The sequence below is a fragment of the Pseudomonas caspiana genome, assembly GCF_002158995.1.
In the GTDB taxonomy this organism is placed as follows: Bacteria; Pseudomonadota; Gammaproteobacteria; order Pseudomonadales; family Pseudomonadaceae; genus Aquipseudomonas; species Aquipseudomonas caspiana.
This window is the reverse complement of the sequence record NZ_LOHF01000010.1, coordinates 128,772-186,442: the sequence shown is the minus strand read 5'-3', so window position 1 is coordinate 186,442 and position 57,671 is coordinate 128,772. Positions and strand designations below refer to the sequence as shown.

Genomic DNA, 57,671 nt, shown 5'->3' with positions numbered 1-57,671 from the left:
CCCAGACGTCTACCCGGGAAATCGAGCAGATGATCCAGGGCATTCAGAAAGATTCGACGCTGGCGGTGCAGTCGATGAAACAAAGCTCGCTTGAAGCCGGATCGACATTGCAGATTGCCCATGAAGCCGGCATCGCAATCAAACAAATCACCGCGGCGATTTCCGACATCAATGAGCGGAATCTACTGATAGCCACCGCTTCAGAGCAGCAGGCACAAGTCGCCCGTTCGGTTGACCAGAACCTGGTGAGTATTCGCGACTTGTCTTCACAAAGCTCATCTGCCGCCAGCCAGACTTCACTGGCAAGCAATGAGCTGTCGCAACTGGCCGTGGGCCTCAATCGTCTGGTAGCGAGGTTTTCGATATAGCCAAATGCAGGAAAAAACGCGATCAGTTCCGAATGCCTGATCGCGAACTTCAGCCATAAAAAAGCGAGTAACTATCGTGCTGAAACATATCTCTGTGGCCGAGCTGCGCCTCGGTATGTACGTACACGAATTCTGTGGCTCAGGGATAGAGCAGTCATTCTGGAAAAACGGATTCATGCTTTCGAACGAGCATGATCTGCAGCGCATACTCGACGCTAAAGTCGCAGAACTCTGGATCGATGACAGCCGAGGTGTCGGCCCGATACCGGCGCAGTCTCTGCAAGCAGATCCTGCCTTGCCGACCAACCTGCAAACCATCGCCAACCGACCGATCCCGCACAGGGTCGCATTGAATCAGGAGATTTCCCGGTCGCTGAAGCTGTGCGCTCATTCCAGAGCTGCGGTGGAGAAGATGTTCAGTGATTTACGCATGGGCCAGGTCATTGAAGTGGAGCAGGTCAGCGAATTGGTAGAGGAGATCTCCGACTCGCTAGCTCGGCACCCCGATGCCTTGATCAGTCTTGCGCGACTGAAAACCTGTGACGAATACACCTACATGCATTCGGTCGCGGTCTGTGCGCTGATGATCGCCCTCGCCCGCCAGCTTGGGCTGCCGCCAGCTCTGGTTCATGAGGCGGGCATTGCAGGCCTGATGCATGACGTGGGCAAAGTCGTGATCCCGTTGACCATCCTCAACAAGCCAGGTGCGCTGAGCGATGAGGAATTCGCGACCATGCGCAGCCATTCGCAGTGCGGGGCCACTATGCTGATGCAGAGCCAGCATTTCAGCGTTCGCGTCATGGACGTCTGCCTGCATCACCATGAAAAGATCGATGGCACGGGCTATCCCCACAGGCTGGCCGGTACTCAGATCAGCCTGTTCGCAAGAATGGGTGCGGTGTGTGATGTCTATGACGCGGTGACTTCGGATCGCCCCTACAAGGAGGCTTGGGGTCCCGCCGAAGCCATCCATCGTATGGCCCAATGGCAGGGGCATTTTGATGAAAAGGTATTTCAGGCCTTCGTCAAGTGCGTCGGCATTTACCCGGTGGGTGCGCTGGTTCGCCTGCAGAGCGGCCGTATTGGTGTCGTCACCGAACAGCACGAAAAATCACTGCTTACGCCCAAGGTCCGGGTGTTCTTTTGTGCCAATAACAATAAGCCCATTGCGCATGCCACTATCAACCTCGCGGCACTGTTGGGCCAGGACCGGATCGTGGGTCTTGAGTCAGCGAAGGAATGGGGATTCAGCAACCTGGATGAGCTGTGGTTAGAGACGAACGCGGCGAGTAAGTCGAGTTGTAGCCAGTAACAAATCTTGTAGGAGCTGCCGAAGGCTGCGAAACCAATTGCCCTGTTGGAGCAAGGCTTGCCCGCTAAGCGTTCGATGAGGTCTGTCAGGCAGATCGCGTCATCGTTCTTCGCGGGCAAGCCTCGCTCCAACGGACAGTGCAGTCATGAGAGCGGTGCTTACACTCACATCAGAACTTGAATGCCTGACGCCCGATCAGCAGCCACTTGCCGTCCTGCTTCTGCCAGATCTGGAAGTTTTCGATTTCAGTCGGCACAACCTTGCCGCTGTTCACCGCCTCAGCGGAGAAGTGGTTGCGCACCAGAGCGGTATCGCCTGACAGGGTGACCTGCTGCTTCTGCATCTCAAGCCGGTTGAATGCGCTTTTGCCAGTTTCGATATCGGCGATAAAGGCCTTCTTGTCCTGAATGTTGCCGCTGGAATGACCGTAAGTGAGGTTGTCAGCAGTCAACGCCTGCAGTTGCGCAATATCCTTGTGCCACATGGCCTGAGTAAGTTTATCGACAGCCTTTTCAACATCGGCTTGATCCGAAGCGTGAGCAGTAGCCGTATAACCGCCGAACAGGCAGAGAAATGCAACGAGCAGCTTGAAACTCTTGTTCATGGTTGTTCCTTGTTATTGTTTATTGGCGATGGAATACGCGTATAGATCGAGTTGTCTTATACGACGTCTTACAACATAGCTTATTTATCAAGCCAGGCAAACGTGATTTTCAAACCAGACGCTTTAGCTGATTAAACCCATAATTATTTGTGGCTATTAGTACTCGGTTTTAAATCTGTCGTGCGCTGAAACGCAAAAACCCGACACTGCCGCTAAAGCAGTGCCGGGTTTTCTGTTCGGGTTTCAAATGGCCATTGCTGACCGCCTGAACCCGATGCGTTTGACGATAAAGCTTATTACAGAGCCATATCCGCAGCCGGATTGCTTGGCTGTGGCTTTGCAGGCTTGGCCGGAGCAGCGCTTGCAGCAGGATAAGCTGCCGGGTCAATTACCGGCGGCTTGGTCAGCTGCAGAACTTCAGCGGTGTAATCCCACGACTGCTGAACGCGCTCAGGCGAGCCATTGAGCTTGGTGCCGTAGCTCGGAACGATCTGGCGCATACGGGCTTGCCACTCTGGAGTAGCAACCTTGTCCTTGAAGGCTTTTTCAAGCACATCGATCATGATCGGAGGTGCAGTCGAAGCACCTGGCGAGGCGCCCAGCAGACCAGCGATAGAGCGATCCTGGGAGAAAACAACCTCGGTACCCAGCTTCAACACGCCGCCTTTTTCAGCGTCGCGCTTGATGATCTGCACACGCTGACCAGCTTGCCACAAGCGCCAGTCTTCTTTCTTGGCGTGCGGGAAGTACTCTTTCAGCGCAGCGAAGCGGTCGTCATCCGACATCATCAACTGGCCTGCCAGGTACTCGATCAGCGGATACTGCTCAACGCCAACCTTGGTCATCGGCCACACGTTATGGGTCGTGGTGGTCGACAGCAGGTCAAGGTAAGAACCTTCCTTGAGGAACTTGGTGGAGAAGGTCGCGAATGGTCCGAACAGAATCATGCGCTTACCGTCCAGGACACGAGTATCCAGGTGCGGCACGGACATGGGTGGCGCGCCAGTCGAGGCGATGCCGTAGGCCTTGGCCATGTGCTGCAGAGCGATGTCCTGATTTTCAGTCACCAGGAACGAGCCACCAACCGGGAAGCCACCGTATTCACGGGCTTCAGGGATATCAGCTTTTTGCAGCAGCTTCAGAGCCCCGCCGCCAGCACCGACAAACACGAACTTCGCGTCTGTACCGTGGCTGGTACCGTCTTTCAGGTTTTTGTATTCAACGTGCCAGCTGCCGTCCTTGTTGCGCGTGATTTCCTGGACTTCGCTCGACAATTTCAGGTCAAACACAGGCTTGGTCTGCAGGTTGGCAACGTACTGGCGAGTGACTTCGCCCCAGTTCGCATCAGTACCGAGCGGCGACCAGGTAGCGGCGATTTTCTGGTTTGGGTCACGCCCTTCCATCATCAGTGGAACCCACTGTTTGATCTGAGCCTGATCTTCGCTGTACTGCATGCCGGCAAACAGTGGGCTGGTTTTCAGCGCTTCGTAGCGGGCCTTGAGGAACTTCACGTTATCGTCACCCCACATGAAGCTCATGTGCGGAGTCGAATTGATGAACGAATGCGGGTTTTTCAATACGCCGTTCTTGACCTGCCACGCCATGAACTGACGGGTGACCTGGAACGCTTCGTTGATCTCGATGGCCTTGGCGATCTCGATCTTGCCGTCTTTACCGTACGGGGTGTAGTTGGACTCGGCCAGGGCAGAGTGACCGGTACCGGCGTTGTTCCAGCCGTTGGAGCTTTCTTCGGCGACTTTGTCGAGACGCTCGACCATTTCCATGGTCCAGGTCGGCTCCAGCTCGTTGAGCCAGGTGCCCAGAGTGGCGCTCATGATGCCGCCGCCGATCAACAATACGTCAACTTTTTTTGCTTCAGCTGCATGCAAGGGCGAAAGTCCCATCGACATCGCCAGGCCCAGAAGGGCTGTGTTCACTTTTTTTAACATACTGTGATTTCCAGGATAGAACGTCATCCCTTCGTCAGTCTGAGCAATAGCTGCCCGGTTACACGCATGCGACGTGGCATCTCGTGAACTGCGGCAATCGGCAGGACCAACGACTGGACATACAAGGCTGATTTACTGCTACCAACCTCACTCTCTTGTCTCTCCTGAGCTGACTTCTTGTTTGCCATTGTTTTCAGCTGCTGAGTGACATTGAATCTCTTGGTACATCGTCAGAACAAAGCTGCTCCGACAACCTCGTTACAACCAGCACCCAGGTCTTTCACGGAACAACATCTGCTACTTGCGTAACAAAGGGTCATGCGTTGTGAAGCACATATGTACACGTGTGTCGGGAACCGCGAACGGTAATTGTAATCGGATACAGGTTCTGGAGCGAACTTTTACCGATAATCAAACGCGCATTTAATCGATAGTCTCGTTCGAAGCGGGCCTCTGACGCGCATCGACCAGCGCTTTCGCCTGTCTTGCTAGTTGATCCAGATGTCGATCACGCTGTTTCTCGGCCTCTATCATCGGCCGTTTTCCGTGCTGCTGAAGTAAATAAGCGTGAATTTGCCGAATCTCCAGCGAATTGTAGATCGGTGCGACATCCAGGACCGCCACAAGGCCATCAGTGCCGTGATCCCAAGTATTCATTAATACCTGCGGACCGCGAGCGGCCAGTACCTGAAAACCCATCGCCTCGAAACGCGGAACCGCCGCAGCGCGACAGGCCAGCTCGGCATGCGGATAGCGACCGGTCATCTTCTTCAACATGGCCCTCGCCACGCCTTTACGGCGCTGTCTCGTCTGTACTGCCATGAACGCCACCGCGCACGCTTCGGGATCGTCCTTGACGGGCAGATACAGCAAGAAACCGATAACGGTGTCGGGCTCATCGGCATCCAGCGCGACGATCAATTCAACGGGGATCCCTTTTGACCCATCCATGGCATCGATATAGAGGTGAACCTCGTAGCCGACGCCATATTGATAAAGGCTGTAAAGAGGGTTGCTGGGCGCAATATTGACCATGCTGATATCAGTGACGTAGTCGACCACCATCTTCATGATCTGGCTTTTGATCGACTCGGGTGGCGGGTTTTCAAGGCGGGTGACGGTGAACATCGAGGTGGCGACTCCAGACTTTAAGGCATCCCCGGACCGGCATGCTCGGCCCGAAGGGGCGCCATCATACCCGCTCTTGCCAGCAGAACAGAGCACACAACGCACAATCTATCTGCCGGCACGCTCGCTCTCATCAAACAAGAAAAAGGACTATCCGAGTTGGAATGCTTTTTCTGGAGCTCACGAGCACCGCGAAGCAACGATGGCATCCTGTCTGATACATCGCTATCGCGGCCTCGCGCTGCTCGTGCGCTCCTACAGGAATCGTGTTTGCTGCAAAACAGCGGTGTGTCACCCATTTGCCTCACCGGCAAAGACTGCTTTAATCAGCCGACTCACCGAAGAAGGAGCGAACAGATGGAGCGTCTCACCGCGAAAGATTTTTCCCCGGAATTGCTTGAGTTGTACGACTACTACGCCCACGGCAAGATCAACAGGCGTGAATTCCTTGATCGCGCGGCGGCTTTCACCGTGTTCGGCCTGACCGCCAGCGCTGTTCTTGCTTCGTTGAGCCCGAACTACGCAATGGCCCAACAGGTAGAGTTCACCGACCCGGACATCGTCGCCGAGTACGTCACCTACCCCTCCCCCAAAGGTCACGGCCAGGTGCGCGGCTATTGGGTTCGCCCGGCAAAAGCCACCGGCAAACTACCCGCCGTGGTGGTGGCGCATGAGAATCGCGGGCTGAACCCCTATATCGAAGACGTTGCCCGCCGCGTAGCAAAAGCCGGTTTCATCGCACTCGCCCCTGACGGCCTGAGCTCGGTGGGCGGCTACCCCGGCAATGATGACAAAGGTCGAGAATTGCAGCAGACGGTAGACCCGGAAAAACTCATGAACGACTTCTTCGCCGCCATCGAGTGGATGATGAAGCATGACGCAACGACCGGAAAAGTCGGCATCACCGGTTTCTGCTATGGCGGCGGTGTCGCCAACGCCGCAGCGGTTGCCTATCCCGAACTGGCCGCCGCGGTGCCCTTTTATGGACGTCAGGCCAAAGCTGAAGACGTGCCCAGAATCAAGGCCCCGCTACTGATCCATTACGGCGAACTGGACACCCGCATCAACGAAGGCGCAGCGGCTTATGAGCAGGCACTGAAAGCGGCTGGCAAAACGTATCAGGCGTATGTTTATCCCGGCGCCAACCATGGCTTTCATAACGACTCCACTCCGCGCTACGACGAAGCGGCTGCCAAGCTTGCATGGGACAGGACGCTGGAGTGGTTTAACAAGTATCTGGTTTGACATCTGGCTGGATCTCACCATTCCGAAACTGCCGGACCTGGATTTCATCTTGTAGGACCGGCTTCAGCCGTGAGGGCTTCGAGAAAGTCGCTTGATTGCCTTCGGCAAAAATACCGGTCTCCCGACCAAAGCCAGTCCTACAAGTTGAGCGTAGGGGCAAGCTTGCGGGCAGTTTGCAGCACCGCAAGCGACCGCCATCCAGAGTTGCGAAAAAAGCAACAGAGCTGCAGCCCCGAAAGGATTGATAGCGCCCCCTTTGCCTGCCCATACTCGGACCACCCCAAAAAGGAGAACGCCATGGATGCCCTTTGGCAGCGTCTGCAAGATCAGGCCCGGCAGTTGGCTGATCGTAACCCTGTCTTGAGCCAGTATGTGGAACAAGGGATTCTGTCGCAGCCCTCCTTCGCCACCGCCCTGGCGGCAAACCTCTCCCGGCAACTCAAAGAGCAGGCCGACGACGCCGATCTGACGAGCTGGTTCGCCGACATCATTCGGGCCAATCCCGATATTGCATCCAACGCAGCGGCGGATATCAACCATCTGGTCATCGTCAACCCGGCCTGTCCTGATCACCTGACTGCTTTCCTGACTTTCCGCGGCATCCTGGCGGTTCAGGCTTATCGTCTCGGCCACGCTTTGTGGAACGACGGCGATGTGCAGAGCGCAGTACTGTTGCAGAACTGGGCAGCCAATACCTGGAGCATTGATATTCACCCGGCAGCGCGATTGGGCAAGGCACTGTTTGTCGATCACGGCATCGGCCTGGTTATTGGCGAGACCGCCGTAGTAGAAGATGAAGTCAGCCTTTGGCATGGCGTGACCTTGGGCAGCACGCTGGCAGAAGTCGGCGATCGCCATCCAAAGATCCGCCGTGGCGCGTTGATCTGCGCGGGTGCGACCGTGCTGGGCAACATTGAAGTCGGTGCCAAAGCTATCGTCGCTGCCAATGCGGTAGTGCTCAAACCAGTGCCTGCAGGCGCCGTAGTCGCGGGCACACCGGCAAAGGTTGTCGGTAGCGCACCGCAGTCGCTCGCGACCCTGACCTCGAAGACCATAACCGAACGGGAGCAATGATATGGCCGCAGCAGCCCAATCCACTCAAGGTATCGATCATCCGCTGGTGACCGTACGCGACCATCCGCAGACCCTGGAGTTGTACCGCAAGATGGGCTTTGAACCGTCGCCGGTCAGCTACCACCCATGGGGCACGGTCACGACACTGGTGATGTTCCCGAGCAACTTCATCGAAATCATCGCAGTAGATGACGCCTCGAAATTCGGCACCAACTCAGTCGATGGCTTCTGCTTCGGCCGCCAATTGGGCAAGTTTCTGGATCGTGGCGAAGAAGGCGTCTCGCTGGTGGCCCTGCACAGCAAGGATGCCGATGCTGACTATTCACGCCTGACAAAAGCAGGGCTGGCCAGCCAGGGCCGTATCGACTTCCGACGCAAAATGACCTTGCCCGATGGCAGCCCGGACGAAGCCGTCGTGTCGTTGGGTTTGTTCATGGACGAAGAGCACCCGGATGTTTCCAATTTCATATGCCATCAACACCGCCCGGAACTGATCTGGGTGCCTGGATGGCAGAACCACCCAAACAGTGCCGACGGCATCCTCGCGGTGACTTACCTGGCAGACCCTGCTCAGCTCGAGGCTCGCTGGAAAGGTCTGTACGGCGATTCAGTTCGCTACGACGGCGATGTGCTGGAGGCCGACACGGGCTGCGGACTGCTACGCGCCATGTCGCTCACGACCGCGCAAACCGAGTTTGCCGGGGTCGACTTACCGAAGGCCGCCAGACAACGACCCCACGCGATCGCACTGCGCATCAACACTAAAGATCTGGATGCGGCGCGAGCCATTATCCAAAGCAACAAAGTGCCGCATCTAGCGGGTTCACAGCGCCTGCTGATCGAGCCGCAAGCGGCGGGGAATGTGATTCTGGAGCTGGTGCAAACCCGTTGAGAGTCGGACTGTCAGGAGGGTCATGGTCCTGTGGGAGATTCCATGTTTGCCCGCAAGCCAACGTGGGACCGGCTTTAGCCGGGAAGGCGGTATTTCTGACGATAAAGATGGACTGAATGTATTGGCCTCTTCCCGGCTAAAGCCGGTCCCACGTCATCAGTGAATCCTGTGGGAACCGGGCTTGCCCGCGATGAGCTGCTCGGACCACATGAAACCCCGTTTTTCCCGGATAAATTCGTTCCCACGAAATTGCAGGAGCCTGAGGAACATTTGCCGTCTGTCGTCTGCGCACTCGCCATCAGCCCAACGGCTATCAACCAAACGCCTGGCTTGCCGTTAAAGCACGCAGCGTCCCGGGACTGGTCGGGCGCATTGCCCGTGCGAGAGCCCCATGATCGACCTCAGTGTCTGGAACCTTACCCTGCCCATCGAAACGCCAGCGCTCACCGTGGCGACGGCGCGTGTCAGCAGCATTAATAACCCTTACTTCAAAGTCAGCAGCAACGGTATCGTGATGTGGGCGCCCGTGACCGGCTCGCACTCCGGCACCAGTGACTTCCCTCGCACGGAATTGCGCGAAACCCTGCCCAATGGCACCGCACGGAACTGGTTGTACAACAGCGGGACCAACACCATGATCGGCGCACTGACGGTCAATCAGGTACCGTCGACGGGCAAGATTGTGGTGGCGCAGATCCATGCCAAGAACGCGCCGACGCCCTTGCTGAAAATGGTCTACCGCTACACCGCCAAAGGCGGTTTCGTCGACCTGGAATATCGCGTCAAACCGGCGGACGATAAAAGCCCGGTGATGTACAGCACTCCCATGCCCATGAACAAGGCCTTCACCTACTCGATCCAGATGGCGCCCACCGGCAAGCTTACGGTGCTGATCAACGACGTCGCCGCGCAGACCACCCTGAACCCCGCGTGGTATGGCTACGATTTTTACTTCAAGGCCGGGGTATACACCCTGGACAACGTCGGCTACCCCACCGAAGGCGGGAAAGTCACCTACAGCAACCTCTCCACCAGTCACGTCGTGAAAAAGTGACAGCCCGCGATACTGCGTTCTCTATTGAACGGCAGTAACTCCAGCTTTGTCCGCCATGCAGGCTTCTGCATGGCGTATTGCACGCATCATTTCTCGTCTGCAACCTCAACATCCAGCGCGTCACCAATCGCATAAAAGTGCCCACCCGCGATGTAATGCAAACTGCGCCACGCCGGGTCGGCTGTTTCAAAGTGCCAGTGTCCGTCTTTGAACACACGGGTGTCAGCCCACGCGCCAATGACTTCGCCGATGAATAAATCATAGGTCGACTGATTGTGCGGCTCGGGTATCAGGCGACACGCCAACCAGGCGGAACATCCAGCCACGAACGGCAGGTCGTGCCCAGGGATACGGAACAGCTCCACGCCTGAGCGCTGCAGTTTATCAGCCTCGTCGGAGAGGCTGCGCGTGCCCACATCGTGGGTGAGCCGCAACTGCGCCGCCGTTGGCACCTGAATCACGAAGACACCGCTTTGCTCAACCAGCTCACGAGTCTTGGCGATTTTGTCGAGGACCACGGTGAGTTTGGCGGGCATGAAATCCAGCGCGCAGGCCCAGGCAGCGGCCATGACATTGTCAACTCCGTCATGCCGGGCCGAAACCAATACCGTAGGCCCGTGGTTGAGCAAGCGATAGGCCTTGGCCGGGTCCACTGGAGCAATAAATTCGTTCACAAAATACCTCTCAAGACTTGGCGAGCGTGCCGACGAACGACTTGATTCGCACACACGCACGCGCCAGTTGGTCATCACTTACGGTAAATGAAAGCCGCACGAAACCCTGGGCAGGCTCACCGAAAGCGGCTGCGTCGAGCACCGACACACCCGCCTCGCGGAACAGGCGCCAGGCGAAGTCCAGCGAGCTAAGGCCGGTGCCGCGCACATCGAGCAGGACGAACATGCCGGCATCCGGGCTGCGTACTTCGATACCCGGACAGTGACTCAATCCGGCCACCACCAGATCGCGCCTGCGCTGATAGATATCGAGCATGCCTGACGTCACTTGATCATGAGCAAGCACCGCAGCCATCGCGCCCGCCATGACAAAACCGGGCAAACCATAGAGCATGCTCAACGACAGGTTTTCCGCGTGCCTGACCAACTGCGCGTCCGCGACGATCCAGCCGACCCGCCAACCGGTCATGGCATGGGATTTGGACAAACTGCCGACGATCACACAGCGCTCGGCCATACCCGGCAAGCTGGCCAGGCTGACGTGCTCTCGCTCGTAACAAAGACTTTCGTAGACCTCATCGACGACCACCCACAGATCATGAGCGATGGCCACTTCGGCAATCCCTTGCAGTTCCTCGACAGTGAGCACTACGCCAGTAGGGTTGTTCGGGTTGGAGAGAAAAATAGCCCGGGTACGTGGGGTGATGGCAGCGCTGATACGGCTGATGTCTGGACGAAAACCCACATCGGCGTCACAACTTACCCGAACCAGCGTCGCGCCGCTTGCCCTGAGCGTGGCCTCGTAAGTCACGTACATCGGGTCCAGGGCCAAAACTTCATTACCGGCTTGCAACAGACACAGGGCGCTCGCGAACAAAGCATTCTGCGCACCGGCCAGGGTAATTACATTGGTCGCCTCTACCGGTCGACCCAGACGTTTGGCGTAACGCTCGGCGATGGCTTCTCGTAACGCAGGGCGTCCGGGGATCTCGGTGTAATGGCTGTCCCCTGCTCTCAATGCGCCGACCGCCGCCTCGGTAATGAAGTCCGGGGTAGCGAAATCTGGATCGCCAATGCTGAGGATAATGACGTCTTCCCCTCGACAATGAGCCTGCCAGGCGGCGAAGTGAATGTCCCAGGCGGCTGCACCCTGCCCGGCTATTCGTTCGACAAAAGGGGAAAAGCGCATACCACGGCCTCTCGAATACGAATAAAAAACGCCACCATAACGCGACGTTCTTCTGAAAGGCCAGTTTGAGGTCGATTCCAGCATTAATGATTGGCGCAAACACAACGCTGTAGGAGCTGCCGAAGGCTGCGACCGCAGTGCATCAGGGAAAAAGCATTGGCAGCCTTCGGCAGTTCCTGCATAAGGCATCCGGACCGCGCCCTTTTCAGCCAATCAAGCCTTCGCAATCTCCGGCGCCAGCAACCACTCGGCGCTGTCATTCCAGACGTCCATGTGAGTGATCTTGCCGTCGCGCACTTCAAAGCGGTCCAGATAACGATTGCCGGAAAAGCTGCTGCCATCCGGCCACTCGCCGTACAGCGTGCCGTTGGAATAAACCACGGTGTGGTCGCCGCGATCCATCCAGTCGAAATTACCCAGAGCTTTCTTGACCCAGGCATAGCGCGAGCCGTTGAACGCGGTGATGTCCTGCGGGGTGGGCATGACGCGACCGCCTGTGAAAGTGATCCTCACGTCTTCGCTCATGAAGGTTGCAGCCCGGACCGGATCGGGGGCCATGGACGCTTCTAGAAAATTGCTAACAATCTGTACATCTTTATTACTTTCCGACATCTCTGAATCTCCTGACTCACGAGTTAAGTAAATTGCCTAAACGCCTCTACATGGTGCGAGCCGCCTTAATTTGGCGCGTAAATACGAGGCAAAAATGCTAAGAACCATCATTTAGCGGGTCGTTACGACTGGCATCCTACTTGCTAGCAATAAATATGCAACTGCTAGCAATCAGGAGAACGACCTATGGCCATCCGGCTTCCAAACCTGCAACGTCTGCTCTTTCCCGTGGCTGCGGCAGTCACGCTCAATATGGCTATGTTCGGCGGCGCGCAAGCCGCTGAGCCGCCGATCAAGGTTGGCCTGGTGGCCGCTCTTTCAGGTCAGTCAGCCAAATCCGGCGAAGCCCTGACCCGTGGCTTGACCATGGCTATTAACGAAGTCAACGCCAAGGGCGGTGTACTGGGTCGTCAACTGGAGCTGGTACGCCGTGACGACGAAAGCAATCCGTCCAAAGGCATGCTGGCGGCTCGCGAACTGGTCCAGCGGGAGAAAGTCACTGTGCTGTTCGGTGGCCTCGATACGCCGGTGTCGCTGGCAATCGTCCCATTGGCCAATCAGATGAAAGTACCGTTCATGGGGATTTGGGCTGCGGGGACAAAGATCACCGAAAACGGCGCTGCTGATAACTACGTGTTCCGGGTCTCGGCTGTCGACGAACTGGTCGACGAAGCGCTGGTGAAGTACGGCGTCGATAACGGCATGAAAAAGCCGGGCATGATCCTCATCAATAACCCGTGGGGCGAGTCCAACGAAGCCGGCTTCAAGCGTGCTCTGGAAAAACGCGGCCTGGCCAACGCCGGTGTTGAACGTATTCAGGACAGCGACCTCGATGTGGTGCCGCAACTGACCCGTCTGAAAAACGCCGGGGCCGATACTTTGTTGATGGTCGGTAACGTTGGTCCTTCGGCGCAAGTAGTCAAATCGCTGGATCGCATGGGCTGGGACGTGCCGGTGGTTTCGCACTGGGGTCCGGCCGGCGGTCGTTTCGGTGAGCTGGCTGGCCCGAATGCCTCCCGCGTGCACTTCATCCAGACCTACGTGTTCACCGAGCACAACAGTCCGAAAGGCGATGCTCTGCTCGCAGCACTGAAAAGCGCTTACCCACAAATCAAAACTCTGGCTGACGTAACGCCTGCGGTGGGCATCGCCAATGCCTACGACGCGCTGCATCTGGCTGCGCTGGCCATCGAGAAAGCCGGCAGCACAGACGGCAAGGCCGTGCGTGACGGTTTCTACGCCATCAACGAATACGACGGTCTGATCAAGCACTACAAACAACCGTTCACGGTGCAGAAACACGATGCATTGGGGCCGGACGATTATCTGTTCACGCACTTCGTCAATGACCAGATCGTACCGTTGAAGCCTTAAGGAGCCGCCATGTTCACCGCCGCCATCGTCACCGGCCTCGGCCTGGGCAGCATGTACGCTTTGCTGGCGCTGGGTTTTCACCTGACCTACGTCGTCTCGCGCACCGTCAACTTTGCTCAGGGCAGCGCCATGATGGTCGGCGCGGTGCTGGGTTACACCTTCTGCATCAACTGGGGCTGGTCACTTTGGCTGGCCTTGCCACTGACGCTGATCCTCTGTGCGCTGTATGGCCTGGCGATCGAGCGCTGGCTGGTGCGGCCGTTCCATAGCCGTGGCTCACAGGCCTGGCTGATGGCGACGGTGGCGGGTGGCATTCTGGTGGACAACCTGGCGCTGTTCACTTTCGGCAAGGAGCCTCGTCAGTTCGAAAGCAGTCTGGTCAATCTCAATGTCGAGCTGTTTGGCAGCAGCGTCGGTGCATTGCAGTTGCTGATTCCTCTGGCGGGGGCAGCCATTGCCCTCGCGCTGTATCTGGTGCGGCGCTACACCCGACTGGGCAAGGTCCTGGAGGCCTGCGTGCAAAATCCGCGCGCGGCAATGTTGATGGGCATCAACGTCAATCGAGTAGTGGCGATCGCATTTGCTGTTTCCACGGTATTCGCGGCGGTAGCAGGTTTGTTGATCGCACCGTTGTTCAGCGTCAACGCCGAGATGGGCATGTTGTTTGGCCTGAAAGCTTTTGCGGTAGCGATTCTGGGCGGCATCGGCAGCGCCGGGGGCGTGTTCGCGGCCGGACTGTTGTTCGGTCTGGCTGAAGCCTTGATCACCCTGTATTTCGGCTCCGCCTTTACCCAGATATTCACGTTTGCGCTGGTCATTCTTGCCTTGGCGATTCGTCCCGATGGCCTGTTCGGCAGCAAGGCTCTGGTAAAAGTATGAAAGACATAAAAACCCTCGCTGCTCCGGTTTTCATCGCCTTGCTCGCCGTCGTGTGCGGCGTCATGGCTTTCACGCTAGACAGCTATTCACTGCTGGTTTTTACCCTCTGCGCCCTGGCGGCGGTGGTGGGTGTCGGCCTGAATATTCTGATTGGCCTGAGTGGGCAAATCTCCTTCGGGCACATCGCGTTCTACGCCATTGGTGCGTACGTGTCGGCACTGCTGACCATGGCCGGTTGGCCGCTATGGCTGGCGTTGCCCTTGGCGGGCATCGTGGCAGGTTTGGTCGGCGCGCTGCTGGCGATCCCGGCGCTGCGAGTCAGCGGCCCGTATCTGGCGATGATCACCATTGCCTTTGCGTTCGTCGTGCATCACAGCCTGATCGAATGGCGTGACGTGACCGGCGGCTCCAATGGCTTGATGGGCATTCCGCTGCCTGAATTTGCCGGTCTCGATCCCGCAATACTGCTCGCCCTGCTGGCTGGCGCATTGATGATTGGCGCATTGCTGTTCTATCAACGCCTGAGTCACAGCACCTGGGGCAAGGCCATGCGTGCCGTGAAAGCCTCTGAAATTGCCGCGCGCTCTCTGGGTTTCAATCCGGTCCTGAGCAAGACCCTGGCCTTCGCCCTTTCGGCCGCTTTGACCGGGTTGGCAGGCGGTCTGCTTGCGCCACTGTTGATGTTCATCAACCCGGAATCCTTTCCGTTTTCGCAGTCGATCCTGTTTGTCCTGGCGGTGATCGTCGGTGGCAGTGGCATGCTGTTTGGCCCATTGATTGGCGCTTTGCTGATCGTGCTGGTGCCGGAATTACTGTCGGACTTCGCCGAATACCGTCTGCTGATTTTCTCGGTGCTTTTGCTACTGGTGTTGTGGGTTGCGCCAAACGGCCTGCTGGGTGCCCTCGCCCGTCGCTGGATCAACCCAACCCGTTTGCTGCCTCCGACTGCGAGCAACACACAGCGTATCGCCGCGCATTTGCGCAGCCGTGGCCCGTCAACCGGTTTGCGCGTGACCGATATCGGTATTCGCTTCGGCGGTGTGCAGGCGGCGCAACACGTCAGCCTGCATGCGCCGGCTGGAAGCATCACCAGCATCATCGGCCCCAATGGCGCGGGTAAAACAACGGTGCTGAACATGATCAGCGGTTTCTACGCGCCGGACAGTGGCCAGATCGAACTGCAACAACCTTTGGCCGGTTTGCCCGCCTGGAAAAGCGCCCGAGCGGGTGTCGCCCGCACCTATCAAACCACCCTGCTGTTCGGTGAAATGTCGGTGCTGGATAACCTCTTGGTGGCGATGCAGAACGGTCGCCTCGGCCTGCCCTTCAGCCTGTCGACCACTGAGCAACGCAGCCTCGCCTTGGACTTGCTGGCACTGGTGGGCTATCGCGGTGAGGTGAACATTGCCGCCGAGGACTTGCCCCACGTTGATCGGCGTCTGGTAGAGATCGCACGGGCACTGGCGACCGCGCCTGCAGTGCTGTTGCTGGATGAACCCGCAGCGGGCCTGAGTCGTCGCGACACGGACGACCTGGCAGTGCTGCTGCGCAAACTGGCGGACTTTGGCCTGACAGTGATTCTGGTCGAGCACGACATGTCGCTGGTGATGTCAGTGTCCGAACACTTGCTGGTGCTGGACGCAGGCAAGCCGATCGCGTCCGGGCCGCCTGCCGAGATTCGTCAGAACCACCAGGTGATCGCGGCGTATCTGGGCGGTACCGATTATCAGGCAACGCCACGTGATCAAGCCTGGGACGGCAGTCGCGATGCGCGGCTGTACGTCAAGGATCTGGTCATCGACTATGGCGCTGCGGCAGTGGTCAATAAAGTCAATTTGCTGGTCAATCCCGGCGAGCTGGTGGCGATTCTGGGTGCCAACGGCGCGGGCAAATCCAGCATCCTGCAATGCTTGGCGGGCCTGCATCGGGCCACCAACGGCAGCATCCTGCTGGACAACGAAAGCATTGAACAGGCCAGCGCCAGCAGCATCGCGGGCAAAGGTCTGGCCTTGGTGCCGGAAGGTCGTCAGGTGTTCCCGTACCTGAGCGTGCGCGACAACTTGTTGCTGGGCGGCTATTCCCGACGCGAAGCATTTGACGCCGAAGCTGAAGTCGAGGCGATCCTGAAACGCTTCCCGCGTTTGCGCGACCGCATCGATAACCCGGCGGGCATGTTGTCCGGCGGTGAACAACAGATGGTCGCGGTCGGTCGCGGGCTGATGGCAAAACCGAAAATCCTGCTGCTGGACGAGCCGTCTCTGGGCTTGTCACCGGCCATGATCGGCGAGCTGTACGAAGCACTCGCCGCCCTGCGCGATGAAGGCGTCACGATCCTGCTGGTGGATCAAATGGCCAACCTCGCGCTGCAGGTCGCGGATCGTGCTTACGTACTGGAAACCGGCTGCATCATCAAATCCGCCAGTGCTGCCGAGTTGCGTGACGACAAGGAACTGGCTGCGGCCTATCTGGGTGAAAGCGCCGACAGCGGCCAGGAGGTCAACGCTTGAACACTCTAAAAATCATCAATGCGCGGCTGGGCGATTCCAGCGCCAATTCCGACACCGTGCTGTACGTGGAAAACGGCTATTACGTTGAGGCTTTCAGTCCATCAGTCACTGAATGGGCAACCCTTGATCTACAAGGCCGGTTGTTGATGCCAGGCCTGATCGAAACCCATATTCATCTGGACAAGGCCTGCATCATGCAGCGCTGCCATTTGCATGAAGGCACCCTTGCCGAGGCGGTCGCCCAGACCCGCGCCGCCAAAGCCGGTTTCACTGAAGAAGACGTGTATAGACGCGGTGCGCTGGTGTTGGATAAGGCGATCCTGCAAGGCACCACCCACATGCGTACCCATGTGGAGCTTGATCCGCAAATCGGTCTGACCGGCTTCAATGCCATTCGCCGCTTGCAGACTGACTACGCCTGGGCGATTAGCCTGGAAATCTGTGTCTTTCCTCAGGAAGGCCTGCTAAACAATCCCGGAACGGAAGAATTGCTGTGTGAAGCGCTGGAGAATGGCGCGACGGTGCTGGGCGGTTGCCCTTACATGGACAGCGATCCCGACGGGCAGATCCAGCGTCTGTTCGAACTGGCGGTCAAATACGACTGCGATCTGGACCTGCACCTGGATTTCGATCTGAACCCGGAAGGCATGACGGTCATGGAAGTTGCGCGCTGCACGCAGCTGCATGGCTGGGCCGGACGCGTGACCATCGGCCACGTAACCAAGCTCTCGACACTGCCCAAAGAGCAAATGACCGTGCTGGGCCTGCACCTTGCCAAGGCCGGCGTGCAGGTGACCTGTCTGCCGTCTACCGATCTGTTTCTGATGGGCCGCGAGTCGTTTTACAACAAGCCCCGCGGGCTGGCGCCGCTGGAGCATCTGCATGCCTGTGGCGTGACGTGCTCGGTGTCCACCAACAACATCGGCAATCCATTTACGCCGTATGGCGACGCATCGCTGATCCGTCAGGCCAACCTGTTCGCCAACGTCAGCCAGATGGGCACCGTGCCGCAATTGCTGCAATGCCTGGCGTGGGTGTCCAGCGAATCAGCGCGCATGTTGCGGTTGACTGATTACGGCGTGCGACCCGGCTGTCGCGCCGATTTCATCGTCTTCGACGCGCCCTCGCCTGCAGCGGTGATCGCCGAAATCAGCGCGCCGTTGATGGGCTTCAAGGGTGGGAGGCAGACGTTTAGCCGCCCGGTTGGGAAGCTGTTGAGGCCGGACAGTTAGGCACGCTTTACGCATAACCCTGTGGGAGCAGAGCTTGCTCGCGATAAGCCGGACCAGGTTCACTTTAGATCGCGTCCAGCCTTATCGCGAGCAAGCTCTGCTCCCACAAGTTCTGCGCCATGCCGGATCTTGCGCGATGACGTAGGACTGATCGTCTCAATCACTCAACGCCTGCCGCAAATTGAATTCCTCCGGCGCGCTTTCCTCCAGAGCAAGCTGCCCTTCCAGCTCGTCCAGGTGTTCAAGCATGACCGCCACGGCGCGCTCGTTATTGCCGGTTTCCAGTGCAGTAATGATTTCCTGATGCTCGTCCGACGCGCAGGATGGCACGTCGTTACGCTGATACAGCGCCACGATCAGCGAGCTGCGCACCATCAGGTTGGCGAGGATGTCACTCAGAACGGTGTTGCCGCTGATCTCGCCGAGCATCAAGTGAAACTCGCTCAATTCGCGCACGATGGCACGGCGGTCCGTGTCGTTGGTGGCCTTGCGTTCATTGTTCATGTGCGTCGCAATCCGCTGACGCTGCTTGCGCATGATCGCCGGAGTGATGCCTTCAACAATCGCCCGTTCGATGGCGCGACGAGCGCTGAAAATATCCCGGGCTTCCTTGGCAGTAGGCTGGGCAACCATGGCGCCGCGATTGGCCTCGATGGTCACTACCTTCTGCATCGCCAGGCGTTGCAACGCGACCTGCACATGGTTGCGGTTGGCCTGCAGGGTTTCCACGATTTGCGCTTCGATCAGTCGCGTGCCAGGCGGCAGACGATGTTGGGCGATAGCCTTGAACAACGCATCGACGATACGTTGCACCTCAAGCTGTTTGGCAGTGACAGTGCTCAGGCCCATCCTTTCCTCTATTTTTCAAAACGCTTGGTGCCAGCCAGCAGGACTGCCAGTGACGGGCGATCGGCGGCATTATCCGCCAGCAACCGCGCACCGGCAAACCCCGTCTGCAATGGTCTTGACGATCAGTTTGGCTGACCCAGCGCGAGGCCTTCGCCACGGGGATCATGCATGGCGCTGCGCCGTCCGGTTTCATCAATGGCAATGATCCCGGCATGCCCGGTCATGGGGCTGCGTGCCGGGATGATTTCCACCTCGTGCCCGAGCGCGGCAAGACCCTCGACAGTCGCCGTACTCATGTCACCTTCAAGCTTCAGATTGTCGGTGCTGTCGAAGAAACTGCGCCCCAGCAGGAAGCGTGGCGTCTCCAGTGCCAGATCAATCGGCTGCTGAAAGTCGACCAATTGCGTCGCCAGGACCATTTGCGTCTGCGGCTGACCGTCGCCACCCTGCGTGCCGAAGAACCAGCGACGGCCGTCGTCCGCCAGATAGCAGGACGGATTCAGGGTATGCGCCGGGCGCTTGCCCGGTGCCCAGCCGTTGGCGTGGTGCATATCGGCATTGAAACCGGCAGCGCGGTTCTGCCACAACACACCTGTGTCACCGAGGATGCAGCCCGAGCCGAAATCGTGAAACAGGCTCTGAATCAAGCACGCGGTTCGCCCTTGAGCATCAGTGGCAGCCATCCAGATGGTGTCGGCAGGCCGACCCGGTTCATTCCACGGGGCAGCACGCTGGTCGTTGATGGCATCGGCGTAAGCCTTGATCTGCGCATCCTCCAGGCTGGCGAGGAAATCCCATGAGGTGCTGAGCGGATCGCATAACTGCGCATTACGGCGCAGCAAGCCCTGTTTAATGGCTTCCACCAGATAGTGGTAATACTGCGCGCTGCCATTATCCATCTGTGCCAATGGCTTGTGTTGCAGTGCGGCCATGGCTTGCAAGGTGTAAAGCCCCTGACAGGGCGGTGCGACGTTATAGAGTCGACCCTGGCGATAACGCACCGAAATCGGTGCAGCCTCAAGCGCACGGGTGGCAGCCAGATCAGCGGCCGTAAGGCCACATCCAAGCCGGTCAAAAGCCGCACCGAAAGCCTCGGCCAGCTCACCTCGATAGAAGTCCTCGACGCCATGCCTGGCCAGATGACGCAGGGTATTGGCCAACTCCGGCTGACGCAAGGTATCGCCCTCGCCCTTCCAGCGCCCCTCGGTCTTGCACAGACGATGCAGGTCCGGTAACTGCTCGATCAGCGGTTGGCGCAAGGTCTGCCAGAACAATTGCGACTGCGAAATGGCGACGCCACGATCCGCCATGACAGCGGCGTCTTCCAGCAGGTCGCTCCAGCCAAGTTTCGACCCCCAGTCATGACGACTGATATTCGCGGCGATTTGCCAACTGGCCAGGGCGCCTGCGGTGCTAGCAACCGAAGCCGGGCCACGCACGGTGATCTTTCCGCCCTCGGGCAAGTGCTGACCGGCACGCCCAATCCCCACGATGGTGCGTACCTTGCTGTCATGGATCATCCACAGGGCATCGCCGCCCAACCCGGTCATATGCGGAAAAACCGCCGCAAGCATCGCGCTGGCGGCCAGCATCGCATCAATGGCCGTGCCGCCGGCCTCAAGAATCCGCATCCCTGCGGCACTGGCTTCGGCATGGGGCGTACAAATGACGGCACGAGTTGAGGTAGCGATCATGATCAAAGGCTCTCTATTTTTTGCTAGCTATCAATAGTTTTATTGTTAGCAAAGCAAGAAATGTGCCTTGGATATTTCTGACTGAATGAAGACATATGTGGGAGCTGAGCTTGCTCGCGATAAGGTTGAATGCGGTTTACTTTAGATCGCGTCCAGCCTTATCGCGAGCAAGCTCAGCTCCCACAAAAGCCTAGCTATCACAAGAGATCATCGCCAAGGCTACACCGCCGCAGCCTGCGCCCTTCTCATGCTCCACATCGCAATCACAGCAATCAATGCAACAAGAGCGCTGAAGAATTCACCCACATGGCGCAAGCCAAACACCGGCGCGCTGACGCCAACGGCGATCACCGGTAATGACATGGACAGGTACAACACCACAAACAGCGCCGAGGCGACTGCGGCCTTCTGATGTGGCGGGCTGGCCGCCGTGACGGCGCCCATGCCTGCACGAAACACCATGCCCTGGCCGATACCTGCAGTAATGCCCGCGATGATCAGCAACAGCATTTGTTCGGTGGCGATGCTCAGGCCCAACGTCAGCATGCCGAGGATCAGCGCGACGCAACCCATGGTCATGTGCTGGCGCGATGGCAGCCATTGCAGCAGCGCCTGACCGACTACCGAGGCGGCGAAGAACGAACCTACAACCGCACCGATCACGATGCCACTGGATTGCTCCATGACCTGGCGCATGATCGACGGCACCATGCTGGTGAACAGCCCGGCAACGCTGAAACCTGCCAGACCGGCGATGGCTGCGGGAATAAACAGACCGCGCACCTGGGCAGGAATCGAAGGCCGCATGACTCGCAGACGGGGCACTGCCGGACGCGTGACCGTTTCCCGCGCAATCAAGACGCCCACCAGTGCGATCGCAAGAAAGCCCAGATGCAGCCAGAAGACGAGTTGCAGCGGATGCGGCAGGTGCTGAGACGTCAGGCCCGCCAGCAACGGCCCGAGCCCGAGGCCGAACATGTTGGCGGCCGTGGCCACCAGCGTTGAGCGCTTGCTCCAGGACTTGGGAGCCAGTTCGATGACGGCCACCGTTGCGGTGCCGGTCATGATCCCGGCAGAGAACCCGGAAAACAGTCGTCCCAGCAACAGGCCACCGATGGAATCGCAGTACAGAAAAATGACCGCACTGATCGCGCCCATCAACAGACCCGCGCACAGCATCGGACGACGTCCGACCTGATCGGACCAACTGCCCACTGCCAGCAACGCTGCAATCACTCCGGCGGCGTAGATCGAAAAGATCAGCGTCACCCAGGTTTCGCCGAAGCCCATCTGCTGTTGGTAATAAACATACAGCGGCGTAGGCAGCGTGGTGCCAACCATGACGATCAGCAATGCGCAGGCCACCAGAATGAAATCTCTGCTGGAGGTTGAAACAGAATCGGTCATGCGGGGCATCCGGTGAGGAAATTCATGGTCATGCTTCGGCATCGATAGCCGGGTAGCCATGTTACAGAGAGGCGAGAAAGATCGGCAGCGAAGGTTTCAAGAAATTTCAGATTCCAGGCAGAGGAGATATCGCGCCGCAGGACCAGAGCCCAACTGATCACAGCCGTCTGAGCTGGAATATTTTTTGTAGGAGCTGCCGAAGGCTGCGAATGGCGGCGAGTCAGGATTAATGTCTCGCAGCCTTCGGCAGCTCCTACAGGTTCTTCTACAGGTTTCTATTGCTTACGAAAGAAAAACGTCACCTGTCCCAGCTCCACACCCAATTTGCTCATGTACGAGCGATTGGCCAGAGTCTTGTCGTCCAGCAGGTACATCCAGTCATCGAAATGCACTTTGTACGTGGTGCCATCCACCGGCAGGTTCAGCACGTAGCGCCAGTGGAAGGCATTGCCGGACACTTCTCCGAACGCCTCGCCATCGACATCCCCCGCCGTGCCCTTCCATCGGCCTGGCCCGTCAGGAACAAGCGTCCATATCCGGGTTTCTTTTTTACCGTCGCTGTAGGTGAAGTCTTCATGCAGGATCAGCGCATCGCCTTCGCTGCGACCATTGATCACCACGTCCATGCGTTTGGTGACCTCTCCCGAGCGCTTCTGGAAAATACCCTGCGCCACGACGCGGCCGGTGAAGTATTCGCGCAGATCCAGCTTGGGCTGTTCCTGGCTGTACTGCTTCACGTCCACGCCGCTACAGGCAGCCAAACCGATACATGCAGCGATGATCAAGGCCTTCAACATGTCGCAGCTCCCAACAGAAAATGAATTACTTGGCGGCGCGTCCCATCAGTTGCTCACGCAGCTCCGGGTTGCGGGTTTTCGGGCTCAGCCAGATGTCGAAGAAAGCTTTGGCGAACTGCGGATCCTGTACAACGTGCTGCAGCTTGTCACCGACGTAAAAGCGCGCTTCGCGGCCAGGGAAATACACCCCGGTGATCTTCATGCCCTCTTCAACATCGACAAACGCCTGCGCCATTTGCTCACGCCACGCGACCAGCTGCTTCTCGGGAATCGCCTTGGGGGAAGTACGCTTGATCTCGACGATACTGGCCTCGACCAGATCGTCCCGGGAAATCGTCCGGTGGTAAGTCAGCTCCAGCGCCAGCGGCTGATCGGCCTTGAAAGGCTTGTCTGCACTCAATAGGCGTGCGGTATAGACACGAAAGCCGAACACCCGCAGATCGCCACCGCCGACCACTTGGGCGTTGGGTAGCGACTCTTGCCAGGAAGCGCTCGCCACCTGGCTGAACACCTGACTGAACAGCAGGAAAACCACTAACCATAGTCGTGCCATACAGCGCCTCTCGTCCGGGACTTCAGGGCAAGAACAAAAAAAGGTCAGCAACCCGGTGCAAGGTCAAAGACCACAACAACACCGGGAAGCTGACCCTTCAGACTTAAAAGCTATACGACGATCGACGCTTTGTACAATTTTTAGCGAAGTTTTTATTCAAACGCTTGATTGCTGACCACGTCCTGTCACAACCCCTTGTAAACCGGCTCGCCCAGATTGAGCATCAGACGGTTGGCCCAGGCAAAAATCGAGATCGCGTGGATCAGGTCAAGAATCTGCGCATCGTCCAGGCCCTGCGCACGTAGCGGCTGAATGTGCTCGGCACCCAGCGCAGACGGATCAAGGGTCAGGTCGATGGAAAAGCGCACGATGGCTTTTTCCCGGTCGGTCGTGCCGGCCGTCTCAGGGTCGGTGAAGATTTCGGCAATCACGTCGTTGCGCTTGGCCAGTTGCTCAAAGCGCTGGGCATGCACCGAAGCGCAATACACACACTGATTGATGCGCGAAACCACTGTACTCGCCAGTTCGCGTTCGGCACGCGACAGGCCACCAGGGGCATACATGATGGCGTTGAAAGCCAGAGAACGCTGGCGCAGCACCTCGGGCTGATGGGCCAGGGTCAGGTAATAATCGGACACTTTGGCCTGCGGATGACTTTCCTCCAGCACGGCGACCTGTTCGGGTGTCGCGCTGTCGAGTTTGATGGTCGGCAGCCATGCTTTCCACCCCAGCACTTCGCTGGTGAAACCGTTGATACGGATTGGCTCACTCATCACGCGGCTCCTGCGGCTGACAATGCGGCAAGTCCGGCAGCGAGCCTGACCTGATAAGACAGATACGCAATCAACTGCGCGAGCACGACGATCTCCGCAGTGGACAATCCAGCTTGCTGTAGTACGAGTAAAGCCTGCTGATCACCTTCCACTGGGCGTTCGATCAAGGTTTGGGTAAAGCCGAGAATGGCTTGCAGCCGCGCACTTTCAAGACGCTCAAGAACACCAGCGTCAATGGCCCCGACCAGCGACAGATCAACGTCCAGCGCCTGCAACTGCTCAAGATAGTAGTCTGCCAACAGCTGATTCGGGGTCAGACGACTGGCAAAATACGCGACCGCCAAACGCTCGATCAGGGACAGATTGTCTGCAAGCAGCGGATCGAAAAACTGTGCGTGGCTGCCCTGAGTCGCGGCCAGCACTTTGTCACGGGCATGACGGACCTGATACAGATGTGTGCCGGGCGAAAGGCCCAGCAATTCATCCAGGACATCCGGCGATTGAGCGGTGGAATTCATTACAGCTCCTCTGAATGGATCGGGCTGAGCCTGCCGCTGGTATGGCGGCAGGCTCCGGGCGTCAAGGCAGTTTGGTGACCATGCTCGCCGCAGTGCGGTCGCTGACCAGCGGCTCAACTTTCAGGTCTTTACGCGCAGCCCAGATGTTCTGGTAATGAAACAGCGGGATGATGCCGACGTCGTCAGTCACGACCTTGGCCGACTGCTCCAGAATTGCGCGGCGCTTGGCTTCATCGAATTCCGAGGTCGCGTTGGCCAGGGCTTGATCCACCAACGGGTTGCTGTAGTGCCCCCAGTTGGAAGCGCCGAGACCTTTGGTGCTGTCAACGGTTGCCAGGATGTTGGTCAAGGCATAAGCCGCTTCGCCAGTGCCGTTACCCCAACCGATCACACTGATCGCCAGTTCGTTCTTGTTCGCCTTGCCGGCGTAAACCGCCCAAGGCAGAACTTCCAGCTGCACCTTGACGCCAATCCGCGACCAGAACTGTGCCACGGCCTGCATGGTTTCCGGTGCTTGCGGGTAACGGTCACCCGGCACATGCACGGTCAACTGGAAGCCATCCGGGAAGCCCGCTTCTTTGAGCAGCTCCTTGGCCTGTTTCGGGTCGTACGGGATGTTTTTCAGATCGTTGTTGTAGCCAAACGTCTTGGCTGGCATCCACTGGTTGGCCTCGGTCACGGTGCCTTGCATGATGCGCTCGACAATCGCCTGGCGATTGATCGCCAGCGACAGCGCCTTGCGCACCTTCACATCACGCAGCGGGTTCTGCTCCAGAGGCTTGCCCGCGTTGTCACGGATGTATTCGTTCGGACCTTCACGGAAGCTCGGTTGAACAATCAGCGCACGCAGACCGGAGTAAGCGTAAACCTTCACATTCGGGCTTTGACGCAGACGCGCCACGTCGGTTGGCGAGACCTTGTCGATCACGTCCACGTCACCCGCCAGCAAGGCTGCAGTGCGGCTCGCGGCATTGGCGATGTAACGATAATCAACGCTGTCCCACAGCGGTTTCTCGCCCCAATACTCGGTATTGCGCTCGAAAATCGTGCGGTCGCCCGGCACAAAGGAAACAAAACGATAAGGCCCGGTGCCGACCATCGCTTTGCCGGAGTTGTAATCGGCACTGGCAGCACCTGCACCGACATGTCGGCTGACGATGTAGATCGAATCGACATCCGGCAGCAGGTTGGCGTTAGGTGAGCGGGTCTTGATGATCAGGGTGTGATCATCCTTGGCCTGGATCGACTCGACGGTGCGCATGGCACCCGCGTAAGACGCCACGGAGCCTGGCACGGCGCGGGCGCGCTCGAAGGAGAACACGAAATCATCGGCGGTCAGCGGTTTGCCGTCCTGCCACTTGACGTCGTCGCGCAGGTTGAACTCCCAAGTCTTGTCGTCCAGCACCTTCCAGCTTTTGGCCAGACCCGGCAGGGTCTTGTCGTCGCGACGATTGACCAGCGACTCGAAGGCATGCAGCGCCACCGATCGGTCCCCGGCATAGTTGTTCAGTTGTGGATCAAGGGATGAGACCGGGTCGGCGTAACCGATACGCAAGGCTTCAGCCGAGGCACTGCCGCTGGCCAGAATCAGGGCCGAAGCCAACAGTGAACGAACAAGAGGTTTCATGTGTTGTTTCCTTGTACGCAATGGCAATAAGAAAGACAGGCGATCAAGCGCCCGTTCAGGCTGTTTCGTTGAGGTGGCAAGCGCTCAGGTGGTTCGGCGAAACCTCCCTGAGCGGTGGAACTTCCACGCGACAGCGCGCCATGGCGTGCGGGCAACGAGGATGGAAATGACACCCGGCAGGCGGGTTCAGCGGGCTGGGGATTTCCCCTTTGATCGCGTCATAACGGGCACTGCGAATATCGAAACGCGGGATCTGCGCCAACAAGGCCTGGGTGTAAGGATGGTTAGCGCGACTGAACAAGTCATCGACGTCGGCGCTCTCCACGACCCGCCCCAGGTACATCACCACCACGCGATCGCACAGATGCTCGACCACGCCGAGGTCATGGCTGATGAACAGATAGGTCAGGCCAAGCTCGTCGCGCAGGTCCATGAACAGGTTGAGAATCTGCGCCTGAATCGACACGTCCAGCGCCGCCACTGACTCATCGCAGACCAGCAGCTCAGGCTGCACCGCCAACGCACGAGCGATACCAATGCGCTGACGCTGGCCGCCGCTGAACTGGTGTGGATAGCGCTGGCGCAACTGCGGGCTGAGCCCGGCACGTTGCAGTTGAGCACTGACGTAATCGTCGAAACCCGCCTTGTCGGTCAGGCCATGCAGCAACGCGCCCTCCCCGACGATACGGTCCACACGAAGGCGCGGGTTGAGGCTGGCGGACGGGTCCTGAAAGATCATCTGGATTTTCAGCCGCGACGCCTGACGCTCTTCATGGGTGAAGTCTTCAATGGATTTGCCGTCAATGGACGCCGTGCCGGAAGACACCGGCAGCAAGCCCGCGACCATTCGGCCAAGGGTCGACTTGCCACAGCCGGACTCGCCGACCAGCCCCACCACTTCGCCCCGCACAATGCGCAGATCAACCCGGTCGACAGCGTGTGTCACTGACGTCGGCCGCGTCAGTTGCAGGCGCTGCAACAGATGCTGCAGCCCGGTCTCAGGGCTGGCTTTGCCGAATGTCTTGCTGACATCGCGCAGCTCGATGATTGGCGTCGATTCATTGCTCATCGGCGGCTCCCGGGTGAAAACAGCGGACCAGTCGGCCCGGCTCTATCGCTTGACTGGGCGGATCCTGCTCGCACACCGAAGTCGCTCGGGTGCAACGCGCAGCGAAGGCGCAACCTGTTGGCATCGACAGCAGATCCGGTGCCATGCCGGGAATCTGCCGTAACCGCTGACCGCGTTTGTTACGGCTCGGCAAGCTGTCGATCAGGCCTTGGGTGTAAGGGTGTTGCGGGCGATCCAGCACCGCCGCGACGGTGCCTTGCTCGACGATGCGCCCGGCGTACATCACCGCAATATCGTCCGCCAGACCGGCGACTACCGACAGATCGTGAGTAATCCAGATCAGCGAAGTGCCCTGCTGACGGACCAGCTTCTGCACCTCACTGAGAATCTGCGCCTGAATGGTCACGTCCAGTGCTGTAGTCGGTTCATCGGCAATGATCAGGTCCGGCGAATGCAGCAAGGCAATGGCAATCGCTACCCGCTGACGCATGCCCCCGGACAGTTGGTGCGGGTAGGCGCGCAGACGCTCATCGGGGCTGGCGATACCCAACAGCGCCAACGTACGGCTGGCATGTTCACGAGCCTCCGTGCGACTGAGTGGCTGGTGTGCTTGCACCGCCTCGATCATTTGCGTATCGACGCGCAGCACTGGATTGAGGGTCATCATCGGGTCCTGAAAAATCATCGCGATGCGATTGCCTTGCAGGTGACGCAATTCCTTAGCGGACAAACGCGTCAGGTCGCGACCTTTAAACAGTACTTCCCCGCCACTGATCCGCCCCGGCTCATCCACCAGACCGAGGATGGAGAAACCGGTGACTGACTTGCCGGAACCGGACTCGCCCACCAGTCCAAGTATTCGCCCCGGCTGAATGCTCAGGGACACATCACGCACCGCAGGCAGCACCCCGGCGCGGGTGTAGAAAGAAGTGCACAGCCCGCGCACATCCAGCGTCGGCTGCACGCTTGCCGCTTGTTCGACGGCCAACGACTCGGCAGAACTGTTTGGCAGGCTCATCGTTGCAACCTCGGGTTCAGCACATCACGCAGACGGTCGCCCACCAGGTTGATGGCAACGATGGTGATCAGCAGCGCCACACCGGGATAGAAGCTGATCCAGTATTCATCGCTGAGCATGTACTGAAAGCCATTGGCAATCAGCAGGCCCAGCGAAGGTTCGGTGATCGGCACGCCAAGTCCGAGAAACGACAGGGTTGCTTCCAGAGTGATAGCCCGGGCGATCTGCAACGCGCCGATAACGATCAGCGGTGGCAGGCAGTTGGGCAGAATGTGCCCGACCACAATGCGCCACGAACCGATGCCCTGCCCGCGCGCGGCATCGACGTATTCGCGGCGGCTTTCAGTCAGCGCCTGACCACGGGCGGTACGCGCGTAATAGGCCCATTCCAGCACCACCAGCGTCAGCATCACATTGCCGACGCCCTTGCCCAGCCAGGCGAGAATCATCAACGCCATGAGGATCACCGGGAACGACAACAGCAAATCCACCAGACGCATCAACAACGCATCGACCCAACCACCCGCATACGCGGACAACAAACCGAGCATGGTGCCGAGTACCGCCGCGATCAGCGCCGAACCAATACCGACCCAAAGGCTGATACGCAGGCCGTAAATAATCGCCGACAGCAAATCGCGCCCCTGGCCATCGGTGCCCAGCCAATAGATGTACCCCTCATCAACGTTTTCCGTCCCCGGAGGCAGGCGCGCATCCAGAACGTTGAGCTGCATCAGGTCATAGGGATTCTGATGAACAATCCACGGCGCCAGCGCCGCGACACCGACGATAAACACCAACACCAGCAAACCGAGCATCGCTGTCGGCGAAGTCTTGAACTCGGAGATGCCGCGCCGCCATGGCGATTGCGCCTTGAAAGTCGCTAAGGGGACCTGGCTCATCGTTTCCCCTCCACACGCACACGCGGGTCGAGGAAGTAATACAGCGCATCGACAATCAGATTGAGCACCACAAAAATCACCACAACCACCATCAGATAAGCCACCACCACCGGGCGGTCTAGCATGTTGATGCTGTCCAGAATCAGCTTGCCTGCACCGGGCCAGGCAAAAATGCTTTCGGTCACCACGGCATACGCGATCGTCGACCCCAGCTCCATGGCCAACACCGTGACCAGCGGAATCATGGTGTTGCGCATTACATGCATGCACATCACCCGCACCGGCGACAGGCCTTTGGCGCGGGCAAACTTCACGTATTCCTGCGGCAGCACTTCACGCACGCCAGCACGGGTCAGGCGCAGCACCAGAGATATCTTGAACAGCGCCAGATTGAGTGCAGGCAAAATCAGGTGCTGCAAACCGTCGAGGGTCAGGAAGGACCACTGAATGCCGAACAGTTCACGGGTTTCACCCCGGCCGCTGGCGGGCAGCCAGCCAAGCTTGATGGAGAACAGCATGATCATCATCAACGCCACCCAGAACGCGGGCAGCGAAAAACCGACAATGCTGGAGGCCATCAACATGCGTGACAACGGGTGATCGGGATAGCTGCCGGCGAACATGCCCAGCGGCACGCCAAGCACGACAGCGAGAAACATCGCGCTAAAAGCCAGTTCAAACGTCGCGGGCAGGCGCTGCACGATCAGGCGCATGGCGTCTTCGTGGTAAACAAAGCTCTGACCGAGATTGCCTTGCACAGCGCCCTTGAGGAACAACAGGTATTGCTGCCATAACGGCTTATCCAGCCCCAGATGAGCAATGGCTGCCAGACGTTCGGCCTGGTTGAGGTCCTCGCCGACCAGAATGTCCATCGGATTGCCGATGGCGTTCAGGCCAATGAAAACCACCAGGGTCATCAGCAGTACCACCAACAGCGACTGACTCAGGCGCCGCACCAGCCAGCCGATCATCCGCGTAACTCTTGAGCCGTCGGCTCGCTGGCGACCCATTCATCACCGAGCAACTCAGGTTCGGCGTAGTTCTGCATCGCTTCAAAATGCAGCTCGATGTCTTCGTTGAATAACTGGCCTGCCAGCCCTTGAGCGAGACGCTTGGCGCCTTCGCTGATGGCCGGGATATCACCCGACACCGCGCCGTAGCTCAGGGCTGCCGGATAGTTGAAGCAATGAATCTGACCGATGCCGGGGCATGCTCCGGGGGTCTTTTCCTGAAATTCGAAGCACAGACCCAGGTCCGGCAAGTCCTCCAGTTCGTTATCCGGCTCGCCGCCGGGTGGTGTGAAGCTGTCGCTCCAGGCGCGGACATGCGAGGCAAAACTGGCGAACTCGGGACGCAGCTGGAAGTTGGTGCGAAAGCCGGTAGCGAATACCAGAAAATCCACCTCGATCCGCGCCTTCGGCGTATCCACCCACAGGCCACCGGCCGGGTTTTCCTGAACGGCAACGACCGGGCTGTTCAGCAGAAAACGGGAGTTGGGGGAGCGGGAAACACGCTGTGTACTGCCCCTCGGCGGTGGGACTTGCTGAGTGTTCAGGTATTTGCGAATTCGCCATTTCCAGGTATCCGGCAGGCGCCAGTAACCGTGGGTCATGCCTGGATTGCCAGCGCCCTTGCCTTTGTTGACCCGCGGCAGCTCGGCCCGACGAATCAGCAGATCGACCCGCTGCGCACCAGCTTCCAGCGCGGTGGCAGCACTGTCCATCGCCGATGCACCACCACCGATCACAGCAACGCGCTTGCCGACGAACCAATCGTCCTGCAACCCGTCAGCCGAATGCGCCCAGAAATGCCGGGGCAAACTGTGGGCAAAATCAGGCACCCAAGGACCACCCAGACCATCGCGACCAGTGGCCAACACCACGTGGCGGGCCACAATAGTTTGAAGCTGCCCGGCATGCTGGACATCCAGCTCAACCAGACCGTCCGCACGAGGCTGGACCCGGCTCACCCGATGCTCGTTGCGCACGTCCAGCTTGAGTGCTTTGCGATACCAGCGCAGGTAATCCGCCCATTGCAGACGCGGGATCTTGTCCAGCGCATTCCACGCCGCCAGACCGAACTGTGCCTCGAACCAGGCTCTGAATGTCAGGGCAGGCAGGCCCAATGCGGGACCCGTCAGTTGTTTGGGCGAACGCAACGTTTCCATGCGCGCGGTAGTCGCCCACGGGCCTTCGAAACCGGCTGGCGATTGATCGTAAATGCGCGCGATCACACCCATGTTGCGTAGCTCGGCGGCCAGTGCCAGGCCCGCCATGCCGCCACCGATAATGGCCACATCCAACACCGCCTGCCCGTCATTGACCCGCGGTTTTACCCAGGGTGAAGCAGGCAGATCCAGCCATTGCAAATCCTGCTGCAGGCGAGCTTCCAGCGCAGCAAGACCACTGGCGGTGTTCAAATCGGACATTTTCAATACTCGGCATTCGAGAAAAGGTGGTCACTTGCTATACAAGAAGCATTCCACACTCATACATTTTCGAATTCATAAGGCTCATGAATTCGTAAAGCGAATAGTAGAAGCCGTGAAATATTCCTTCAACGATGATTATTGAATATTGATATTCCAGAAAGGTATTAGTGGCAGCAATGGTGCAGCTGATGCATTCCCCCTGTGGAAGCCGCCCAGACCAAGCTCTGCTCCCACAGGAAACCGCATTTCAGATCAAGACAGGGTTGAGCTCTGGTGTGGGGTACGCGCACCGCCACCGCTCAAAACCTGCGACTACCCCGCATAAATGCTCTGCAGCAAAGCGTCGTGTTCGCTTGGGTCGTGCATGATCATCGACGGCAGAAGCGCCTGAGCGGACCTGGCAAGTTCGTCGACCAGTGCCACCGCCACATCGGATAGCGGGCTGGCAAAGGCAGAAATCAAGCCGAAGAAGAACGGGATGTTGCACTCGATAGGTCGCACTACAACACCATTGATCGGTACACCCAGTGCCGTGAACGGGTCCACCAGGGCGATACCCAACCCGACCCGAGCCATCTGCATGGCGACCAGAGAGGTGTTGGTATCGAGCATATGCGGCGTCCTGCCACCTGCATCCTGAAACGCCTTGTCGATACGACGACGGAAACGGAACGGGTTGGACATGGTGATTAACGGGTGCGCCGCCAGCACCTCCATGGGCAGTACGTCGTAGCGAGCCAGTTCTGAATCTGCGGGCAGCACGGCCACGCACGGCGACTCGCCGATCCAGTGGATGTCCAGGCCACGATGCTCCAGCGGCAGACTCACTGCCCCCAGGTCCATGGTCTTGGAAAGGACTGCCTGAACGACGTTTTCCGGAGACATGCTGTGCAATTGAATGTGCTGCGGTTGCAGAGGCTGCGGCAGCCGGGACAAAGCCGCAGGCAGTAAACCGGCGGCCAGTGCCGGGATTGCGACGAGCTTGATCTGGCGGTTTTCATCCTGAGCAATATGCAAGGCGCGCTGGCGAATGTTACGGATGCCCAGCAAGGCACTTTCCACCTCGGCGTACATCATGAACGCTTTCTGGGTCGGCGTGACCTTGGGCCCGCTGCGTTCGAACAGAGCAAAGCCAAGCTCCTGCTCAAGCTCCTGAATGACCCGCGTGACCGAGGGTTGTGAACGACCGAGCATCTTGCCCGCCGCCGTGACACTGCCAGCCGACATAACCGCCGCGAACGCTTCCAGTTGCCGCAAATCCATACACGCGCCTTGTCATGAACGATGAAGATCAGATACTGCCCGGCGCTAACGTCGGGAAGCGGCCAAGCCTAACCTATCGAACAGAACAAGCCTACTTGAGGGTTGCAGGGACTATCTATGTAAATGAAATGGCTATGTAGATGACATGGCTATGTAGATGCCATGAAGTCAATTGCATCGCCGTTTCTCGCGGCATATGAACTGTAGGAGTGAGTTTGCTCGCGATTCAATATTCATCACAACAACTTGTCGTGAGACCTGATGCAATCGTGAGCAAGCTCACGCCTACAGGAATGCGGTTCAACTCTGTTACTTGTATCTATTAAGAAAACATGAACGCGTTCGCGAAACAATTGCCCTGACACACCGCCTCGCCAACAAGTTGGCGCCCACGAAGACAATGCACAACATACATCCCCTGTAGGAGCGAACTTGTTCGCGAAGCAATGCGACTGTCACTACGCTTCGCGAATGAATTCGCGCCTACAGGGGATTACTGCGAACTCAACTTAATACGACCGCTCAGCAACCCGCGCGTCAGGCTGACGCTGGGCTTGACTCCACACATCCTGCAGTGTTTGCAGCACATCACTCATGAATTGCTTGTCGGCGGCGGCCTTCTTGCCTACCCAGCCATGACCACGGCGGTACATCGACAGGCGAGTACGCAAGTTAGGGCGACTGGCAACGAACTGCTCTTCCGGCACGCCTGAAGCAAGAGGATCAATACGCACTTCCCCCTCTTCGCATACCCACAGAATATGGTTATCCAGACTGTCTTTACGCGCAGCAAACAGTTCGGAAAGCTCATCAATCGTTGGTTGCTTATTCAAGTTCATGTGTAACTCCTTGACCGCTCGTTATCTGATTAATTAGTTAGCTCAAACACATCATCAAATCGGCCAATTAATTCGTATTGCTGCAGATGAACGAAACGATGAAACACTCGTTATCGTTCACACCCTTGCAGAACCGGCCCTTGACTAGATGCATGTAGCCTTGATGAAAAGCTGCTACGCGGCAGCGTCTCAACGAGAGGAGAAGTAGCGAAACATCCGAAACCAACGGCAACTTGACAGCTGTCAGCCACAAGCCTCATGAGGACGTATCGCCAGCATCTTCACGTCAGACGACGCTCATGCCGGGTCAGCTTCATCAATCTGCCTTGTGGGCAGCACACATCCGGGAACATCACGACGGCTCGTCGTGCATGTCAAGAACACCCTTTGCAACTCTCCCGATCAGGGAGACAGCTGCATAATGCAAGTCGAAAAGGGCTTCGTCAAGAATTATGTAGTGATATTTTTAGAGCACTACATATTTCTGGTTGTGACTGTGCAGTCACTGAAAACTGGCGGGCGATCAGCTGTTTCAGGGCTGCGACTCAAGCATGGTGTCGACTTTCTCGAGTAAAGCGCCCAGTTTGAAGGGCTTGATAATCATGTCCATGCCCTCCCCCAGAAAGCTCTGCCGGTTCACCGCGTTCTCGGCATAACCGGTCATGAACAGTACCGGCAAGCAAGGTCGCCAGGCCCTGGCCCGATCCGCCAGTTCTCGCCCGTTCATATGCGGCAAGCCGACATCTGTGAGGAGCAGGTCGATGGATGCATCGTTTTCAAGTATCGACAATGCCGTAGCGACGTCACCTGCCTGAGTGCAGCGATAGCCGGTATCGACCAGCAACTCGTTGACGAACATCCGCACTGACGCCGTGTCCTCAACGATCAGAATGTGCTGCCCCGCGCCTTCCCGTGGAGCAGCACTTGGCGCATCCTCCACCGGCACAGAATCAATCCCGGCTGGCAGCATCAGGGTCACTTCGGTGCCGTGGCCTACAACGCTGCGAATGACTACGTCGCCTCGCGACTGCCGAGCGAAGCCATAGATGGTCGATAGCCCCAGCCCGGTGCCCTCACCAATAGGCTTGGTGGTGAAGAACGGATCAAACACCTTGTCGATGACACTGTGCTCGATGCCGATGCCGTCATCCTTGACCGACAGCGCCAGGTAAGCGCCATCCGCCAGCCTGGCATCGCCGCTTGAATGCGCGGCGAAAGTGGTCACACGAATCGTGCCGCCGTTAGGTAACGCGTCGCGCGCGTTGATGACCAGATTCAGCAATGCACTTTCCAGCTGACTGCCATCCACCAGCGCAATGGCCGATTGCGAAGTCAGGTCCAGGGTCAACGCAATGCGTTTGCCAATGGTGCGGCGCAGCAAATCCTCCAGCGAACGGATGTGCTTGTTGATATCGATGGGTCGCGCATCAAGCGGTTGCTGACGAGCAAATGCCAGTAAGCGATGGGTCAGAGCCGCCGCGCTGGAAGCGGATGCCAGCGCGGCCTCGGCGTAGCGCATGATTTTCTCGGGGCGGTTTTCCTGGGTGCGCTTCTTGATCAACTCGATGCCGGTAATGATACCTGTCAGCAAGTTGTTGAAGTCATGGGCGATGCCGCCGGTCAGCTTGCCAATCGCATCCATTTTCTGCGCCTGAAGCAACTGCGCTTCGGTGCGGGCACGTTCGGCCACTTCATGGGCAAGCTTGGTGTTGACGCTGTCGAGCTGCTTGAGGTGTGATTGCTCACGCTGCCGGTGCTCGGTCACGTCCTCGACGAACACGAGGCTCAGCTCTGGCGTGCGGTAAGGTGACACCTGCCACTCGGTCTCGCGCAATTCGCCTCTGACCAGCATGCGCAAAGTACCTTGCCAGCGCTCGCCGGCCAACAAGCCTGCACGCAGCTCCTGAATGACTTCATCCTGATCATCCGCCAGAGAGCCCAGCATGGTTTCCTGGGCAAGGCTTTGATGGGTCAGCAGCGCAAACGCGTGGTTGCACTCGTGGACCTTGAGCTGAGCGTCCATCACCGCAATCGGTGCGGAAATATTGACGAATATCTCCCTGAAACGCGCTTCACTCTCACGTAACGCGTATTCGGTGTCTCGCACCCGCAGCAGCGTTCGCAAGGTCGCCAGCAATACATCAGGGTCCACCGGATGCACCAGATAGGCGTCAGCACCGGCTTCGAGACCGGTGACAATGTCGGCGGTCTGGATCGACGCGGCAGACACATGCACCACGGGCAGCAAGGCAGTGCGTGGTTCGGCTCGCAACAGACGTACGATATCGAAGCCGCTCATGTCCGGCAGGTTCACATCGAGGATCAGCGCATCCGGAACCTGCGCAGCAATCTGCTCAAGCCCGTCAGTGCCGGTGCCCGCTTCGCTGACAATAAAATCGTGACGTTCCATGCGCCGACGCAGCGCATAGCGTGTCGCTGCGTTGTCATCAACAATCAGCAGCCGAAGTTCACGCTTCATCCGCATGCCCCGAGGCGATTGCCAATGGAATGATCACGAAAAATGTCGATCCGTGGCCGGGTTCGCTTTCCAGCCCTACTCGCCCGCCCAGCAACTCGGCAAATCGTTTGCACAATGACAGACCCAGGCCAGTACCGCGCAAACGCTTTTGCAGGGGCGAGTCGATCTGCGAGAAGTCTTCGAACAAAGCGCCATGCATTTCCTGAGGAATACCCACGCCGGTATCCGCGACCGCAAAGCGGATTTCGCGATCGTTTTCCAGGCGCGCAGACACTCGCACCTCACCACGCTGGGTGAACTTGAGGGAATTGGAGATGAAATTGCGCAGGATCTGCGCAAGCTTCTTGTCGTCGGTATAGAGGCGCGGCAAGCCCACAGGCTCCTCAAAAATGAGATCCACCGAGGAGGCATTGACGATTGGCCGGAACATGCCACGCAACGCCGAGAACAAGTCGAACATGTCGAACCATGCGGGGGAAATGGAGATGCGCCCGGCTTCGATCTTGGCCAGATCAAGCAGGTCATCGACCATGTCGCTCAGCTCACGGGCCGCACCACTGACAAACCCCACCTGCCTGTGCTGCTCTTCGCTCAACGGCCCGTCGATTTCATCCTGAAGCAGACTGGTGATACTCAGAATCGACCCCAGCGGCGTACGGAATTCGTGGCTCATGTAAGACAGAAAGCGGCTCTTCAAATCAGAGGCCTGACGCAACTCCTCCGCCTGATTATCCAGCTCGGCGTACAGCGCCAGTACGCCCTGATTGGTTTCTTCAAGCTCGGCACGCAACGCGTCTGCTTCATCGCGCAACATCTGCAGCTCAACGGACTGATCGGCAACAATCGGTTCAGGCACTGAACGCCTCCAGGGTAATGACCAACACAGTGACGTCATCGCGACCGCGGCAATAATCGCGGTGCAGTACAGCAGCGATAACTGCCGGATGACGATAGATCAGACCCGGATAATCACGCAGGTTCCAACGAGATTGCAGGCCATCGCTGTACATCACCAGCAACTGGCCCGCTACTTGAGCATGCTCGAATGCCTGAGCCTTTCTGAACTGCAGACCGACGATACCCGGGTGCGATACGAGCCCTCTGACTTTATCTTCACCAATCAGAGTGGCCCCGATATTGCCGATCCCGACAAAGCGTAGCGCATCGCTTTCGGCATCGAAGTTAACCAACGCCGCCGCACCGCCACGGGTGCCCTTCATTGAATGGTGCATGTCGTCAAACAGGTGCTCGGCCGAATCAAAGGGCCGCTGCTGGAACACCGCTTCGCCAGCACGTGCGGCGACTTCAGCGTCCTCGCCGTGACCAAGGCCGTCGATGATCAGCGCACTGATTCGTCGACCTTCAATTGCCAGCGACCAGACATCACCGCAAGCAGGATCATCGTGCAGAGAGTGCTGACTGATACCCACGCGCAGGTCGCGGGTCTTGCCTTTACGTGAGTAAAAACGGGTCAGGACTACAGCACCACGGGCATCCGTGTGCGCATCAAAGACATCAGCCTGACGTTCGATTGCCCCCAGGCCAATACCTTGGGTGCCTCCCGTAGAAAAGCCATCGCGCATGCAATCATGCATATCGAAGCCTTTGCCACGATCCACCGCGATGATCTCGACGCCGGACAACGCGGTCGAATTGAAAACGCGCAGGTGCAACTCGCCACGCACCGCGTGTTTGAGAATATTGCTGGCCAACTCGGTGGCGACCAACGCAACACGTCCGGCATCCACCTCACCAAACGCGAGGCTCTCCGCCAACTGCTGAGCGGTGCGTCTTGCGTGGCCTACCTGGCTGCTGTCCTCAATCAACAAAACCTGCGTCAGGGTACTGCGCAGGTTCACGTCCATCGGGTGATCGTTATGCGGGTTCCGGCACCGGGAGCGGTGTCCAGTTCGAACTCTTCCACCAGGCGCTTGGCGCCGGTCAGACCAAGGCCCATGCCGTTACCGGAGGTCCAGCCATCGGTCATCGCCAGTTTCAGGTCAGGAATGCCTGGGCCTTCGTCGCGAAAGGTGATCCGCAAACCGGTGCGCATGCCCTCTTCGAGGATCTGCCAGTCCATGTCCCCGCCGCCGCCATAGACCATGGTGTTACGCGCCAGCTCGCTTACAGCGGTTACCATTTTGGTCAGATCAATCAGACGCATGCCGCACTCCTGAGCCAGCTTGCGCGCGGTCTGTCGCGCAAGTACGACGTCCTGTTCGATCAGCACGGGTTGCGTGCCGCTGCTGCGTACGGTCATTGCGCAAGCACTCGCTCTTGAAGCAGTTTCATGCCGCGCTCGACGTTCAGCGCTGTGCTCACGCCCGGCAGGGTCATGCCCAGCTCAACCAGCGTGATCGCAACGGCAGGCTGCATGCCCACCAGCACGGTCTCGGCATCCATGATCCGCGACAAGCCGGAAATGGTGCCGATCATGCGCCCGACAAAAGAGTCGACGATGTCCAGCGCAGAGATATCGATCAGAACACCCCGTGCCGAGGTTTTGCTGATGCGCTCGGAAAGATCATCCTGCAGCGTCAGGGCGAGCTGATCGTGCATATCGACCTGGATCGTGACGAGCAGATAAGCGCCCATCTGCAGAATAGGAATACGTTCCATGAACTTATACCGCCTTGGTGACGGTCAGCCCCAGACGCTTGAGTGACAGCGCCAACGCATCGGCCAGGTTGGCTTTGGTGACGACGCCCTGCAGGTCCAGACCCAAGTGAACGATGGTCTGAGCGATTTGCGGACGCACGCCACTGATGATGCAGTCTGCGCCCATCAAACGGATCGCGGTCACGGTTTTCAGCAAGTGCTGGGCCACCAGAGTGTCTACGGTTGGCACCCCGGTAATGTCGATGATGGCGATTTCCGAACCGGTGTCGACGATGCGCTGCAACAGGGACTCCATCACCACTTGGGTACGCTGGGAGTCAAGGGTGCCGATCATCGGCAGAGCAAGTACGCCATCCCACAGCTTGACGACCGGGGTCGACAGTTCCAGCAGTTCTTCCTGCTGACGCTTGATCACGCTTTCACGCGACTTCTGGAACGTACGGATGGTGTGCATCGCCAAAGCATCAAGTAACTCGGACAGTTCCAGTAGTTGCCCGGCGTAGAGCTCTGGATCAGCCTGATACTTGCGTTGCAGCAAGGCAAACAACGGGCCCTTGAGCGCAAAAACGAAGCTGGCAGTCTGTTGCGAGTCCTGGCCCACCGAAGCGCGGCTTTGCGAAAGCTTTTCGAGGAATTGGCGAATCTCGTCCCAATCACTGCCCGCCAGGGATTGATGGCGCCCCTTCTCTGCAACCGAAGCCACCAGACTCAGAAACTCGACCATCTGTTGTTTCAGTTCATCGTCCTTGAGGTTACGAGTGGCACCGTTGGCCTCCAGCGCTGCAAGCCATGCGGCTGTCAGCTCGGTCTGGGACGTCTTGATCGCGTCAACGGTCTGCTGCTGCACTGCTGCCATCTTGTTTTAACTCCTGAGAAATCCCGACAAACCTGATCGCTCAGGCATGCAATAAAAGTAGAAATGAGGGCTTACGAGGCTCGTGATGCTGCGATTCTCAACAATCTGCATCGAAATGCAAGCAGCCTCTAATGGCACATTGCTAATAGATTTTAGTCAAGTGATATAGACGCTATATTTACCCGCCAAAACCACTGAAAAAGGGGCTTTTAGACGGACTGCACACCCATTCGGATGTCAGCATCGCGCTACCCGATTTCATCGAACACACTAACGATCTCATCGATCACCGCTCTCACGCGCGCGGTGTGCCGCAAGTCCTCGTGAGTCACTAACCATACGTCGTAGGTTTCCTGCCGCTGTCGGTCAGGCCACAGCCGGGTCAACCCGTCACGCTCGCCCAGGCAAACCGGAATTTCGCCGATGCCAATTCCGGCAGCAATTGAACGCCTCATCATCAAGCCGGAGTTAACCGTCGCTGCCAGGCGCCCGTGAGTGACCGGTTCGGAAACAATAGTCGGTTCGCGCCCACTTTCCAGATAGGGCTGAAACATAATCAGGTCATGGCCGGCAAAAGCCGAACCAGGCTGCGGCTCGTCGTGTTGCTGCGCGTACGCCGGCGAAGCAAACAACCCCACCGGCCAACGGGCAATGCAGCGAGCAATCAAATCAGGGTTTTCCGGCTTGACGTTCCTGACCGCAATATCGGCTTCACGCCGGGAAAGGCTGAGCATCTGAATTGACGCATCAAGACGGACTTTCACATCCGGATGCTGTTGGTGCACCCTGGCGATCGCTGGAATCAGAAAGTCGACGGCCAGCGAATCGGTCGAGGTGATACGCACCTCGCCTTTGAGTCGATCATCCAGCCCCTGAATCTGTCGCTGCAGCTCGAGCGCCGAGCGCTCCATTTTTTCCGCTGACTTGTACGCCGCTTCCCCTGCAGCGGTCAGCACATAGCCTTCGGATGTGCGCAGAAACACCGTAGTGCCCAGTGCCTTCTCAAGCGCCGCAATCCGGCGGCCGACCGTGGCCTGATCCACATTCAACAAGCGCGCGGCGCCGCGCAATGTGGATTTTCTGCAGACCGCCAGAAAAATTCGCGTGTCGTCCCAGTTCAAAGGTCACCCGAGTGATGCATTTATGCATCTGACTAAAGAGAATTAACTGCAAGTTTGCATCAATCATCGCCGTTACTATGGACTCAGCCAAGCACTTTGCAGTGCTCACTCTGATTTCCATGATTCTATGGGGAAGGACATTCCACCATGCACATCTCAACTGATCCTCGTGTAACCCCGCGCAGCAACGTCTGGCTGCATATTCTGGCGGGCCTTAGTGCCAGCCTGGTCAGCATCGGCCTGGCGCGATTTGCCTATACGCCGTTGATACCATCCTTGATTGAGGCCCACTGGTTTTCGGCTTCGGATGTCATTTATCTGAGTGCCGCGAACCTGATCGGCTATCTGATTGGTGCCCTCACCGGCCGCCCCATTGCCGCCCGACTGTCCAATGGGCATTCGCTGCGATTGATGATGTTGATTGCCACCGCGTCTTTCTTTGCGTGTGCCTACCCGCTGTCCATTACGTGGTTCTTCAGTTGGCGTCTGCTGTCAGGTATCGCTGGCGGCGCGATCATGGTTGTGGTGGCCGCTACTGTAATTCCTCACGTACCGGTTGCTCGTAGAGGGTTGGCCAGCGGCGCAATCTTCATCGGCGTGGGTCTGGGCATTGCCGGATCCGGGACGCTGGTGCCGTTCCTGCTGTCGCTAGGCCTGCGAGATGCCTGGATTGGCCTGGGCCTGGCATCCCTGATGCTGACTGCAGTGAGCTGGTTCGGCTGGCCATCGGCAAGCGCTGCCGCCGCAGTTTCTGCCCCCAGCCAAGCACCTCATGAAACGCAGCACACCCGTATGGGTTCAGGTATTTACCTGTTGTTTGGTCAGTACGCGCTGATGGCGGTCGGCCTGGTGCCGGCCATGGTATTCCTGGTGGATTACGTGACACGCGGACTTGGCCTCAGCGCCCATGCCGGTGCCGTGATCTGGGTCATGTACGGCGTCGGCGCGATTCTCGGCCCGGTCGCCTACGGTTTTCTGGCTGACCGTCTGGGAGCCCGCACGTCGATCCGGGTTGTGCTTGCCGTACAAGCGGTGACCGTCGCGCTGTTGTGCTCCACCAGTAACTTTGCGTTGTTAGCGGTGCTGGCGATCATCATTGGCTCGTTCCCACCCGGCATCGTGCCGCTGGCGCTGAGCAGGATCCACGAACTGGTGCCCCGCCATGACATGCAGCAAGTGGCCTGGAGCCGTGCCACCGTTTCGTTCGCGACCTTCCAGGCGTTGGGCGGTTATGGCTATTCGGCGATCTTCAACGCCAACGGCGGCCATCACGTGATGCTGTTTGTGATAGCGGCGTCGGCGATTGCTGTGGCGTTGCTGGCTGACTTTGTTGCTGCGTTGATTTCCGGAAAGTAATCGACTTTTATCGACACCAAACTTCCCGGATTGGAATGCATTCTAACTGTGGGAGCGAGGCTTGCCCGCGATAGGGTTCGCAAATTATCGCGGGCAAGCCTCGCCCCCACAGGAGACCGTATTTTAATTCAGGCAGTTGATTAACTACCCTACAAAACGTTAAAACGCCTTGATCACCTGCCGCTGCTGCCCAAGCCCTTCAACTCCCAAGGTCACCACATCACCCGGCTTAAGGAACAACGGCTCAGGCTTGTGACCCAACCCCACGCCAGCAGGTGTGCCGGTGCAGATCAGGTCGCCGGATTCCAGCTCGATAAACTGCGACACGTAGCTCACGACAGTTGCCACATCAAAGACCTGATTGGCGGTGTTGCCGTCCTGATGGCGTGTCCCGTTGACCTCCAGCCACAACGCCAGCTTGCCTGAGTCAGCGACTTCATCGGCGGTTACCAGCCACGGTCCTACAGGGGCAAAACCGGGGAAGCTCTTGCCTTTGGTCCATTGCCCGCCGCGTTCCATCTGGTAGCTGCGCTCGGAAAAGTCATTCACTACGCAGTAACCGGCGACATGCTTCAAGGCATCTGCCTTGTCGATGTACAAGCCTTTGGTGCCGATCACGACGCCCAACTCCACCTCCCAGTCAGCCTTCTGCGAGCCGATTGGCAAGCGGATATCGTCGTTGGGGCCCGTGGGGTGACACGCCTTGAGAAACATCACCGGCTCGGCAGGGATTGGCAAATTGGTTTCAGCAGCGTGGTCGGTGTAGTTCAGCCCGATGCAGATGACACGCCCGCCTCTGCTGATCGGCGGCCCGATACGCACAGTTGCGTCAACCAACGGTAACGAGGAACTGTCGATGGCGCTCAGGCGCGACAGGCTTTCGGCTGAAAGCGCCGTGCCGTCGATATCATCGACATAGGCAGACAAATCACGAATGCCACCGGTGGAATCAATGACACCCGGTTTTTCAGCACCGGGCAAACCGTAGCGAACCAGCTTCATGAGGCTATTCCTTGTCAGTAGATAAGCGGGGGCATCATGGCATAGCTTCTGACCTTACATAAAAGTGTGATCTCAAAAGCTTGATGCGATGTCGTGTGGAACCGGTATAAGCAAAAAACGGCGCCCCACCAAAGGCTGGGCGCCGTTTTTTTTGTGCGGCAAACTTACTTGGCAGTCAGCGCCGAGTAGCTGTTCATCAGGTTGCGATAGTTAGGAATGCGTGGCGACAGCAGGTTCGCCAGGCCTTCCATATCGTTACGCCAGTCAACTTGCAGCTCGCACGCTACGGAGAACCAGTTCACCAGTTGCGCACCGGCAGCAGTCATGCGCGACCATGCAGCCTGTTGCACGGTTTCGTTGAAGGTGCCCGACGCGTCGGTCACGACGAACACTTCAAAACCTTCAGCCAATGCAGACAGCGTAGGGAACGCCACGCAGACGTCAGTCACCACACCGGCAATGATCAGCTGCTTGCGGCCAGTCGCCTTCACCGCCTTGACGAAGTCTTCGTTATCCCAGGCGTTGATCTGGCCTGGACGCGGGATATACGGCGCGTCCGGGAACAGCTCTTTGAGCTCAGGCACCATCGGGCCGTTAGGACCGTTTTCAAAGCTGGTGGTCAGGATAGTCGGCAGTTTGAAGAACTTGGCCAGATCAGCCAGCGCCAGCACGTTGTTCTTGAACTCGTTAGGCTGAAAATCCTGTACCAGCGAGATCAGACCTGTCTGGTGGTCAACCAGCAGCACAACGGCGTCGTCTTTGTTCAAACGCTTCCAGGGGGTAGCAGTACTCATGGGGTAACTCCTTCAGGTTTTCAGAGTAACGTCATCGCCGTAGTGGCAGATGATCAGAATGCGAAACATGAACAGCCAAACGCGCCCCAGAAACCCTGGAAGTCGCTGACCGGTACGCTGGACATACGAGCGCGCTCGTGGCTGTGGGAGTGCACGACACAAGGGCCGCTGCACTGGTGAACCTGAGCAACCAAAGGCGAGTCAGGACGCCAGTGGCCCGGCACCTTGACCACTGGCGACCAGTCCGGCAGAACAGGAACCTGCGGCGGTGCGAGCTTCTCGAAATCGCCGCTGCCGTACACCACCTTGCCGTCCACAACAGTCATCACCGACTCGATCCACTTGATCGACTCTTCATCAACACTGAAGTAGTCCGCCGACAGGGCTACCAGATCAGCCAGTTGACCGACTTTGATCATGCCCTTCTTGCCCTGCTCGGATGAGAACCAGGCGCTGCCGTGGGTGAACAGTTCGAGTGCGGTTTCGCGGGACAGGCCTTCCGGATACAGCTCCAGACCACCGACCGTGCGACCGCTGACCATCCAGTACAACGAGGTCCACGGGTTATAGCTGGAAACCCGGGTCGCATCGGTACCGGCACCCACCGGCACACCTTCGGCCAGCATGCGTTTGATCGGCGGCGTGTATTCGGCAGCCTTGGCGCCGTAGCGCTCGACGAAGTATTCGCCCTGGAACGCCATCCGGTCCTGAATCGCGATACCGCCATTCAAGGCACGAACCCGCTCGATATTTTTTGGTGAGATGGTTTCGCAGTGGTCGAAGAACCACGGCAGGTTGTTGAACGGAATATCACGGTTAACCTTCTCGAACACGTCGAGCATCCGCGAGATGGACTCGTCGTAAGTCGCGTGCAAGCGGAACGGCCAGCGATTTTCGACCAGATGGCGCACCACAGGCTCCAGATCCTGCTCCATACCCGGCGGCAAATCCGGGCGTGGCTCGAGGAAGTCTTCGAAGTCCGCTGCCGAGAAGGCCAGCATTTCCCCGGCACCGTTATGGCGCAGGAAATCGTCGCCCTGATGCAACTTGACCGAGCTGGTCCAGTTCTTGAAGTCCGCCAGTTCTTCTTTCGGCTTCTGAGTAAACAGGTTGTAAGCGATGCGCACGGTAAGGTGCTTCTCGCGAGCCAACTGTTCGATTACTGCGTAGTCATCCGGGTAATTCTGGAAACCACCGCCGGCATCAATGGCGCTGGTTACACCCAGACGGTTCAACTCACGCATGAACTGACGCGTCGAGTTGACCTGATACTCCAGTGGCAACTTCGGCCCTTTGGCCAGCGTCGAGTAAAGAATCATCGCGTTAGGCTTGGCCACCAGCATGCCGGTCGGATCGCCATTGGAGTCACGAACAATCTCGCCACCCGGCGGGTTCGGCGTGTTGCGGGTGTACCCGGCGACGCGCAGCGCGGCACGGTTGAGCAAGGCACGGTCGTACAAGTGCAGAACGAATACCGGGGTATCCGGTGCGGCCTGGTTGAGTTCTTCCAGCGTCGGCATGCGTTTTTCAGCGAACTGGAATTCGTTCCAGCCACCTACCACACGCACCCATTGCGGAGTCGGCGTGCGGTCAGCCTGATCCTTGAGCATGCGCAGCGCGTCGGCCAACGAAGGTACACCCTCCCAACGCAGCTCAAGGTTGTAGTTCAGACCGCCACGAATCAAGTGCAGGTGGGAGTCATTAAGGCCCGGGATCACCGTGCGTTTTTGCAAGTCGATGACCTGGGTTGCACTGCCACGCAGCGCCATGACTTCAGCGTCAGTACCGACAGCCACGAAACGACCACCGCTGATGGCGACAGCGCTAGCCTTGGGTTTTTCACGATCGACAGTATGCAGTTGACCGTTGTAGAGAATCAGTTCGACGTTCATTGCAGTTCCTTCGACAGATTTTTGAGAGGCACCGGCATAGCCAGCGAAGGGAAAAGACGGAAGGATTGCCGCAGCGGCACTGAGCAACGTGCCTTTGGCCAGAAAGCGGCGGCGTTCCTGATCGGGGTCTTTGTCGTTGCTCATGGCATCACTCCACAGGAGGTTGTTTTTGCGCGGCGTTCAGCCACGGTGCGAACAAACGGGTTGCGGCGGGCATCATCAAATAGCAGACCAACAGAACGATGGTCACGGTGACCAGTGCGGTGCTTACAACGTAGTTGGCAAGCAACGGGCTCAGGGCGAAAACCGGCCCCCAGATCAGCGGGATCAGCAGGGTCAGCGGACAGATCACCAGGAACGTCACACATGCCTGCTTCCAGCGTGGTGGCTGCGGCGCGGACGCCTCCGAACCGGGCGTGAACCAGAATTCGTTATGTGGATTGACTTCGGTCTGGTCGCCGTCGGCCAGCATCGGAGCCGCCTGCTCAACCAACTGGCGGCGCTCTTCAGAATCCAGCCAGCGCTGCATGGCATCGGTGGAGTGAAAGCGGAGTACGCAGGTGAACAAATGCAGGCCGCCGGACTTGCTGCGGATCACGTCTACGCCCAGATGTCCTGGATAACCGGCAGCGATGCTGACAATACGGCGCAGCCAGGCTTCGTAATCCTCTTCCCGGCCGGCGCGGATGCGGTGCTTGATCACCAGCGTCACAACCTCGTTGAATGCCGGCTGGCTGACCACGACCGCTTCATCGGCCAGAGAATTTGCATCAGACATAACGTACCGCTCCGTTGAAACGTGCGTTGAGCGCGAGCCGTCCCGGCCCGGCGATGAACACGGTGGTAAAAATAATCAGTAACAGCCAGCCAAACTGGCCCTGCTCCAGTGTCCATTCCGGGTGAACCACAATCAGGGCCACCAACAGCAGGAACAGAATCGGCAGGCAGGAAAGACGCACGAAGATCCCGGCCGCAATCAACAGCGGGCAGAGGACTTCGGCAAAGATCGCGAGAATCAGCGTCAACTGCGCCCCCATATGGAACGGGTCTTCGATAAGCGTCAGTTGATGGTTGAAATCGAGCAGTTTGGGCAGGCCATGAACGGCCAGTAGAAAAGCGGCGGCACTCAGCCTGAGGAACAGAAGACCGAAGTCGCGGGCCCGATTTTCAAGGGATAAATTTTCTACTGTCGAAGGATTCATCGCACACCAACCAGATTTGGGAATGGCCAAGACAGCGGGTCTGCATGTACTGGCCAACTCTGGAATTGATAGTGCGACGTTAGAGCTAAATGATAATTGAATGCTTGTGCTTTATTGGTCCAGTCGTGCGCAAAAGCGCGGCTGGATGGTGGTGCGGCGGTAATCGCCTACCCCACCACTTGCGCCGCTCATACGGGAGCAGCGCTTGGTTTTCGCGGCATCCCGACGATGCAGGCACCGCAGTGTTTCAGGCAGACGGCATCATCGTTCATCGCGAGCAAGCTCAGCTCCCACTAGTGGTCGGCAGTCAGCGCGGTCTACGAAACGCCTCAAGTCACATCAGGTGTCTTGGACATATGCTGGCTGATGCGTGAGCGCAGCCAGCGCTCGGCGGGATCGTTGTCGTGCACCCCGCTCCAGACCATCGACAACTCAGCCGGGACAATCGGGAATGGCGGATCATCAGCACGCAAGGCGCATCCTTCTACCAGCGCGCAGGCAGCATAATCAGGCACGGTGGCGATCAGTTCGGTGCCCGCGAGCAAGGCACGCAAACCGTTGAACTGCGGCACACCCAACACGACTTTGCGGGTGCGCCCGACTTTGGCCAGATCCATGTCAATGTTGCCGGATAGATCGCCGGAGAATGACACCATCGCGTGAGGTCGTTCGCAGTATTCGTCGAGCGTCAACGCGCCAGGTCGGGAATCGCCGCGCAACACCTTGCAGTCGATATCACGCAGCTTCTTGCGCTTGGCATTGGCGGGCAGGTCAGTGGTGTAGCTGACGCCAACTGAAATTTCCCCCGAAGCCAGCAGCGCTGGCATCAATAGATAGTTGGCGCGGCGAACCACCACGATGATACCCGGTGCTTCTTCACGCAACTGGTGCAGCAACGGTGGCAGCAAGCCGAACTCGGCGTCATCAGACAGGCCGATCCGGAACACATCACAACTGGTCGACGGATCGAAATCCTTGGCCCGGCTCACCGCGCCGGAAATAGTATCCAGCGCGGGCTGGATTTCCTTGAGGATATCCAGTGCCCGCGCCGTGGGCTCCATGCCGCGACCGTTGCGTAATAACAGCGGATCATCGAACAGATCGCGCAGCCGAGACAATGCAGCACTGACTGCGGGCTGGCCCATGAACAGTTTTTCCGCGACCCGAGTCAGGTTGCGCTCGAACATCAGCGCCTCAAAGATCACCAGCAAATTCAAATCGACTCGGCGCAGGTCATTGCGATTCATGGAGTAGGTCCGGTACTGAAGGAATGAAAAGGCCGCGAGGCGCGTCTGCTGGTCAAGTAGGCACTGTTATTGACGGGCTGCCTTGTATTTTTGTGCTGTTGATTGCCTCGCGCAGCAAACACTTGATCCGCCAGGAGTGCGCGAGCACTGCGAGGCCGCGATTGTGAACTGTCTGATACACCGCCATCGCGGCCTCGCGGTGCTCGTGCGCTCCTACAGGTTCGCCGAAATGCCGCGAGGCCGCGATTGTGAACTGTCTGATACGCCGCCATCGTGGCCTCTCGGTGCTCGTGCGCTCCTACAGGTTCTGAAATGCCGCGAGGCCGCGCGATGATGGGCGATGGTTTGCGCACACCTGATCAATCCCGCACCGCCCTCACCTGTCAGCCTGACGTTTTTCCTGATGAAGGGCCGACTTATGCAAAACCGTCTCACGCTGGCTGCCGCTCTGGCACTTGTCGGTGCCTCGCAAGCAATGAATGCCAACGCACAAGAGCAGGGTTTTCTCGAAGACACTACCCTGAACCTGCTGTCGCGCAATTTCTTCCTGCACAACGACTACCGCACCGACCACAACGGACAAAGCTATCGCCAGGAATGGGCACAGGGGTTTATCGCAAACCTGAAATCGGGCTTTACTCAGGGAGACGTCGGCGTCGGCATAGATGCTCACGCTTTTTATGGCCTGAAACTTGATGGTGGTCGCGGCCATGCAGGTACCGGTCTGCTGCCGCTGGACAGCCAGGGCCGCGCCGACAATGAATACTCCAGCGCAGGCGCTGCGCTCAAGTTGCGCTACTCGAAAACCGTTCTCAAGTTCGGTGAAATGGAAGTAGAAACACCGGTATTCGACACTGCCGACAAACGCCTGCAACCGGAGTACGCCAGCGGATTTTTTCTCGACAGTCAGGAGCTCGACGGCGTTCGGCTGGTCGCCGGGCACTTCACCGCATTCAAGAATCAGAACGCCTCCAGCAGCCATGACGATTTTGATGGCTACGGTGCAAGCACACGCAACGCCAGCATCAGCCTGGCGGGTATCGAACTTTCTGGCGACGCGCCCTTGGGAGGCTCTGTTTATGCGTCGCAGCTGTCCGACACATGGCGTCAGTACTACGGCAATCTGCACCTGAACCAGCAGCTTTCGGCTGACAGTTCTCTGCTACTGGACAGCAATCTGTATCGAACCCTGGACTACGGCAGCGCCCAGGCGGGCTCGATCAATAACACTGCCTACAGCCTGTCCGCGAAATACCGTTTTGGCAGCCAGGCACTTACTCTCGCCTGGCAGAAAATCGACGGCGATACACCTTTTGATTTTGTCGGCGGTGACTCCATTTACCTGTCCAACTCCATCAAGTACGCAGACTTCAACGGTGCTCATGAGCAGTCGTGGCAAGCACGATACGACCTGGATTTCATGGCGCTGGGAGTACCGGGACTCAAGTTCATGACCCGCTACGTCACCGGTGACCGGATCGATGGCACTCACGCGGCTCAAAACGGAGCGTACAACCCGTTCGACAGCGATACAGGACGCTACCAGCCCATTCAGGGCAAGGGTGGTCGGCATTGGGAGCGCGACATTGACCTCAAATACATTGTGCAGTCAGGCCCGGCCAAAGACCTGTCACTAAACGTGTCGCATGTTTCTCATCGAGGCAATACAGCGCAGGCTGGCGACGATATCGACCGGTTGTATCTGGTCGTCGAATACCCGCTGGACCTTCTCAAGTAGTCAGCCTGCACGACGAGCTTCGGTGGACCGGGAGCGTCTCCAGTTGAACGGCGTCTGGCCTACGACACGAGTAAACACGCGGGTGAAATGCGATTGATCGGCAAAGCCACAATCGAGGCTGATTCGCGAGATAGAAACACTGGACTCGGTCAACAGCGCCTTGGCCTTGTCCAGACGGACTTGCAGGAACCAGTCACGCGGAGAAAAACCGGTGTTCTTTTTGAATGCGCGAGAAAAATGGCTGCGCGACAGGGAACACTCGGTAGCGATCTGCGCTATAGACAGCCCGCGATCCATATGGCTGGACATCATTTCCTTGGCACGGCGTTCCTGCCAGGGCGACAAGGCGACTTTTTCGCAAGGCTTCGGCTCAGCCTTGGGCATTTCGAAGCGGGTCGACAGGTGCGAGCACAGCACCAGCATCGCACGCTCTACGAAGTCGTCATGATCGGCCTGACGGTCGCGCAACGCAGGCAACAGCGAGCAGATCAACTGATAGGCCAAAGGATCAATGCCGGGGGTTGCAACGCTGCTTTCGAGCAGTTTCAGGTTTGCTTCACTGACGCCATCAAGCGACCGGGACTTCATCAGTTCTTCTACGGCACACGACAACGTATCGAAAGATGGCACCTGAGTAACGCCGGCTTGATTGATATCACGTACGGACAAAGGGCTGAACGCATTCATTACAGACTCTCCTGCTCAGAGGTGTATGGCAGGGATCGAGTCTGGTGAGAGTGGTCCTTAAAGTCCTTTGCAAAACATTAAACGTTCTGAAGCGCAGGTTAACGGTTCTTGCAAAAAACAGCCGTTTCTCAGACAGCTTAATAACGCTTCAGGCACCGCCAAGGACTTGAGGGCCCAAGGCACTTAACCTGGAGGCTCAGCTTATAAACCTTTGTATAGCCCTGTGGAGAACACCATGCCTACGATTACTACGACTGACGGCACCCAGATTTACTACAAGGACTGGGGCAGCGGTCAGCCCATCGTTCTATGCCATGGCTGGCCTCTGAATGCTGACATGTGGGAATACCAGATGAACTTCCTTGCCGACCACGGCTTTCGGGTCATCGCCCATGACCGTCGCGGTTTTGGCAGGTCCAGCCAGCCATGGAAAGGTTACGACTACGACACCTTCGCCGACGATCTGCAAACTCTGATCACCTCGTTGAACCTGACCGATGTAATGCTGGTGGGCTTCTCGATGGGCGGTGGCGAAGTTGCGCGCTACCTCGGTCGTCACGGCAGCAAACATATCTCCAAAGCAGTATTGGTGAGTGCAGTAACGCCGCTGATGATTCGTCGCGAGGATCACCCGGAAGGTATGGACCCGGCGATTTTCGACGGCATTCGCGCAGGTGTACTGAATGATCGGGCAGCCTTCCTTGACGCATTTGGTCCGATCTTCACTGGCAGTAATCAGCCAGGCTCGCCAGTGGGCAAGCCGATGCTGGACTGGACTCAATCCATGGCACTGCAGGCCGGTATCAAAGGCACGCTGGATTGTATTGCGGCATTCTCGGAAACAGACTTCCGCTCAGACCTGGCGCGCTTCGATGTGCCGACGCTGGTCATCCATGGCGACGGCGATGCCGTAGTGAATTTTGATGTGACGGGCAAGGCTGCTGCGGCACTGGTCAGCGGCGCGCAGCTCAAGGTTTATCCGGGCGCACCCCATGCGGTGTATTTCACGCACAAGGATGAGCTGAACAAGGATCTGCTGGAGTTCGCCCGGGGTTGAATCAGCCAGGAATCTGATGACCGCACCGCCGCTATCGCGAGCAAGCTCGACTCCTGCACGGGAATGAAGTCTCATGTGGAAGCGGTGCTTGCCCGCGATACAGGCGCTAAATTCTCACTGCTCCCCTCTAGCAACCACTGGCAACGTAAACACAAATACCGCCCCGCTCGATCGTCCGGAAAATGCCCGCAACATTCCACCATGCGCATCTATGATCGACCTGCAAATTGCCAGCCCCATCCCCATGCCTTTTTCCTTGGTCGTGAAGAACGCATCGAACACTCGCTCGATATGCTCAGGATCAATCCCGTAGCCATTGTCCTGAACACTCACCACCACGTACTCATCGGCCACCGTATCGCACGTGATCGCCAATCGACGCGGTCTGTCATGCAGGTCACTCATCGCATCCACAGCATTCATGATCAAATTCAGGATCACCTGCTGCAACTGCACTGCATCACCCTCCACGCTCAACTGTGGCTCGTGGACTTTCTTGTGAAGTAATACCTGACGCTGTTCGATCTCGCTGGCAGTCAGCAAAACCACTCGCTGGATGACTTCATTGATGTACAACCGTTCACGATTGAGCGGTGCCTGTCTGGCCAGCGATTGCAGCGCACGTACGATCCCGGCTGCGCGTTTACCGTCATTGACGATGTCATCCAGCCCCGCGAGCGCCTCGTCCACCACGGGCACTGCCCGGTTTAACCAGCGCACACTGGCGCTGGCGTTGGAAACAATCGAGGCCAGCGGCTGATTGATTTCATGCGCAATGGAGGCTGCCAGCTCACCCATGATGTTGGCCTGAGACACCCTTCCCAGTTCGGCCCGGGCGGTGCGCAATGCGGTTTCGGTGTTTTTGCGCTCAGTCACATCACTGACGACACCGACGAAAAACTGATCGCCGTCCGGCTCTCCAAGTAATTCGATATGGCGAATCAGCCCATTCGGTCTGATTATCCGAAACGTATGTTCAAAGGCACTTGAGTGACGCAGAGCATGGGACAGCATTGATGAGAAGGCTTGCAGGTCTTCTGGATGAATCATCTTTTCCAGCACCGGCAATGAAGGCGCAACCGTCGTTACCGGCAGTCCCCAGACGGCAAACAACTCGTCGGACCATTGCGACTCGTCGGTGTCCGGATCCCAGCGAAAACTGCCGGACTGGCTGATGCGTTGCCCCAATGCCAGGGTTGCTTTGCTGGTGCGCAACGCCGCCTCGATCTCTTTGCGACGCGCGTTCTCTTCAGTCAGTTCGGCATACAGGCGAGCGTTTTCCAGCGAAATCGCTGCCTGTCCGGCGAGCAGTTCAAGCACCGCCGTACGGCTTGACGTGAAGACCCCAGGCGCCAGATTGTTTTCCAGATACAGAACGCCAATCACCTCACCCTGCTTGACCAGCGGCAGGCACAGCACCGAGCGTATCAAGCGATCACGGAAGTACTCGTCACCGGCATAGACATGAGGCTGCATGGCGTTATCCAGCACAATCAATTGCCGGGTGCGGATTACCGTGTAGAGCAGCGACAGTGGCAGATGCCAGGCCGAAGGCGGCGTCACCGACAGGTCGGTGGTAATACCGGACTCATGCACTTTACCCACCGCCCGAACCTGCGGCACATCATCATCGACGAGCAGCAACAGGGCCTGCTGGGCACCCGCATGAACGATCGTATTGGTCAGCAAAATGCCTATCAGCCGGTCCAGGACGATTTCCTGGGACAGCGCCTGAGACGCCTTCATAACCGACACCAGATCCAGCGACTCCTGGCCCACGGAAATACTGATCGAGGGTCGCGACAAGGAAGCCTGGGCCCGAAGAATACCGCCTCGAGCCTCAAGCCCGGCCACCTTGCCTTGCGCGCCCCAGCGTTGATAACAATCGCGGGCGTTGCGGTAGTGACTGCGTGCAGAGGTGAACAGCCCGCAAACATGGTGGTGTTCGCCTGCCAGCTCATGGGCCAGCGCCTGAACATGGACGAAACCGCCATTGGCTGCGGACGTGACCGCCTCTTCATACAAGCCCATGGCGGCCAGACCATCGCCTTGCAGACGCGCCGCCTCGGCGCGGACCAGCAACGCTTTAGCCTTGAAGTTATACGGATTGAGTTCGGCCCAGCGCTCGAGCTTTTCCATGTGCGGGGCCATGCGCCCCAGCACCTCAGCCGCCCCCTCACCCTTGCGACAAGTCGCGGCCAGATTCAGCGCGCTGAAGAAATGCAGATCGAAGACATGAATATGTGCCGGAGTCGACCACGCGAGACTCGCCGCATGCTCCAGACACTGCGCCGCGCCCGAAAAGTCGCGATACATGTACTTGGCGATGCCTTCAAACAACCACCACCAGAACGCCACAGGCGTCATCGCACTGTCCCGGGCATCGTGATTGCCGATCAGGAACTGCCTGGCTCCTTCAATCGAACGGTCGCTATCCGGCAGGTTGCTGCCACGCAACGCATGGATCAAACCGCGTAGGGTCAACAGCGCCGCTTCGACGTCCCGAAAACGAACACGCCCGGCAAAATCCAGTCCCTTGTCGATTTCTTCCTCAACGCGTTCCAGATACTCGCCCATCACCAACAAGTTAATGACGATGTGCAAAGAGGCGTAGCAACTCATGGTCAAATTGCCCGCGTTATAACTGCTGGCAAAGGCTGATCGCGCATACTCCAGTGCGTGCTCCAGCGGTTGCGTCCAGACACAGACCTGATCCAGAGCCACCAGAGTCGCACTCTCTGAACTGACATAACCGTGACGCTGCACCAGCGTGCGCGCCAACCGGGCATAGGCCGCGCCCTCTTCGTATTCGCCATACTTGTGCGCCAGCGCCACGCCAAACCAACCCAGACCATGGGTCGCGGCCGGACAGACACCGTACTCCAGCGACAGCAGGACCATTTCACAGGTCAGCACAAACAACAGATCGTCATCGATGAACGAGGCCGACGCGACCATACTCGCCATCAGCCCCATCGCCGCTTCATAGGAAGCGTCACGCATTTCAGGCAGTTCAGCCAAGGAATCGATCGTTCTGGGGCCCAGCACTTCCAGCAGGAAACGATAGCGCTGCTCGACCTCCCGGTCGTCGATCTGCGTCGGGATATGGATCCCGAACATACGCAGCCCCTCACCTGCGGTGCTGACCGCCTCTTGATAACTGCTGGCCAGCACCTGCAACTCAACCTTCAGCCCATAGGCCGCAGCGCGAGAGACATGCGATTGGACATGTGCAAGCACCTCGTCTGTGACATGACCCGCCTGTGCGAACTGCCCATCGAGAATCAGGCATTGAGCATGAACAAAATCCAGCTCACGACTGAGCTCGGGGTGTTGCTGCCAGGGCTGATCAAGGGTCAGCGATCTGGCCGTCATGAGGTAACCGAGTGCCGACTGAATCGCCGCCGACTCCATGGCCTGCTGGGCGGCCTGTACCAATAAACCGCAGAACAGCTGTCGCTCGGCGTAATCAATCTGCCCAAGCCCTGTTCGCTGCAAATGACCGGCAATCCGGAAAATCTGATCCGGACGTCCACGGCCGCTTAAATCAGCGATCAACAGTCGAGCAATTCGCGCATGTTCGGCGGGCCTGTCAGCCAGCGGCGTCAACTCGTACGCCGACTCCTGAACCCGGTCATGATAAAACGCAAACCCCTGATGATCCTCGATCACCAGGCCGGCCTCCACGGCGGGAGCCAGATGAGTGCGCAGGAACGGCTCAGCACCAAGGCTTATCTGACCCAGCGTTCGCAGATCGACGCTCGCCCCGATACAGGCCATATGACCGAGAACGCGTTGGGTCTGTAATGGAAGACGAGCAATCCTCACCACCATCAGATCAATCACGTTTTCGGCATGTCGATGGCCGCGAATACGCTCCTGATTCCAGCTCCACCGTCTATCCGCAGGGTCAAAGGCGATCAGCCCTTCATCCAGCCAGGTGCGCAATAGCTGACCGACAAAAAACGGATTGCCATCGGTTTTTTCGTGGATCAGCACTGCCAGCGGCATGATCGGAACCGCTTCGGTGCGCAAGGTCAAAGCCACCCATTGCGCAACCGCATCCAGACTCAGTGCCGCCACATGGATCTCGGTGAGCCTCGCAGGCGAGCGACGCAGCAGGCTGATGAAATCGCCAAACATGGCCGAGTCACCTGCATGGCTGTCACGGTAAGCGAGTATCAGCAGAATGTTGCGGTACTGTCCGGTACTGAAGGAGGAAATGAATGACAGGGTTGCATCATCGAGCCATTGCAGGTCATCGAAGAACAGAACCAGCGGCCGCTCGGCGCTGACAAAGCTGCTCAGGAAGCGCTGCAGCACATAGTGGAACAAATGCTTGGTTTCATTGGCCGGTAAATCAGGCCCTGCCGACTGAGGGCCGAGGATAAACTCGATCTCGGGCACCAGATTGGCAATCAGGCGACCATGCCCGGCTACGGCCAGCGACAGCCTGTCGCGCCACAGTTGCAGTTCCTCCGCCGTTTCTCCCAGCACACGCATGATCAGCGAACGCAGCGCTTGCGCCAGTGACGCGTAGGGACTGTTATGCGCCGTCTGGTCGAATTTACCAGACGCAAACAGCACCCGACTGAGCGCCAGATCCTGCTGCAACTGACGAACCAGCGTCGACTTGCCGACTCCCGGCTGGCCTGACAGCAGCACCAACTCACATTGCCCGGACTCCGCCACCCTAGCAAATGCGGCATGCAGCGCCTGATGCTCGACCGGTCGCGTCAGCAACACTTGCGGCTCACTGCCCACATGCTGATGATCACGACCTGCCGGCTCGAATGCCGATATATGCTGGAACTCACTCCACTGGGCCAGACATTTACGCAAATCCGCCTCAAGGCTGCAGGCGGTCTGATAACGATCCGCAGGATTCTTGGCGATCAGTTGCAGGATCAATTGAGCCAAGGGTACGGGGATCGAATCCCGGAACTGGCGAGGTGACGGCGGCTGGCGGGCGACATGGCAATACACCCACTCGACAGCGTCGCTTGCCTCGAATGGCAACCTGCCCGTCAACAGCTCATAAAACGTCATGCCCAAAGCGTACAGATCGCTGCGCTGATCGGCTTGCTGGCCCGTACGGCCGGCCTGCTCGGGCGGCATATACGCCAGCGTCCCGCAGATGGAGTCATCAGGCGTTGCCGGGATACCGCAAAGCAGTTCGATACTTGAACCAAACCCCGTCAGACGGACAACGCCATCCGCAGCCTGGATCAGGTTGCTGGGTTTGATATCCCGATGCAGCAAGCCACTGTCATGAACCTGCCCAAGTGCACGAGCCGCACTCAGCGCAAGGCGCAGGAATTGATCGATGGAAAGTCTTCCGTCAGCAAGCTCGTGCAAAGCCTGCCCGCCGGGATCGTCACACACCAACAAGGGACCTTCGGTGGTATGCAAGAGAGCTTGCGGGACCAGCGCCCACGCTGAATCGAGCCGAGGGGACAGGGCATACTCATGTTCAATACGCCGTTTGCTGCTTTCCCTATGCCGAACCGAGGCGCGAAAAACCAGCCACTGCCGATAGCAGCCCTGCACATGGACGCGATAACGGTCAGTCCCGCCGTCGACAAAGAGCAAGTCCCAGGACAAAAGCGCCAGCCATTCAGGCGTGTAGCCTTCCGTCCGGGCGTCAACGCTCACCCTGATGCCGGGAATCGGCTCTGCTCGGATGCTACTCATAAAGGACCTTTACTTGCGTTCAAGTGCCTGCTTTATCGAATCGAGCAACGCCTCCTCGGAGAACGGTTTACGCAAAAAACCCAAAGCGCCGGCC

General features: G+C 58.1%; 49 protein-coding genes and 1 pseudogene (2 of these 50 cut by a window edge). 13 read left to right on the top strand and 37 right to left on the bottom strand.

Annotated features, from left to right (window positions below; all coding sequences use genetic code 11):
• Both AUC60_RS14110 and AUC60_RS14105 read left to right on the top strand, forming a co-directional pair.
• Positions 1–368, top strand: the final stretch of a protein-coding gene (locus AUC60_RS14110) for a methyl-accepting chemotaxis protein (RefSeq protein WP_087268292.1). It extends 1,255 nt beyond the left edge of the window; only the last 368 of its 1,623 coding nucleotides appear in the window; its start codon lies beyond the left edge, outside the window; the stop codon is at positions 366–368.
• A 76-nt stretch (positions 369–444) separates the two neighbouring features.
• Positions 445–1,680 carry a cyclic di-GMP phosphodiesterase gene (locus AUC60_RS14105; protein ID WP_087268289.1) on the top strand — a complete coding sequence of 412 codons (1,236 nt, stop codon included), beginning with the start codon at positions 445–447 and terminating at the stop codon, positions 1,678–1,680.
• A 169-nt stretch (positions 1,681–1,849) separates the two neighbouring features.
• On the opposite strand, the gene AUC60_RS14100 is transcribed toward AUC60_RS14105, so the two are convergent.
• The 3 genes from AUC60_RS14100 to AUC60_RS14090 all read right to left on the bottom strand — a co-directional run bounded on the left by AUC60_RS14100 (position 1,850) and on the right by AUC60_RS14090 (position 5,361).
• Entirely contained in the window at positions 1,850–2,284 is a 435-nt protein-coding gene (locus AUC60_RS14100) for a nuclear transport factor 2 family protein (protein WP_087268286.1), read from the bottom strand.
• 296 nt (positions 2,285–2,580) lie between these two features.
• Positions 2,581–4,233: a malate dehydrogenase (quinone) gene (mqo, locus tag AUC60_RS14095; RefSeq protein WP_087268283.1), complete on the bottom strand. Its 1,653-nt coding sequence runs from the start codon at positions 4,231–4,233 to the stop codon at positions 2,581–2,583.
• A 423-nt stretch (positions 4,234–4,656) separates the two neighbouring features.
• The gene (locus AUC60_RS14090; protein WP_087268280.1) at positions 4,657–5,361 is read right to left on the bottom strand and encodes a GNAT family N-acetyltransferase; all 705 of its coding nucleotides are present in this window, start codon (positions 5,359–5,361) and stop codon (positions 4,657–4,659) included.
• 357 nt (positions 5,362–5,718) lie between these two features.
• Here AUC60_RS14090 and yghX point away from each other — a divergent pair, with 357 nt between their 5' ends.
• From yghX to AUC60_RS14070, 4 genes are all read left to right on the top strand, one after another.
• Positions 5,719–6,606 (top strand): YghX family hydrolase, encoded by an 888-nt coding sequence (gene yghX / locus AUC60_RS14085; protein WP_087268277.1) that lies wholly within the window; start codon positions 5,719–5,721, stop codon positions 6,604–6,606.
• A gap of 297 nt (positions 6,607–6,903) precedes the next feature.
• Complete coding sequence (gene epsC, locus AUC60_RS14080) at positions 6,904–7,680, top strand: serine O-acetyltransferase EpsC (protein WP_087268275.1); 777 nt, start codon at positions 6,904–6,906, stop codon at positions 7,678–7,680.
• 1 nt (position 7,681) lies between these two features.
• Positions 7,682–8,572, top strand: coding sequence for a VOC family protein (locus tag AUC60_RS14075; protein WP_087268271.1), 891 nt, complete (start codon positions 7,682–7,684; stop codon positions 8,570–8,572).
• A gap of 391 nt (positions 8,573–8,963) precedes the next feature.
• Positions 8,964–9,626 carry a polysaccharide lyase family 7 protein gene (locus AUC60_RS14070; protein WP_087268268.1) on the top strand — a complete coding sequence of 221 codons (663 nt, stop codon included), beginning with the start codon at positions 8,964–8,966 and terminating at the stop codon, positions 9,624–9,626.
• Between the two features lie 86 nt (positions 9,627–9,712).
• Here AUC60_RS14070 and AUC60_RS14065 read toward each other — a convergent pair whose 3' ends face one another.
• The 3 genes and pseudogenes from AUC60_RS14065 to AUC60_RS14055 form a co-directional block, all read right to left on the bottom strand.
• Positions 9,713–10,300 (bottom strand): flavin reductase family protein, encoded by a 588-nt coding sequence (locus tag AUC60_RS14065; RefSeq protein ID WP_087268266.1) that lies wholly within the window; start codon positions 10,298–10,300, stop codon positions 9,713–9,715.
• A gap of 22 nt (positions 10,301–10,322) precedes the next feature.
• Positions 10,323–11,489: pseudogene (locus AUC60_RS14060) on the bottom strand (pyridoxal phosphate-dependent aminotransferase); the annotation flags it as partial.
• A 213-nt stretch (positions 11,490–11,702) separates the two neighbouring features.
• Entirely contained in the window at positions 11,703–12,101 is a 399-nt protein-coding gene (locus tag AUC60_RS14055) for a nuclear transport factor 2 family protein (RefSeq protein WP_087268260.1), read from the bottom strand.
• 186 nt (positions 12,102–12,287) lie between these two features.
• Between AUC60_RS14055 and AUC60_RS14050 the strand changes: the two genes are divergently transcribed.
• The 4 genes from AUC60_RS14050 to AUC60_RS14035 are packed head-to-tail and all read left to right on the top strand — an operon-like array spanning position 12,288 to position 18,093.
• Positions 12,288–13,475, top strand: a complete 1,188-nt coding sequence (locus AUC60_RS14050) for an ABC transporter substrate-binding protein (protein WP_144443261.1) — start codon at positions 12,288–12,290, stop codon at positions 13,473–13,475.
• A gap of 9 nt (positions 13,476–13,484) precedes the next feature.
• Complete coding sequence (locus AUC60_RS14045) at positions 13,485–14,354, top strand: branched-chain amino acid ABC transporter permease (protein WP_087268257.1); 870 nt, start codon at positions 13,485–13,487, stop codon at positions 14,352–14,354.
• Positions 14,351–16,861 carry a branched-chain amino acid ABC transporter ATP-binding protein/permease gene (locus tag AUC60_RS14040; RefSeq protein WP_087268252.1) on the top strand — a complete coding sequence of 837 codons (2,511 nt, stop codon included), beginning with the start codon at positions 14,351–14,353 and terminating at the stop codon, positions 16,859–16,861. The genes AUC60_RS14045 and AUC60_RS14040 overlap by 4 nt, the downstream gene beginning before the upstream one ends.
• Positions 16,858–18,093, top strand: coding sequence for an amidohydrolase family protein (locus tag AUC60_RS14035; RefSeq protein WP_087268249.1), 1,236 nt, complete (start codon positions 16,858–16,860; stop codon positions 18,091–18,093). Before AUC60_RS14040 ends, AUC60_RS14035 begins: the two co-directional genes overlap by 4 nt.
• 156 nt (positions 18,094–18,249) lie before the next feature.
• Here AUC60_RS14035 and AUC60_RS14030 read toward each other — a convergent pair whose 3' ends face one another.
• From AUC60_RS14030 to AUC60_RS13925, 22 genes are all read right to left on the bottom strand, one after another.
• A complete protein-coding gene (locus AUC60_RS14030; RefSeq protein ID WP_087268245.1) occupies positions 18,250–18,942 on the bottom strand; it encodes a GntR family transcriptional regulator in 693 nt (230 codons plus the stop codon).
• 122 nt (positions 18,943–19,064) lie between these two features.
• Entirely contained in the window at positions 19,065–20,636 is a 1,572-nt protein-coding gene (locus AUC60_RS14025) for a gamma-glutamyltransferase family protein (protein WP_087268242.1), read from the bottom strand.
• A gap of 219 nt (positions 20,637–20,855) precedes the next feature.
• A complete protein-coding gene (locus AUC60_RS14020; protein ID WP_087268239.1) occupies positions 20,856–22,043 on the bottom strand; it encodes an MFS transporter in 1,188 nt (395 codons plus the stop codon).
• Positions 22,044–22,318: 275 nt separating this feature from the next.
• Positions 22,319–22,840 (bottom strand): DUF3833 domain-containing protein, encoded by a 522-nt coding sequence (locus AUC60_RS14015; protein ID WP_087268236.1) that lies wholly within the window; start codon positions 22,838–22,840, stop codon positions 22,319–22,321.
• A 25-nt stretch (positions 22,841–22,865) separates the two neighbouring features.
• Positions 22,866–23,393: a chalcone isomerase family protein gene (locus AUC60_RS14010; protein WP_087268233.1), complete on the bottom strand. Its 528-nt coding sequence runs from the start codon at positions 23,391–23,393 to the stop codon at positions 22,866–22,868.
• 185 nt (positions 23,394–23,578) lie between these two features.
• Positions 23,579–24,166 (bottom strand): peroxidase-related enzyme, encoded by a 588-nt coding sequence (locus AUC60_RS14005; protein WP_087268230.1) that lies wholly within the window; start codon positions 24,164–24,166, stop codon positions 23,579–23,581.
• On the bottom strand, positions 24,166–24,684 hold the full coding sequence (locus AUC60_RS14000) for a CMD domain-containing protein (protein WP_087268226.1): 519 nt from the start codon (positions 24,682–24,684) through the stop codon (positions 24,166–24,168). Before AUC60_RS14000 ends, AUC60_RS14005 begins: the two co-directional genes overlap by 1 nt.
• A gap of 61 nt (positions 24,685–24,745) precedes the next feature.
• Positions 24,746–26,311 (bottom strand): ABC transporter substrate-binding protein, encoded by a 1,566-nt coding sequence (locus tag AUC60_RS13995; protein WP_087268223.1) that lies wholly within the window; start codon positions 26,309–26,311, stop codon positions 24,746–24,748.
• A 55-nt stretch (positions 26,312–26,366) separates the two neighbouring features.
• Positions 26,367–27,380, bottom strand: coding sequence for an ABC transporter ATP-binding protein (locus AUC60_RS13990; protein ID WP_087268220.1), 1,014 nt, complete (start codon positions 27,378–27,380; stop codon positions 26,367–26,369).
• Positions 27,370–28,398 (bottom strand): ABC transporter ATP-binding protein, encoded by a 1,029-nt coding sequence (locus AUC60_RS13985; protein ID WP_087268217.1) that lies wholly within the window; start codon positions 28,396–28,398, stop codon positions 27,370–27,372. Before AUC60_RS13985 ends, AUC60_RS13990 begins: the two co-directional genes overlap by 11 nt.
• Complete coding sequence (locus tag AUC60_RS13980) at positions 28,395–29,300, bottom strand: ABC transporter permease (protein ID WP_087268214.1); 906 nt, start codon at positions 29,298–29,300, stop codon at positions 28,395–28,397. Before AUC60_RS13980 ends, AUC60_RS13985 begins: the two co-directional genes overlap by 4 nt.
• The gene (locus AUC60_RS13975) at positions 29,297–30,271 is read right to left on the bottom strand and encodes an ABC transporter permease (RefSeq protein WP_087268211.1); all 975 of its coding nucleotides are present in this window, start codon (positions 30,269–30,271) and stop codon (positions 29,297–29,299) included. The genes AUC60_RS13980 and AUC60_RS13975 overlap by 4 nt, the downstream gene beginning before the upstream one ends.
• The gene (locus AUC60_RS13970) at positions 30,268–31,728 is read right to left on the bottom strand and encodes an FAD-dependent oxidoreductase (RefSeq protein ID WP_087268208.1); all 1,461 of its coding nucleotides are present in this window, start codon (positions 31,726–31,728) and stop codon (positions 30,268–30,270) included. The genes AUC60_RS13975 and AUC60_RS13970 overlap by 4 nt, the downstream gene beginning before the upstream one ends.
• A 315-nt stretch (positions 31,729–32,043) precedes the next feature.
• A complete protein-coding gene (locus AUC60_RS13965; RefSeq protein WP_087268205.1) occupies positions 32,044–32,994 on the bottom strand; it encodes a LysR family transcriptional regulator in 951 nt (316 codons plus the stop codon).
• A gap of 509 nt (positions 32,995–33,503) precedes the next feature.
• Positions 33,504–33,833, bottom strand: coding sequence for a hypothetical protein (locus AUC60_RS13960; protein ID WP_087268202.1), 330 nt, complete (start codon positions 33,831–33,833; stop codon positions 33,504–33,506).
• A gap of 532 nt (positions 33,834–34,365) precedes the next feature.
• A complete protein-coding gene (locus AUC60_RS13955; protein ID WP_087268199.1) occupies positions 34,366–36,312 on the bottom strand; it encodes a response regulator in 1,947 nt (648 codons plus the stop codon).
• Positions 36,302–37,126, bottom strand: a complete 825-nt coding sequence (locus tag AUC60_RS13950; protein WP_087268358.1) for a sensor histidine kinase — start codon at positions 37,124–37,126, stop codon at positions 36,302–36,304. Before AUC60_RS13950 ends, AUC60_RS13955 begins: the two co-directional genes overlap by 11 nt.
• A gap of 34 nt (positions 37,127–37,160) precedes the next feature.
• Positions 37,161–38,177, bottom strand: a complete 1,017-nt coding sequence (locus AUC60_RS13945) for an ATP-binding SpoIIE family protein phosphatase (protein ID WP_193441863.1) — start codon at positions 38,175–38,177, stop codon at positions 37,161–37,163.
• Positions 38,168–38,572: an anti-sigma regulatory factor gene (locus AUC60_RS13940; protein WP_087268196.1), complete on the bottom strand. Its 405-nt coding sequence runs from the start codon at positions 38,570–38,572 to the stop codon at positions 38,168–38,170. Before AUC60_RS13940 ends, AUC60_RS13945 begins: the two co-directional genes overlap by 10 nt.
• Complete coding sequence (locus AUC60_RS13935) at positions 38,569–38,931, bottom strand: STAS domain-containing protein (protein WP_032625918.1); 363 nt, start codon at positions 38,929–38,931, stop codon at positions 38,569–38,571. Before AUC60_RS13935 ends, AUC60_RS13940 begins: the two co-directional genes overlap by 4 nt.
• A gap of 4 nt (positions 38,932–38,935) precedes the next feature.
• The gene (locus AUC60_RS13930) at positions 38,936–39,787 is read right to left on the bottom strand and encodes an STAS domain-containing protein (protein ID WP_087268193.1); all 852 of its coding nucleotides are present in this window, start codon (positions 39,785–39,787) and stop codon (positions 38,936–38,938) included.
• A 248-nt stretch (positions 39,788–40,035) separates the two neighbouring features.
• On the bottom strand, positions 40,036–40,908 hold the full coding sequence (locus AUC60_RS13925) for a LysR family transcriptional regulator (RefSeq protein WP_087268190.1): 873 nt from the start codon (positions 40,906–40,908) through the stop codon (positions 40,036–40,038).
• A gap of 147 nt (positions 40,909–41,055) precedes the next feature.
• On the opposite strand from AUC60_RS13925, the gene AUC60_RS13920 reads away from it, so the two are divergent.
• On the top strand, positions 41,056–42,264 hold the full coding sequence (locus tag AUC60_RS13920) for a YbfB/YjiJ family MFS transporter (protein ID WP_087268187.1): 1,209 nt from the start codon (positions 41,056–41,058) through the stop codon (positions 42,262–42,264).
• Between the two features lie 159 nt (positions 42,265–42,423).
• Here the strand turns inward: AUC60_RS13920 and AUC60_RS13915 are convergent, their stop codons facing one another.
• The 6 genes from AUC60_RS13915 to AUC60_RS13890 form a co-directional block, all read right to left on the bottom strand.
• Positions 42,424–43,266: a fumarylacetoacetate hydrolase family protein gene (locus AUC60_RS13915; protein WP_087268185.1), complete on the bottom strand. Its 843-nt coding sequence runs from the start codon at positions 43,264–43,266 to the stop codon at positions 42,424–42,426.
• Between the two features lie 164 nt (positions 43,267–43,430).
• Positions 43,431–44,060, bottom strand: coding sequence for an isochorismate family cysteine hydrolase YcaC (ycaC, locus tag AUC60_RS13910; protein WP_087268181.1), 630 nt, complete (start codon positions 44,058–44,060; stop codon positions 43,431–43,433).
• Positions 44,061–44,113: 53 nt separating this feature from the next.
• Positions 44,114–45,952, bottom strand: coding sequence for an amidohydrolase (locus AUC60_RS13905; RefSeq protein WP_087268351.1), 1,839 nt, complete (start codon positions 45,950–45,952; stop codon positions 44,114–44,116).
• A gap of 148 nt (positions 45,953–46,100) precedes the next feature.
• Positions 46,101–46,730: an antibiotic biosynthesis monooxygenase gene (locus tag AUC60_RS13900; RefSeq protein ID WP_087268177.1), complete on the bottom strand. Its 630-nt coding sequence runs from the start codon at positions 46,728–46,730 to the stop codon at positions 46,101–46,103.
• Complete coding sequence (locus tag AUC60_RS13895; RefSeq protein ID WP_087268174.1) at positions 46,723–47,154, bottom strand: DoxX family protein; 432 nt, start codon at positions 47,152–47,154, stop codon at positions 46,723–46,725. Before AUC60_RS13895 ends, AUC60_RS13900 begins: the two co-directional genes overlap by 8 nt.
• Before the next feature lie 329 nt (positions 47,155–47,483).
• Positions 47,484–48,401, bottom strand: coding sequence for a LysR substrate-binding domain-containing protein (locus AUC60_RS13890; RefSeq protein ID WP_087268171.1), 918 nt, complete (start codon positions 48,399–48,401; stop codon positions 47,484–47,486).
• A gap of 418 nt (positions 48,402–48,819) precedes the next feature.
• Between AUC60_RS13890 and AUC60_RS13885 the strand changes: the two genes are divergently transcribed.
• On the top strand, positions 48,820–50,139 hold the full coding sequence (locus AUC60_RS13885; RefSeq protein WP_087268348.1) for an OprD family porin: 1,320 nt from the start codon (positions 48,820–48,822) through the stop codon (positions 50,137–50,139).
• On the opposite strand, the gene AUC60_RS28140 is transcribed toward AUC60_RS13885, so the two are convergent.
• Positions 50,140–50,826, bottom strand: coding sequence for a helix-turn-helix domain-containing protein (locus AUC60_RS28140; protein WP_238599579.1), 687 nt, complete (start codon positions 50,824–50,826; stop codon positions 50,140–50,142).
• A 235-nt stretch (positions 50,827–51,061) separates the two neighbouring features.
• Here AUC60_RS28140 and AUC60_RS13875 point away from each other — a divergent pair, with 235 nt between their 5' ends.
• Positions 51,062–51,883: an alpha/beta fold hydrolase gene (locus AUC60_RS13875; protein ID WP_087268169.1), complete on the top strand. Its 822-nt coding sequence runs from the start codon at positions 51,062–51,064 to the stop codon at positions 51,881–51,883.
• A 114-nt stretch (positions 51,884–51,997) separates the two neighbouring features.
• On the opposite strand, the gene AUC60_RS13870 is transcribed toward AUC60_RS13875, so the two are convergent.
• Positions 51,998–57,577 carry a trifunctional serine/threonine-protein kinase/ATP-binding protein/sensor histidine kinase gene (locus AUC60_RS13870; protein ID WP_087268166.1) on the bottom strand — a complete coding sequence of 1,860 codons (5,580 nt, stop codon included), beginning with the start codon at positions 57,575–57,577 and terminating at the stop codon, positions 51,998–52,000.
• Positions 57,578–57,586: 9 nt separating this feature from the next.
• Positions 57,587–57,671, bottom strand: the end of a protein-coding gene (locus AUC60_RS13865) for a response regulator transcription factor (protein WP_238599578.1). The gene runs 320 nt beyond the window's last position; only the last 85 of its 405 coding nucleotides appear in the window; its start codon lies off the right edge, out of view; its stop codon occupies positions 57,587–57,589.

Coding starts and splice junctions, on each gene's coding strand:
- AUC60_RS14100 (WP_087268286.1), bottom strand. CDS start 2,284: ATGAACAAGAGTTTCAAGCTGCTCGTTGCATTTCTCTGCCTGTTCGGC.
- mqo (WP_087268283.1), bottom strand. CDS start 4,233: ATGTTAAAAAAAGTGAACACAGCCCTTCTGGGCCTGGCGATGTCGATG.
- AUC60_RS14090 (WP_087268280.1), bottom strand. CDS start 5,361: ATGTTCACCGTCACCCGCCTTGAAAACCCGCCACCCGAGTCGATCAAA.
- yghX (WP_087268277.1), top strand. CDS start 5,719: ATGGAGCGTCTCACCGCGAAAGATTTTTCCCCGGAATTGCTTGAGTTG.
- epsC (WP_087268275.1), top strand. CDS start 6,904: ATGGATGCCCTTTGGCAGCGTCTGCAAGATCAGGCCCGGCAGTTGGCT.
- AUC60_RS14075 (WP_087268271.1), top strand. CDS start 7,682: ATGGCCGCAGCAGCCCAATCCACTCAAGGTATCGATCATCCGCTGGTG.
- AUC60_RS14070 (WP_087268268.1), top strand. CDS start 8,964: ATGATCGACCTCAGTGTCTGGAACCTTACCCTGCCCATCGAAACGCCA.
- AUC60_RS14055 (WP_087268260.1), bottom strand. CDS start 12,101: ATGTCGGAAAGTAATAAAGATGTACAGATTGTTAGCAATTTTCTAGAA.
- AUC60_RS14050 (WP_144443261.1), top strand. CDS start 12,288: ATGGCCATCCGGCTTCCAAACCTGCAACGTCTGCTCTTTCCCGTGGCT.
- AUC60_RS14045 (WP_087268257.1), top strand. CDS start 13,485: ATGTTCACCGCCGCCATCGTCACCGGCCTCGGCCTGGGCAGCATGTAC.
- AUC60_RS14040 (WP_087268252.1), top strand. CDS start 14,351: ATGAAAGACATAAAAACCCTCGCTGCTCCGGTTTTCATCGCCTTGCTC.
- AUC60_RS14030 (WP_087268245.1), bottom strand. CDS start 18,942: ATGGGCCTGAGCACTGTCACTGCCAAACAGCTTGAGGTGCAACGTATC.
- AUC60_RS14025 (WP_087268242.1), bottom strand. CDS start 20,636: ATGATCGCTACCTCAACTCGTGCCGTCATTTGTACGCCCCATGCCGAA.
- AUC60_RS14020 (WP_087268239.1), bottom strand. CDS start 22,043: ATGACCGATTCTGTTTCAACCTCCAGCAGAGATTTCATTCTGGTGGCC.
- AUC60_RS14015 (WP_087268236.1), bottom strand. CDS start 22,840: ATGTTGAAGGCCTTGATCATCGCTGCATGTATCGGTTTGGCTGCCTGT.
- AUC60_RS14010 (WP_087268233.1), bottom strand. CDS start 23,393: ATGGCACGACTATGGTTAGTGGTTTTCCTGCTGTTCAGTCAGGTGTTC.
- AUC60_RS14005 (WP_087268230.1), bottom strand. CDS start 24,166: ATGAGTGAGCCAATCCGTATCAACGGTTTCACCAGCGAAGTGCTGGGG.
- AUC60_RS14000 (WP_087268226.1), bottom strand. CDS start 24,684: ATGAATTCCACCGCTCAATCGCCGGATGTCCTGGATGAATTGCTGGGC.
- AUC60_RS13995 (WP_087268223.1), bottom strand. CDS start 26,311: ATGAAACCTCTTGTTCGTTCACTGTTGGCTTCGGCCCTGATTCTGGCC.
- AUC60_RS13990 (WP_087268220.1), bottom strand. CDS start 27,380: ATGAGCAATGAATCGACGCCAATCATCGAGCTGCGCGATGTCAGCAAG.
- AUC60_RS13985 (WP_087268217.1), bottom strand. CDS start 28,398: ATGAGCCTGCCAAACAGTTCTGCCGAGTCGTTGGCCGTCGAACAAGCG.
- AUC60_RS13980 (WP_087268214.1), bottom strand. CDS start 29,300: ATGAGCCAGGTCCCCTTAGCGACTTTCAAGGCGCAATCGCCATGGCGG.
- AUC60_RS13975 (WP_087268211.1), bottom strand. CDS start 30,271: ATGATCGGCTGGCTGGTGCGGCGCCTGAGTCAGTCGCTGTTGGTGGTA.
- AUC60_RS13970 (WP_087268208.1), bottom strand. CDS start 31,728: ATGTCCGATTTGAACACCGCCAGTGGTCTTGCTGCGCTGGAAGCTCGC.
- AUC60_RS13965 (WP_087268205.1), bottom strand. CDS start 32,994: ATGGATTTGCGGCAACTGGAAGCGTTCGCGGCGGTTATGTCGGCTGGC.
- AUC60_RS13960 (WP_087268202.1), bottom strand. CDS start 33,833: ATGAACTTGAATAAGCAACCAACGATTGATGAGCTTTCCGAACTGTTT.
- AUC60_RS13955 (WP_087268199.1), bottom strand. CDS start 36,312: ATGAAGCGTGAACTTCGGCTGCTGATTGTTGATGACAACGCAGCGACA.
- AUC60_RS13950 (WP_087268358.1), bottom strand. CDS start 37,126: ATGTTGCGCGATGAAGCAGACGCGTTGCGTGCCGAGCTTGAAGAAACC.
- AUC60_RS13945 (WP_193441863.1), bottom strand. CDS start 38,177: ATGGACGTGAACCTGCGCAGTACCCTGACGCAGGTTTTGTTGATTGAG.
- AUC60_RS13940 (WP_087268196.1), bottom strand. CDS start 38,572: ATGACCGTACGCAGCAGCGGCACGCAACCCGTGCTGATCGAACAGGAC.
- AUC60_RS13935 (WP_032625918.1), bottom strand. CDS start 38,931: ATGGAACGTATTCCTATTCTGCAGATGGGCGCTTATCTGCTCGTCACG.
- AUC60_RS13930 (WP_087268193.1), bottom strand. CDS start 39,787: ATGGCAGCAGTGCAGCAGCAGACCGTTGACGCGATCAAGACGTCCCAG.
- AUC60_RS13920 (WP_087268187.1), top strand. CDS start 41,056: ATGCACATCTCAACTGATCCTCGTGTAACCCCGCGCAGCAACGTCTGG.
- AUC60_RS13915 (WP_087268185.1), bottom strand. CDS start 43,266: ATGAAGCTGGTTCGCTACGGTTTGCCCGGTGCTGAAAAACCGGGTGTC.
- ycaC (WP_087268181.1), bottom strand. CDS start 44,060: ATGAGTACTGCTACCCCCTGGAAGCGTTTGAACAAAGACGACGCCGTT.
- AUC60_RS13905 (WP_087268351.1), bottom strand. CDS start 45,952: ATGAACGTCGAACTGATTCTCTACAACGGTCAACTGCATACTGTCGAT.
- AUC60_RS13900 (WP_087268177.1), bottom strand. CDS start 46,730: ATGTCTGATGCAAATTCTCTGGCCGATGAAGCGGTCGTGGTCAGCCAG.
- AUC60_RS13895 (WP_087268174.1), bottom strand. CDS start 47,154: ATGAATCCTTCGACAGTAGAAAATTTATCCCTTGAAAATCGGGCCCGC.
- AUC60_RS13890 (WP_087268171.1), bottom strand. CDS start 48,401: ATGAATCGCAATGACCTGCGCCGAGTCGATTTGAATTTGCTGGTGATC.
- AUC60_RS13885 (WP_087268348.1), top strand. CDS start 48,820: ATGCAAAACCGTCTCACGCTGGCTGCCGCTCTGGCACTTGTCGGTGCC.
- AUC60_RS28140 (WP_238599579.1), bottom strand. CDS start 50,826: ATGAATGCGTTCAGCCCTTTGTCCGTACGTGATATCAATCAAGCCGGC.
- AUC60_RS13875 (WP_087268169.1), top strand. CDS start 51,062: ATGCCTACGATTACTACGACTGACGGCACCCAGATTTACTACAAGGAC.
- AUC60_RS13870 (WP_087268166.1), bottom strand. CDS start 57,577: ATGAGTAGCATCCGAGCAGAGCCGATTCCCGGCATCAGGGTGAGCGTT.